Source organism: Anaerobiospirillum sp. NML120511, from assembly GCF_023050955.1.
Lineage (GTDB): Bacteria > Pseudomonadota > Gammaproteobacteria > Enterobacterales > Succinivibrionaceae > Anaerobiospirillum.
Genome location: NZ_JALKIK010000021.1, coordinates 1 through 57,671 on the forward strand (window position 1 = coordinate 1; position 57,671 = coordinate 57,671).

28 protein-coding genes are annotated in these 57,671 nt (G+C 52.1%); 21 read left to right on the forward strand and 7 right to left on the reverse strand.

The window, feature by feature from the left end:
- From MXE39_RS07310 to panF, 8 genes are all read left to right on the forward strand, one after another.
- Positions 1–374: flagellin (locus MXE39_RS07310; protein WP_281503489.1), on the forward strand; the 374-nt coding region annotated here is incomplete at its 5' end.
- A gap of 839 nt (positions 375–1,213) precedes the next feature.
- On the forward strand, positions 1,214–2,122 hold the full coding sequence (locus MXE39_RS07315; RefSeq protein ID WP_246977885.1) for a flagellin: 909 nt from the start codon (positions 1,214–1,216) through the stop codon (positions 2,120–2,122).
- A 43-nt stretch (positions 2,123–2,165) separates the two neighbouring features.
- The gene (locus MXE39_RS07320; protein ID WP_246977886.1) at positions 2,166–3,068 is read left to right on the forward strand and encodes a flagellin; all 903 of its coding nucleotides are present in this window, start codon (positions 2,166–2,168) and stop codon (positions 3,066–3,068) included.
- Positions 3,069–3,098: 30 nt separating this feature from the next.
- Positions 3,099–4,001, forward strand: coding sequence for a flagellin (locus tag MXE39_RS07325; protein ID WP_246977887.1), 903 nt, complete (start codon positions 3,099–3,101; stop codon positions 3,999–4,001).
- Between the two features lie 533 nt (positions 4,002–4,534).
- On the forward strand, positions 4,535–5,449 hold the full coding sequence (gene galU / locus MXE39_RS07330) for a UTP--glucose-1-phosphate uridylyltransferase GalU (RefSeq protein WP_246977888.1): 915 nt from the start codon (positions 4,535–4,537) through the stop codon (positions 5,447–5,449).
- 725 nt (positions 5,450–6,174) lie between these two features.
- Positions 6,175–18,786 (forward strand): UvrD-helicase domain-containing protein, encoded by a 12,612-nt coding sequence (locus MXE39_RS07335; protein ID WP_246977889.1) that lies wholly within the window; start codon positions 6,175–6,177, stop codon positions 18,784–18,786.
- A gap of 1,535 nt (positions 18,787–20,321) precedes the next feature.
- Positions 20,322–20,714, forward strand: a complete 393-nt coding sequence (locus MXE39_RS07340) for a YhdT family protein (protein ID WP_246977890.1) — start codon at positions 20,322–20,324, stop codon at positions 20,712–20,714.
- A 5-nt stretch (positions 20,715–20,719) separates the two neighbouring features.
- A complete protein-coding gene (panF, locus tag MXE39_RS07345) occupies positions 20,720–22,279 on the forward strand; it encodes a sodium/pantothenate symporter (protein ID WP_246977891.1) in 1,560 nt (519 codons plus the stop codon).
- A 248-nt stretch (positions 22,280–22,527) separates the two neighbouring features.
- Here the strand turns inward: panF and MXE39_RS07350 are convergent, their stop codons facing one another.
- On the reverse strand, positions 22,528–26,307 hold the full coding sequence (locus tag MXE39_RS07350; RefSeq protein ID WP_246977892.1) for an ATP-dependent helicase: 3,780 nt from the start codon (positions 26,305–26,307) through the stop codon (positions 22,528–22,530).
- 464 nt (positions 26,308–26,771) lie between these two features.
- A complete protein-coding gene (gene ttcA, locus MXE39_RS07355; RefSeq protein ID WP_246977893.1) occupies positions 26,772–27,644 on the reverse strand; it encodes a tRNA 2-thiocytidine(32) synthetase TtcA in 873 nt (290 codons plus the stop codon).
- Between the two features lie 761 nt (positions 27,645–28,405).
- On the opposite strand from ttcA, the gene MXE39_RS07360 reads away from it, so the two are divergent.
- A complete protein-coding gene (locus tag MXE39_RS07360) occupies positions 28,406–29,581 on the forward strand; it encodes a hypothetical protein (protein ID WP_247073903.1) in 1,176 nt (391 codons plus the stop codon).
- Between the two features lie 363 nt (positions 29,582–29,944).
- Here the strand turns inward: MXE39_RS07360 and uspE are convergent, their stop codons facing one another.
- From uspE to MXE39_RS07380, 4 genes are all read right to left on the reverse strand, one after another.
- Positions 29,945–30,907, reverse strand: coding sequence for a universal stress protein UspE (gene uspE, locus MXE39_RS07365; protein ID WP_246977895.1), 963 nt, complete (start codon positions 30,905–30,907; stop codon positions 29,945–29,947).
- 818 nt (positions 30,908–31,725) lie between these two features.
- The gene (locus MXE39_RS07370; RefSeq protein WP_246977896.1) at positions 31,726–32,337 is read right to left on the reverse strand and encodes a lytic transglycosylase domain-containing protein; all 612 of its coding nucleotides are present in this window, start codon (positions 32,335–32,337) and stop codon (positions 31,726–31,728) included.
- A 216-nt stretch (positions 32,338–32,553) separates the two neighbouring features.
- Positions 32,554–32,769, reverse strand: coding sequence for a hypothetical protein (locus tag MXE39_RS07375; protein WP_246977897.1), 216 nt, complete (start codon positions 32,767–32,769; stop codon positions 32,554–32,556).
- Positions 32,770–32,945: 176 nt separating this feature from the next.
- Positions 32,946–33,806, reverse strand: a complete 861-nt coding sequence (locus tag MXE39_RS07380; RefSeq protein ID WP_246977898.1) for a hypothetical protein — start codon at positions 33,804–33,806, stop codon at positions 32,946–32,948.
- Positions 33,807–34,552: 746 nt separating this feature from the next.
- Here MXE39_RS07380 and MXE39_RS07385 point away from each other — a divergent pair.
- Both MXE39_RS07385 and rimO read left to right on the forward strand, forming a co-directional pair.
- Positions 34,553–35,473 (forward strand): manganese-dependent inorganic pyrophosphatase, encoded by a 921-nt coding sequence (locus MXE39_RS07385; RefSeq protein WP_246977899.1) that lies wholly within the window; start codon positions 34,553–34,555, stop codon positions 35,471–35,473.
- A gap of 616 nt (positions 35,474–36,089) precedes the next feature.
- Positions 36,090–37,487, forward strand: coding sequence for a 30S ribosomal protein S12 methylthiotransferase RimO (rimO, locus tag MXE39_RS07390; protein ID WP_246977900.1), 1,398 nt, complete (start codon positions 36,090–36,092; stop codon positions 37,485–37,487).
- 176 nt (positions 37,488–37,663) lie between these two features.
- Here the strand turns inward: rimO and nth are convergent, their stop codons facing one another.
- Positions 37,664–38,986, reverse strand: a complete 1,323-nt coding sequence (gene nth / locus MXE39_RS07395) for an endonuclease III (protein ID WP_246977901.1) — start codon at positions 38,984–38,986, stop codon at positions 37,664–37,666.
- 595 nt (positions 38,987–39,581) lie between these two features.
- Between nth and rsxA the strand changes: the two genes are divergently transcribed.
- The 10 genes from rsxA to MXE39_RS07445 all read left to right on the forward strand — a co-directional run bounded on the left by rsxA (position 39,582) and on the right by MXE39_RS07445 (position 57,176).
- Positions 39,582–40,169, forward strand: coding sequence for an electron transport complex subunit RsxA (rsxA, locus tag MXE39_RS07400; RefSeq protein ID WP_246977902.1), 588 nt, complete (start codon positions 39,582–39,584; stop codon positions 40,167–40,169).
- Between the two features lie 737 nt (positions 40,170–40,906).
- Complete coding sequence (locus MXE39_RS07405) at positions 40,907–41,476, forward strand: RnfABCDGE type electron transport complex subunit B (protein ID WP_246977903.1); 570 nt, start codon at positions 40,907–40,909, stop codon at positions 41,474–41,476.
- Positions 41,476–43,752 carry an electron transport complex subunit RsxC gene (gene rsxC / locus MXE39_RS07410; RefSeq protein WP_246977904.1) on the forward strand — a complete coding sequence of 759 codons (2,277 nt, stop codon included), beginning with the start codon at positions 41,476–41,478 and terminating at the stop codon, positions 43,750–43,752. Before MXE39_RS07405 ends, rsxC begins: the two co-directional genes overlap by 1 nt.
- Positions 43,753–43,993: 241 nt before the next feature.
- On the forward strand, positions 43,994–45,490 hold the full coding sequence (locus MXE39_RS07415; RefSeq protein ID WP_246977905.1) for an RnfABCDGE type electron transport complex subunit D: 1,497 nt from the start codon (positions 43,994–43,996) through the stop codon (positions 45,488–45,490).
- Positions 45,490–46,116 (forward strand): RnfABCDGE type electron transport complex subunit G, encoded by a 627-nt coding sequence (locus tag MXE39_RS07420; protein ID WP_246977906.1) that lies wholly within the window; start codon positions 45,490–45,492, stop codon positions 46,114–46,116. Before MXE39_RS07415 ends, MXE39_RS07420 begins: the two co-directional genes overlap by 1 nt.
- A 274-nt stretch (positions 46,117–46,390) precedes the next feature.
- Complete coding sequence (locus tag MXE39_RS07425) at positions 46,391–47,131, forward strand: electron transport complex subunit E (protein ID WP_246977907.1); 741 nt, start codon at positions 46,391–46,393, stop codon at positions 47,129–47,131.
- Positions 47,132–47,879: 748 nt separating this feature from the next.
- Positions 47,880–49,301, forward strand: coding sequence for an OFA family MFS transporter (locus MXE39_RS07430; RefSeq protein ID WP_246977908.1), 1,422 nt, complete (start codon positions 47,880–47,882; stop codon positions 49,299–49,301).
- A gap of 611 nt (positions 49,302–49,912) precedes the next feature.
- Positions 49,913–51,574, forward strand: coding sequence for a flagellar hook protein FlgE (locus tag MXE39_RS07435; protein ID WP_246977909.1), 1,662 nt, complete (start codon positions 49,913–49,915; stop codon positions 51,572–51,574).
- Positions 51,575–53,908: 2,334 nt separating this feature from the next.
- On the forward strand, positions 53,909–55,570 hold the full coding sequence (locus MXE39_RS07440) for a flagellar hook protein FlgE (protein ID WP_246977910.1): 1,662 nt from the start codon (positions 53,909–53,911) through the stop codon (positions 55,568–55,570).
- A gap of 700 nt (positions 55,571–56,270) precedes the next feature.
- Positions 56,271–57,176 (forward strand): flagellin, encoded by a 906-nt coding sequence (locus MXE39_RS07445; RefSeq protein ID WP_246977911.1) that lies wholly within the window; start codon positions 56,271–56,273, stop codon positions 57,174–57,176.
- The last annotated feature ends 495 nt before the right edge of the window (positions 57,177–57,671 follow it).

Genomic DNA, 57,671 nt, shown 5'->3' on the forward strand with positions numbered 1-57,671 from the left:
TTGTTCCAGACGGCACCGGCGGCGGTGGTGGTGGTGGTGGTGCCGCCGGTGCCGTCTGGAACAAAACCAATGGCTTTACCCTCGCCACTGCCGACGACGCCAGCAATCTCATAGCCGCAGTTGATGCCGCTATTGCCAAGGTAGATGGACAGCGCGCTGGACTAGGTGCAATCCAGAACAGATTGGAGAGTTCCATCCGCAACCAGGCTAACGTTTCTGCCAACCAGGCCGATGCCCGCAGCAGAATTCGTGATGCAGACTTCGCCGAAGAGTCCGCAAACCTGTCTCAGCAGTCCATTATTCAGCAGGCTGCTACATCCATGCTTATGCAGGCCAACACCCGCCCACAGCTGGGTCTGTCCCTGCTGGGCTAATTCCTCCATAAGTAATACGGGCACTGACAGATCAGTTGCCTGATACCAATACGCAAAAATTTAAAGGCCTGAGTGCACAACGCGCTCAGGCCTTTTTCATATGTTTGAGCTCATCACTATCAGCCCCTGCACCTTTCACATTTCACCTTGCACCTTGCACCTTGCACCTGTAAATCATGCCAGAAATTGCGCTAATACCACAAAACACGAACCTGTCCGACATGTATCCCTGTTTCATATCACGTGTTCGTAACTTAACTGACAAACTAGACAAGAAAAGAAAGAAAGAAAGATATTGTGCTTTATAAAACAAGTACGAGCTTAAATTCTCAGTATCTGACACCCCAATCAACTTCAAATTCCATACCGCACAATTCCAGAATTTACTCTACAAAACATTATAATGCAGTAAAATTTGGACAGCTATGCCTCAGAATTTTGACGCGCCTGTCATAAATTATGAGTCAAATAGCTGGTATACAAGTAAAGCATCTTTTCGGATAGTTCTTATTAAGAAACCGCTTATTTATCTAAACCTGTCAACAGCAAAATACATTTATATGCCTATATTTGCGCGCACGACGCTGTATCTATTAGATACAATAAATCTTTATTTATAACTAACTTCACGTACAAGCGATTTATGATTGTTGAAAAACCATTCAATGGAGCGTTCCCCTAAGCTGACAGACAAACAATATAACTTTCCCATGCTGTGTAAACGCTATCACTGATAACGTACCAACAAGGCCTGCTGCGTACACTGTGCAGACAAATGTCGCCAGCTGCCTTTGAAAGCCTATTTCAGGGATAAATAAGCAAAGAATACGAGGTTCATCATGGCAGTTTATGTCAATACAAATATAAGTTCACTTAACGGTCGCCGCTATCTCAACAACGTCCAGAATCAGCTTACGACCACATACCAGCGCCTCAGTTCAGGCCTGAGAATTAACAGTGCAAAGGATGACGCAGCAGGTCTGCAGATTTCCTCACGCCTGACTACCCAGATTAATGGCCTCAACCAGGGCAACCGCAACAGCTCCGACGGTATCGCTCTTGCCCAGACCATCGAAGGTGGCATGGACGAGATCACCGGCATGCTGCAGAAGGTGCGTACCCTGGCTGTTCAGGCCAAGAACGGTACCAACACAGAGGAAGACCGCAAGGCTCTGAACAAGGAAGCTACTTCCTTAATGACCGAAATCAACCGTATTGCCTCCCAGACCACTTTCGGTGGCAAGACCGTTCTGGACGGCGGCGGTACCGCTAATGACATCTACAGCACCGGCGGCGGTGGCGCTGCTGCAAAGGGCACTATGACTCTGCAGGTAGGCGCTAATAAAGGCGATACCATCAGCTTTGAAGTTAACTCCATGCGCCTGTCCGCTATGGCGGCTATTGCAAATATAGGTCTTGATACTTTCTGGAATAAGGACAAGTCAACCGCTCTGTTAAGCGATGCCACTAAGATTGATGGCATCATTGAGGGTATGGATAAGCTGATTGCAGCTGTTGATGGTCAGCGTGCCGGACTTGGCGCTTTACAAAACAGACTGGAGAGCTCAATTCGCAACCAGGCCAACGTTTCTGCCAACCAGGCTGATGCCCGCTCACGTATTCGTGACGCAGACTTCGCCGAAGAGTCTGCTAACCTGAGCCAGCAGTCCATCATTCAGCAGGCTGCCACCTCCATGCTCATGCAGGCTAACACCCGTCCACAGCTTGGTCTGTCCCTGCTGGGCTAGTCCTGTTCTGCATCGAATTTAAGACTGTAATAAGGATTTCAAAATGGCAGTTTACGTCAATACAAACGTCAGCTCACTTAACGGTCGCCGCTATCTCAACAACGTCCAGAATCAGCTTACGACCACATACCAGCGCCTCAGTTCAGGCCTGAGAATTAACAGTGCAAAGGATGACGCAGCTGGTCTGCAGATTTCCTCACGCCTGACTACCCAGATTAATGGCCTCAACCAGGGTAACCGCAACAGCTCCGACGGTATCGCTCTTGCCCAGACCATCGAAGGTGGCATGGACGAGATCACCGGCATGCTGCAGAAGGTACGTACCCTGGCTGTTCAGGCCAAGAACGGTACCAACACAGAGGAAGACCGCAAGGCTCTGAACAAGGAAGCTACTTCCTTAATGACCGAAATCAACCGTATTGCCTCTCAGACCACTTTCGGTGGCAAGACCGTTCTGGACGGCGGTGGCACCGACGCTGATATCTACAGCACCGGCGGTGCCAAGAATACCGGCAAGATGACACTTCAGGTTGGTGCAAATAAGGGCGATACCATTGAGTTCACTGTAAACTCAATGCGCCTGTCCGCTATGGCCGCCTTAGCTAATGTTCAGTTCGATACCGTATGGAATAAGGACAAATCTACCGCTCTGTTAAGCGATGCCACTAAGATTGATGGCATGATCGAGGGCATGGATAAGCTGATTGCAGCTGTTGATGGTCAGCGTGCTGGACTTGGCGCTTTACAAAACAGGCTGGAGAGCTCAATTCGCAACCAGGCCAACGTTTCTGCCAACCAGGCTGACGCCCGCTCACGTATTCGTGACGCAGACTTCGCCGAAGAGTCTGCCAACCTGAGCCAGCAGTCCATCATTCAGCAGGCTGCCACCTCCATGCTCATGCAGGCTAACACCCGTCCACAGCTTGGTCTTTCCCTGCTCGGCTAATACAGTCCAGATTGTAATAAGGATTTCAAAATGGCAGTTTACGTCAATACAAACGTCAGCTCACTTAACGGCAGACGCTATCTCAACAACGTCCAGAATCAGCTTACTACCACCTACCAGCGCCTCAGTTCAGGCCTGAGAATTAACAGTGCCAAGGATGACGCTGCAGGTCTGCAGATTTCCTCACGACTCACTACCCAGATTAATGGTCTGAACCAGGGCAACCGTAACAGCTCCGATGGTATCGCTCTCGCCCAGACCATCGAAGGCGGCATGGACGAGATCAGCGGCATGCTGCAGAAGGTACGTACCCTGGCTGTTCAGGCCAAGAATGGTACCAACACCGATGAAGACCGTAAGGCTCTCAACAAGGAAGCCACCTCTTTAATAACAGAGATCAACCGTATTGCTTCCCAGACTACCTTCGGTGGCAAGACCGTTCTGGACGGCGGCGGCACCGATCAGGATATCTACAGCGGCGGCGGTGCCAAAAATGTCGGTACCATGACCTTACAGGTAGGCGCAAACAAGGGTGATACCATTGATTTCAAGGTTAACTCCATGCGCATTTCCGCAATGGCTGATTTGGCAGGTATTACATTAGGCGATGTATGGAACAAAGATAAGTCTATCGCTCTGTTAAGTGATACTACCAAGATTGATGGCATCATCGAGGGCATGGACAAGCTGATTGCTGCTGTTGATGGTCAGCGTGCCGGACTAGGTGCTATCCAGAACAGATTGGAGAGCTCAATTCGCAACCAGGCTAATGTTTCTGCCAACCAGGCTGACGCCCGCTCACGTATTCGTGACGCCGACTTCGCCGAAGAGTCTGCCAACCTGAGCCAGCAGTCCATCATTCAGCAGGCTGCCACCTCCATGCTCATGCAGGCCAATACCCGTCCACAACTGGGTCTGTCCCTGCTCGGCTAACAGCTGCTCTGGATATTCAGGTGCTGACCTGTCGGCTGCCTGAAATTTCCATAATTTTACAAAAGGCCTGGATACCGCGTGTATTCAGGCCTTTTTCATATCAGTAAGTCTGGTGGATGCGCTGCAGATGCAGTTGCCAGTTCTTTATTTATGGCAGTCACAGCCTATCTGTGATAGTATGTATGCGATCGAAAGGGCGTGTTTGACGCCCAGTCACATATTTATCAGTCAGAACCGCGCTCTGCTGAGCCCGAGACTGACGGACGGACATCAGTAAAACACCGTCCGGGCATCTGTTGATGCCGTTCAAGGTTTGTAAGAACACAATCACTACGGTGCCGTACCTGATGGTCCGGTCTTAATCACTTGAGTACAAACGTTAGTCACCTCAGCTGTCAGATGTGCCGGGGTGAATCACAGGAAAAGCGAGGCGCCAAGGTCTCGCTTTTTTCTTATATGGTCCTAATAAAACCCAGTGCCTGCATATGGCATAATGAATATGCTGAAATTTTTATCATCTGGTGGAGGCTGTTATGCCTGACATGAATTACGGCAATATCAAGTATGCTATTATCCCGGTTGCTGGACTGGGAACCCGACTGCTCCCTGCAACCAAGGCTATCCCAAAGGAAATGATGCCTCTGGTTGATCGCCCTCTGATCCAGTTTGTCGTAAATGAAGCTGTAGCTGCAGGCATAAAGAATATTGTTCTGGTAACTCACTCCTCCAAAAACGCTATCGAAAACCATTTCGATACCTCTTTCGAGCTTGAAGCCACTCTGGAAAAGCGTGTCAAGCGCCAGCTGCTTTCTGAAGTGCAGAATATCATCCCTAAGGATGTAACCATCATGCACGTCCGTCAGGGTGAAGCCAAAGGCCTTGCTCACGCCATCATGTGCGCCTATCCTATCGTCGGCAAAAATCCTTTTGCCGTACTGCTTCCTGATGTCATCATGGATTCAGTAGCCTCTGATCTGCAAAAGGACAATCTGGCCGCCATGGTTAAGCGCTTTGAAGAGACAGGCGTTGCACAGATCATGGTCGAGCCGGTACCTCATGCTGATGTCGTATCCTACGGTATTGTCGATCTGGACGGCGCTGAACTGACCTCAGGCAAGGATGTTCCAATCAAGAGCATTATCGAAAAGCCTTCAGTAGATGAGGCTCCAAGCAACTATGCCGTTGCCGGTCGTTATGTACTACCTGCTGAAATCTGGCCACTGTTCCGTCGTACTCCTCTTGGAGCCGGCGGCGAGTTCCAGCTTACTGATACCATTGATCTTCTTATGAATATCGAAAATGTTCATGCTTATGCAGCTGTAGGTCACAGCCATGACTGTGGCAACAAGGAAGGCTACACCAAAACCTTTATCGAGGTTGCCCTGCGCCATCCTGATATCGGACCTAATATCGCCCGCTATATCAAAGAGCTGGCTGCCACTCTCTAAGAGCCGGCCGCAAGTTGTCAAAGCAGGCTGCGCCCGAGCCGCACACCCCCACTGTGTTAATCATGCCTGAGGCATGATGCCCGAATGTACGTAAGATAAAATCAGACTCTTAAGCTAAGCCACCTTCACGGTGGCTTTGGCGTTTGTGCATTGCAAAAATACCTGTCCTGACTGTCAGCTGATGGGGCAGTGGCTGCAGCCATGATACACTCATTCATACCATGAGCTGCGCTGCACTGACAGCACAGAACAGAACAGCCCGCTACTGGCAAATCAAGTCCAGTAATTGCTCAGAGCCCTTGCCAGAACTACATAAAGTTATGACCAGTAATAAGCATAATACCCGTCCTGATGTTTCTCATGCTGCAATTAAGGAAAACAATGCAGACACTTCTATGCACGGTACTGCAAAGCGTAGTGCCGCTGGTCATCAGAACATGTATAAGACAGAGAACAATGGTAATGCAGTAAATGCTGCTTCCGCTCCTGTCGCTTTGCCAACTGACAGGCAGGGCCAGCCTGCTGTGCAAGGTCGCGTCAGTCGCCTCAATGGGCAGTCGCAGGGCCATGGCCAGCTGCAGGGCTACCCTCAGCAGCAGGCGCCTGGATACCCTCAGGTTATGGGACAGTCCCAGCCTTATGGGAAGGCTCAGACTTTTGGACGAGATCAGGCTCAAACCGGGTCCCATGTTCATGGACAAGCTCATATGCAAGGACGCCCTCATATGGCGCCGGGCAATGGACAGTATCGCTCCAATGAGCCTGTGCCAGCATCATCTGGCACTATGGGTCCATCTGCTCTGTCAGGACATACTGGCACTATGGGTCCATCTGCTCTGTCAGGACATCCTGGCACTATGGGGCCATATGCTCTGTCAGGCCCCCATGGCGCCATGCAGCACCAGGCATTCAATCAGAGCGCCCGCCCATACCAGATGAACAGCGCACCTGACTCCATGCACAGCCAGCGCAGCAATGGCTATGGCCCTGGCAATGCTATGGGTCGTAATCAGGCCTCTGCAGCTCAAGGCTATATGCAGCAGCAGCCGCAGCATCCGCAACAACATCCTCAGCATGCCCACTTCAATGCAGGTTATATGCAGGCACCTCAACAGGCCGGCAGTAAAGGGCAGCGCGTACCTGCAATGGCTCCCCAGTATCCACAGCATGCTAACTACCAGTATCCGGGCCAGAGCTCCCCTCATATCCGTCATCAGGACGTACCTCAGGATCAGGTAAATTATCAATCACAGCTTCAGCCTCCGTATGCACATCAGTCCATGCCTCAGCAGGGCAATGGTCAGAATTTCCATGCCCCTGCAACCTCTTCAGCCTCTCAAAACGCCCGTTCCCAGGGATACATACTCCCGCCTCAGGCACAGGCACAGCAATCCTCCCAGCCGACAGGTTCTCAAAATCATGCCAATGATGGCGCTCATGCATATGTAGCAGCTGGTGTTGAACAGGAACCTGACAGCAACGCCTTTATATCTCTTAGACAGACTGTGCAGGTTATCGACAGACTGCTCAAGCGTAGTGCTGCATCGTCAGGTGATGCGCTGTACAGTGCAGATACTTCAACTGAAGAAAGCTCCTCTAATGATGATTACGAGTCATCAGGCTCATCTTATGATGACGATGCTTCTTCCATGACTGATGCCCAGGCAGGTGAGGATAAGGAGGTTGCTCGAAGCGATGCGGAGCGCAAAAGTGTTAACAGGAAGCTTCAGGTTCTCAATGAAGTAGCACTGACAGAAATGCAGCAGTGCCTTGATGAGCACGAGCTGTTCCTGAGCCGCTTTGATAAGTCCCAGCAGCGCTACCTCATGGAAATTATGTCTGATGAGCAGCGCAACAGCATTCTTGCGCGCAATGACTGCTGTGGCGATCTGTTCATGGCAGCACTGCTCAATAAACTTAAAACCATAGCCAGCCTGACTCCTGAGGGTGTAGCACTGGTTCATGTAACTGCTGCTTGCGATGGCCTTTCATATGCTCAGGCCAGGGCAGATGATGCTGGTGAGGGAGATGCTGCTACTCGTGTCCTGCAGGTAAAGCTTGCCCGCATCAATGGAGCGGAAAGCTCAGCTGATGAAGGCGGTGACAGTCTGTGCAGTAAGCCCTTTGATATTAAGGAGTTTACTGTTGAAACCGGGACCTCCCTGCCAGTATCTGCTGCTCAGAAAACAACTGTGCTGGTCGGCTGCGACCTGCATGATTATCCTGAGCTGTGGAGCAACCTGAGCGGCGTTGACCTTATTGATCTCAATGAGCTTGAGTATCTTACTGAGCCTCACGGCAGTGCCCTGCATGCCGGAGTTGATGTTCTAAGTATCGCTGCCCTGGTGGGAGCTGCTCTTAATATCATCACAAGGCCGCCTGCCAGCGTTCAGGCAGTCGAACACACAGCTGCTTATGACAGGTCCACTGATGATTTCTCCCATGCTTCCACAGGTAAATATGCAGGCACAGTTACTGACAGCGTGGTCGAGAGTTCTGATGCTGACGTAAGATTGTTTGCTGCACTGCACACCCGCCTTATAACCAGCATGATTTTCCTTGCCGCCTGCCTTTTTACCGGATCGTCTGCAAGCAAAAGCACAGCGTCCAGGGCTGGAGCAGGCACAGCTGCATGTGCAGCTAAACATAGTGATACATATACATGCACCACTGAGCATAACAGGACAGTTAAAAAGCTTAACAGTCTGCGTTTTAATGCCATGACTGAGCTTAAAGAGCACCTTCCTGATGAGCTTGGTGAGTTTACTGATCTCATCTGTGATGGCGACAACCATGCCCTTGCAATGATGCTCTGGCAGCTTGGCTCTGCTCTGAGAGGACTTACACCAGATGGCAGCAGTCGTGGCCCTGCCATTGATGAGTGCATAAGCACCCTGATGACAGAGGGGGCTGCTGTACACGACATTCCTGCCGTGTCTGACGGTACTTCTGTGCCTGCTGAAATATCCGTACCTGTCGGCGCTGCTGCTTTTGCTCTTCCCGCAGTGCCTGGGCCTGAGGCCGTTGTTCCTGACAGCCCGGTACTGAGCTCCCTGCTGCAGTCATTCAAGCTGGCAGAACGCTTTAAGGATAATCCTGAGTCGGCTCTTAATAAGCTGTACAGACAGCTCGAGCACACGCTCGTCATCATGCCAGAGAGCCTCTATGGCAGCATGGGACGCATGGTGCTTATTACTCCGGTTACCGGCTGTGTGCCTGAGCCATACCAGGCCTCTTGCCCTGGAGCATGTGAGCATAACATCCATGGCAATGGCGCCGTGGGCACTGCTGATGTCAGCAGCGCTAAAAGGGCTGTGGGAGCATCTGATGTCAGCAGTGGTAATGGGGCTGTATGGCCTGAGTCAGGCTATATCAACAGTGATGCTGTACTTGAGTGGGGTGAGCATAATGCTCTGATTGCCTGGGCTCTTGCTTTATATGCCTGCAGCCGTGTCAGGAATTACTGCGCCCTTATTCCATCCACTGTGCGCAAGATCGCATCGCGCTTATCGCTTCCGGGCGGCGGCATCAACATACCTGAGAGCATTTTCACCACAGAGATGTCAGGCCGCAGCGACTTACTGCTGCCATCGGCTGACCCATGGTCAGACGGTGTAACTGTACTGTGCCGTCATGAGGGCATAAAGACAGCATCTGTCGAGCATCTGAGCGAGCTGCGCCTTGACCATGAAACCCTTGCCTCCAGCGATAATCTCATAGTGGTTGAAAGCTCAGCCATGTTGCTCAGCTATGCCCTTAAGATTACCCCTCTGGCATCGCATGTCGATGTGTCCCTGTTTGCCCGCCTCTCTCTTGAGACCTCACTGCATCCGTCCAATATCAGTGAGCACTTCACTGTACTCAGCCCGGCTCAAAGTCGCGAGCTTGGCAAGTGGTGCGCAACCCATGGTCTGATACCAGCCTCACGCAAGAGCGAACACCTGATCATTACCCGTGATGATGCTCATCATCTGACCATCAGCTCACTGGAGCGCCCTTTCCCTCTGTCTGAGCTAATCATGATTTTTGAGGGCAAAACCCTCAATTTGCGTGTCGATGAGCGCTGCTTTCCCTCCATGCCACAGCAGCATGACTCTGCCTTAGCCTACACCTTAGCGGCCAGCCCAGCTACTGCTGATACAGATGCCAGCCATGCCTCTAAAGGTTCTGATACCAGCACAGACAGCATTGCCGTTGATGACGCTGCCCGTGCCGGTGATGACACTGTCCGTTCCCGTGATGATGCTGCAGGTGGCATTGCTGCCCTGGCTGCAGATGCTGGCGCTGCAGGTGGCATTGCTGCCCTGGCTGCAGATGCTGGAGCTGCAAACACAGCTGCGATGGGCTGTCAGGCAAGCACTCTGGTGCTGGTCCGTTCACGCGCAGCCAATGAGGGCACGATAAGCACTGAGAGCATAATGAATATGCTCCCTGATGAGCAGTACCTGCTGCGCGATCAGTACAGCCTGAAAATGCTGCCTTACTACTGGGCCTCCCAGGTAAAACTGGTAAGCCAGCTGTGTGCCCGTCCTGAGCTTAAGGACGCCGGGCGTATTATCTACCTCATTGCCGCTGACAATGACATAAGTCAGGTTCAGGCCATGACTGATGCCCTGTCCCTTAACGTTCAGGTGCGCTCTCTTACCCGTCTTATCAGCAATGACCATGAGCTGCTGGCTCTTGCCTGGCAATGCCGCAGGGAGCGCTGCGCCATTATTGTCGACAACCTTGGCTCTTACGAAACCCGTACCCTGCTGGGAATCATACGTGAGCACAACTTCCTGTCATCATCAGATGCTGACAGTGATTCCATCAGTTCTGCTATTAACCTGCGTGCCGGCTCATCTGCCGCATCCTGTGCTCCTGCCGGCCAGCCATGCTTTAAGGGACATATTCAGGCAAGCCACTTCTTTCCGGGACTTTACAGTCGCGGACTGCACAGCCTCTGTCTAAAGTACGAAGCCCTTACAGGCAATATGGCCAGAACAGCTCCAGACAGCTCACAGCCGGACTGGAAATGCAGTCATGCTGCATCTTTGGCCTTTTATGGCGGTGATGATGATGTGACCGGCATGCTTCTTGAGGGTCTGATGAGTATGTTCCGTCAGGCCTGCCTTGCTCTTGCAGGCGGCGATGGCTCACTTGCCCGCGCTGATTTTTACTGTATCGACCCTGACCTTTGCTCCGGCTATGGCGGCCAGAGCTACGGCGGTGATGCCACTGCAGCCAATATCTTCAATACCGTAAGCCAGGCTGCGCGCACAGTCAGCTCAGTATCTGACGTTCCTGCAGTTGTGCCTGCCAGCCTCAGAATGGACCTTGAGTTCTTCGCAAATGATGCTGACAGAGATGCCATGCTGGCCTTAAGTACCCGCTACTTCAGCAGCGCCGGTTACGAAATCTCCGATGCTCTTGCCACCCTCAGTCAGCTCGAAGCCATGCACGGCCTCATGCAGCAGACTGACAATGCTGCCTCTGCCACAGCATCTGCACCAGCAACATCCGCCTCCTCAGCTGCAGCTGAAGCTGCTCAGGCTGATGAAGCTTCAGCCGGAGCCATGACATCCTCAAGGGCCGGCCGAGCAGGCGCCCATGACGGCTGGGGATATGGTAAGGGCAGTGGTCATGACTCTGGCACGGGCTCTGACCATGGCCAGTGGCAGAACCATAGCCAGAACATGAATGGGCGTGATGGTCATGAGGTGGAGCTGCTGTCAGAGCGCAAATGGAGAAATCTGCTTGATTTGCTCGACAAAGATACGCCTGATGGCAGGCTCGCCATGAACATTGCCATGCGTGAGATTTCCGAACGCTTTATTGATGGCAATGAGTGGCGTGATTATCAGAAAACCGCCCTGCCTGCCATTATCAGACATGATCATGACTGCCTGATTTCCATTCCTACAGGCGGTGGCAAGTCTGTACTCTTCCAGGGACCATCCCTGTTCAGATCCCGCTACAGCGGGCGTCTGAGCATTGTTATTTCCCCGCTTAAAGCCCTGATTCTCGATCAGGTGCTCTCTTTGCGCGCCCGTGGCTTTGATAATGTCGATTACATATCCTCAGACCGTATGCAGCATGAAAACATTCAGTGCCTGAATGCTCTGCGCAATGGCCGTCTGCAGCTGCTGTATGTAACTCCCGAGCGCTTTCGCAGCCGCAGCTTTTTCCAGGATCTGTATCAGCGTCTGCGCCGCGATGGCGGTGGTGAGTACATGATTTTTGATGAAGCTCACTGTATTTCCCAGTGGGGTAAGTCATTCCGCCCTGATTATATTTTTGCTGCCTGGGTATGCTCTGAGCTGCGCAAGAAATTCCCTGTTACCAGCATTATGTGCTCTGCCACCATGACCAGACAGGTGGTAAAGGATCTCAAGAACTATCTTACTGACCCGGTAATGCTCGGTGTCGGCAATGAAAGCTACAACCCGATACGCGATCATATTGCTCTGCAGATGGAGCCTGTAGCTTGTGACGAAGATTCACGCCTCAATGCTGTACTGCAGTTTATCAGCCGCAACAGGATAGACTTCCGTAAAAGTCGCCTTATTATCTTCTGCCGCACCCGTAATCAGTGCCGAAAACTGGCCCTGGAGCTTAACAAAGCTGCCAATGCTCACCGCTTCATGAAGGCCAATTCGATAACAGCTGCCAGGGCCAGTTCCTTAACTGCAGGCCAGGTCGTTCCTGTAACATCAACAGATCATTTAACAGGCATATCAGCTGAAAATCGAGATAAATATGGTGCCGGCACCGCCTTTACCTCTGTCCATAATGTGGAGAAGACTGGCCCTGACGCTGCCAGCACCGATAAGGGAATTATCTCTGCAGATGAGTTTGCTTCCGAAAGTGTCGACAGTATTGTCCACATCGAGCATGACTACAGCAATCCGCTGAGAGAAAGTCAGGACAGCGATGACAGTTATGACCCCATTGCTCAAATGGCAGGTCACGTTGACTTTTTCCATGCCGGTCTTGATACCAAAGAGCGCAAGGACCGCTTTGAGCGCTTCAAAATAAGCAATGAGGATGCTCAGAAACTCGAAGAAGAGAGTCTGGAGGCCACCCGCGAGAAATTCCTTCTCAAGGAGCTGTCGGGCATGGAAAATATCGACAGCAATGATATCAGGCGCATCAGAGAACTGATTTATATCGAGTCACTGCAAGAGCAGCAGAAGGATTCTGTTACCTGCTCCCAGGGACAGATCTATATTCTGTGCGCCACCAATGCCTTTGGCATGGGCATGGATATCCCTAATATTCACTACGTACTGCATCTGTCTCCGCCATCAGTGTTTGAAAACTACCTGCAGGAGGTTGGCCGTGCCGGTCGTGACCTCAGGATGTATAACTCCACCTTCCCTGATGGCCGTAAGCTGCCTGCCTGCTGTTTCTATGACAGTAAGGACTTTGATAATGATGCAGCATACCTGAGCAAGAGTCTTATTGGCTGGAGTGATCTGGTCCACTCCGAGCTGCTGATTCGCTCCTATATCTGTAAATTCATGACCCTCAGGGAGTCCATTACTCAGCCGGTAGCTGTGCCTGCTGATGTTCTGTCACGCTCTCAGACAGAAATACTTCTGCCTCCGCCAACTCATATTGAAAGCGAACGTAATCTGGTAAAAGAGCGCCTTATCCTGTTTTACCTTGAGCATCTTGGCCGTATCAGGATCCAGTTCCGCACTATGGTGCCTTTTGCTGTCAGGTTTAACAGCAGCGTGGTTCGTGACTTTATCCGCACCTTTAAGGCTCAGTCTCTCAAAAATACTGTTGTCAGCAGGGTACAGCTGGTCTATGGCACTGAAGGTGACGACGAGCGCAGCTATGTCCTGACATCATCAGGCCGCGTCATTGACGGCCCCGCAGATACACCATCCAGTGCAGACACTGATACAGAGCTCTCCTGCGATAGCGATCATGCCCATGGCAGCGCTGCGTCCCGTGATATCCATGCTGGCCATGACGGCGGCAAGGGCAGTGCTGGCGATGACATGCCTGACTCAAAGGACAGTAGTGCTTTACATAATGTCAAGGACAGCATTGATTCAGTCAGGGCTATGGGCAGTGATTTTGCCCTGGGCACTGCTACCTCAGGAGAATCTGCTCCAGATGAAATGCTTCAGCTTGACAGCGGCAATAAGACCTTAACCTACGCCCTTATGATCTGTGAGGATCTGCTTGCAGATGAGCATAATCAGAAGATCAAAAATCTGCAAAAACAGGAATTACCTTATTTTGCTGCAGCTTCAGCTGACAGAGACAACAGCCCAGATGGTGAGGAGATCACTGCAGCCCGGCTTGTCATGGCCGGTACTCATGCATTTGATTATGAGCACTTTGCCAGATCCAACCGTATCAGCAATAAAGACGTGATCAATGTTCTGCTTGAGCTGACCAGACGCAACATCATCGAAGTCAGCTCCAGCTTCAGAATGGATGGCCCTGTCTCCGTAAATCCTGAAATCAGCTGGTTTTGCCAGATGGAAAGGGATAAGCAAAGAATACCGGAAAGTGCAGTCGAGCTCGTACGCTTTATGCCAACTCTGGGAGTTACCCTTTTAATTGCCCGTGAGCTGCTTGATGAAGCATGGCGCCATGGCCAGTATGTGCATCATAAAATGTTTATGGAGGGCGGAGATGATACCTTTGATCTCACAGCTCAGTACAGCTCACAGCAGGACAGCTCTGCAAGTGGCAGTGAGCATTCGCCTTCATCAAGCTCTTCTCTGAGTGAGGCAAAGCAAACAGGTCCTGCTGGCGCTCATGAGTTTACAGATGAAATTTATGAACGCATCAGCAAAGGTGATGAACGTCGTCGCAACCGTAACAGACGCAAATCTGCCATGTTTTTGCGTATCGGCAGACAAAACATTTCGCAAAGGATCAAACAGATTCTCAAAGAGCAGATCAAGCCTTACTGTCATACGGTTGAAATTACTGAAAAAATCAAAGCTAACAGCGTGGAAACTGTCACCACCCGCAAAGTACTGTTTATGCCATGGTATCAGGGCAATCCGCGCCAGAGCATCTTTATGGCCAGCGCCTGGCTTGAAAAGGCCACCCCGCTGATCATAGCCGGCATATTCCGTATCTGTTCCTGGATGCCAGGAGCTGTGATGCGCTATGACACAAGACTGTATGCCTCAATCAATGAAGCTCAGAGCTTCAGCCTGAGTGCCGGCCTGCGCTCCTACCATCTTATCCTTGATGTTCTTGAGGAGGATTTGCCACGCCTGCTCGACTTTGCTTACACCGACTTTAACAGCACCAATGAAATTCAAATGATGCTTAAGCGAAGGGCAGCCACGATCACATCTCTAAACAGCTCCATGAGCTTTATGAGCTCCATGGGCACCAGGGGCATTAATATACTGCCTCCTGACTCAGGCGAAGCTGCCTCTGCTCAGGCCCCTTATGATGAGGCTGCCGAACTGTCTGAATCCTTCAGCTGGTTTAACAACTGGTTCAAGGTTATTGATCGCCTCGGACTCATGCACCCTGATGCAAAGGATATAAGCAACAGATATCAGCTGCATAACAGCCGCAGCGATTTTGAAAGTCTCTACGGTCAAAGCGATGGCAGGCTCTATGGCTACGGTTACTTCTACTTTGCTCTTGAGCTGCTGCGCACCATGCGCCTGATAACGTATACAGGTCTTCTCAGTCAGGGTTATGAAATCTTTCTGGGCAAAGATGCTCTGCTGCCTCTTGATAATGCCACTGACAGTAATTCAATTTACTATGAGGTACGTAACGGTTTTGAAGAAACTGCACGTATGGCTTTTGCGCGCCTTATGATCATGAGGGTTTTCTGCACTGAGGTAAGGCCGGAGGATCGCAGCTCCTTTATTGAGAACTTCTTCCGCATCAGAAATTACAAGGACTATGTAACCCTGCTGTCCAATTTCTCAGGACCAGACTCAACAGTTCTGCAGTATCTCAATGCTCAGGCCCTTAAAAAAGCCGAGAGCATGATGGAGGACAACGAAGAGCAGTGGGAGGTCTATACCAGCAGTCTTGACCGTCACGTCAATGTGCTGGCCGGCCCTGGTTCGGGCAAAACTCATGTGCTGACCATGAAGGTGGCACGTCTGGTAGTGATTGATCATATTGACCCGCACAACATCATGGTGCTGGCCTATAACAGAGCTGTGGTCACCGAACTGAAGACGCGCCTGAACAGCCTTTTTGCCAGCCTGGGCATGGGCCGCATTGCTCACCTCATTGCCATTTATACCTTCCATGGTCTGGCCCGCTACTGCCTGCGCGATCGTCTTAATGATGTTGAGGCCAGATGGTGGGAGCAGGTGCTGCTGCACAGCGTAAGAACTGAGCCTCAGCTCTTTACCTCGCTCTTCCCTAAGCTCGAGTTCATCATGATTGATGAGTTCCAGGACATTACCTTTACGCGTCTTGATTTCCTGCTTAATCTCACGCGCAACTACCCACGCCTGCGCTTTTTCACCATTGGCGATATCAATCAGAGTATCTACGGCTTTGATCGCGTCAATGGCGCCCTGCCTCAGGAGTTTCTGAGCATGGCAAGGGCCGGATCTGATGGCTCCATTGCAGCCCTGCATCTTAATTTAAAGCCGACCTCAGCCTCTGACCATCAGGACAGCAGCGATCAGGATGACGGGGATAAACTCAATGACAGGTTTGCACGGCGCCATGAGCACAGATCAGCCCCTGAAAACCGCTATGCAGGCAGCGGCCATGGCTTTGACAGCTATGAGGATGCTGTTGACGATGAATATGAGTCCGATGATGAGGAGCTGCAGCCAGACAGCCCTGCTCAGCACAGCCGCGCTGCCGCCTCAGCTGGCGGCGTAGCCGCAGCTGCCGCCGCCGCACCATTTTATGCTGCCGCTGCTGCAGCCAGCTACGCAGTACTGGCACCGGGCCAGGCTTTGACCAGATCCGGTGGTGATGCCCACAACAGCACTATGAGCCCGGCAGAGTATGCTCTGGCAGTCAGTCCCGAGCCATATTACAACTGGATGGGCAGCATCTTAAGACCAAAGACCATGACTCTGTCCAGGAACTACCGCTCATTCCAGAAGATTCTGGACCTGGCAGCGCACTTCCTGTCAGACCGTACTTTCCTGCCTGTCAGCTCTCCTGATTTTGAGCAATATGCCCCTGAGACTGACTATGCACGCATCTTTGACTGCCGTGTAAAAGGCAACGCAGATCTCTCCCCAGCCAGCCAGGACAAAGACACGCAGGACACCCCGGCCAAGACCAGGGCTGCTGCAGACGCCGCCTCAGGCGCCGCCGCCGCACCTGACGCCGCCCCTGGCTCTGACTCTGCCGCCGCCCCAGGCTCTGAATCTTCCCAAGGCTCTGCCTGCGAGCATGCCGCGTCAGATGCAGCGCAAAATGCCACTGCCCTCCAGGCAGATCAGGTCAGCGGCACTGACAGCAGCTGCCGCTCAGATAACCCGCTGTCGCTGCTGCGCCAGCATCTGCCTGGTATGCTCAGCTTTGCCCTGGATGAAAACCGCAAAATAATGCAGCTGTTTGAACAGGAGATCAATAAGCATAATAACCAGCTGCAAAACAATATGGAAAGTGCCCCGGCAGACAGTGCCGACAGCCGTTCAGACAGCAGTTCTGCCCGTAAGGCTCCTGACCATGCAACCAGAAAGGCTAACGCCCCTGGCAATGGCAATGGCAAGGGCAAGGGCAAGAGCCAGGGCAAGGGCAAGGGCAAGAGCCTTGCTCAGGACAGGTCCCAGGTATCAGCCACGGACAGTGACGATACTGCAACAGACGGCCGCCTGAATCGCACATCTCTTGAAAAGCTTTTTGCCATGGCCGATGGTGACAGCTTTGAAAGATTTGACAGCTCCAGACTCAATACCATAGTCAAGCGACGCAGCATCAGAACTGTTGCCCTGTTCTTCAGAACCAATAATGAGGTTTATCAGGGCCTTGCCATGCTGCGCAATATGATGAAAGAGCATGGCAGCCTGCTGAGCAACTTTAATATCAGAATTCAGGGCTCCTCAGGCTGTCCTCTTGATCGTGAACGTGAGTTCTATGCTCTTATCAGATACTGTGACAGTCACAAAGGCCGCAACCTGATACTGGTTCCTGAACATGAAAACTTTATTGGCAATGAAATCAAAAAGGTGTGTCTTGACCTTATGTACAGCCATCCGATGTGGGATCACACAAGTATCGATATGGCCTGGTGCGTGGTGCTAAGCTACATTGAAATGGCCAGCAGCTCCTATAACAGCGGTTCACCTGCCACCATGGACAGTATGCGTGATTACATAACCGAGGTGCTCCATCAGGATCAGGGCGCGCAGATTTACCGTATCTACGATACCTACCGTGACGAGCGTCTTATCAGGGATGACAGACTGCAGCTGGTGCTGACCACCATGCACAAGGTCAAGGGCCTTGAGTTTGACATGGTGCTGATAAGTCCATCATCAGCATCACTGCCACTGTTTGAGCACAAAACAGTTGATAATCCTCAGGGATTCAAGCGCCGGAACTGGAGCTGCACCGAAGCTGCCCGTACTGCCTCAGCCATCTTTCCGCTCAGTGAAGATGAAAAGGCTGATCTTGCTGAGGAGCGCCGTCTTTATTACGTTGCCTATACCCGTGCCCGCAAATACCTCTATGCCTACAAGGGCGAACGTGAGTATGCCCTTGATGAGCAGCGCCGCTATATTGCCGATAACGGCGGTCAGATGCGCTTTGTCGACAGCGTCCCTGATCTGTCCAACTACCATCTGAGCTTTACGGCCATGAAGGACAATATAGCCATCAACGACTATCTGGACCGCTTTGTCAGCCGTAATGACGAGGTTACAGTGATTGCCCGCTCGGCACGCGATCCTGCGGCCTTCACAGCAGATCAGATCTACGGCCCCGACCAGGACGCCTGGATACCGGGCATGGCCACGACATTCAGTACTTCAGCTGCTCCAGGATGCAATTTTGATATTGTTCATCGCAGTCCGGCTAATAACAACCTGCCTGTTGTCATTGGACGCCTGTCACGAAACAATCCTGTCGGCATTGCCATGGCCCGCACCCGCACTGTAGAGCTCCACGGTCTGTTTATCAGTAATATCGCCGCCTGGACCTTTGACGAAACAGTTGAGGGCGATTTGCGCCGCGCTGAAAAAAGCATGGCCCGGGGCATGAGAGCTCCCCGCTATCAGGACAGCTGGTGCCAGCAGGCACGAGATGCCGGCTTTATTTATGTAGTCATGCTCGCCGGCATGGGCACAGCCACAGTGCCCCCTCAGCCTCAGCATCAGCCTCAGCCTCAGCTTTATCAGCCATCCAGTCTGCAGCACCGGCCATAGGCCACACACAGAGCCTGGCAGCCAGCCACCTGATTAAGGCCATGGCCATGTCATGCCCTGCACGGCCATGCAGTGCCAGTCCCGGCCTGGCCAGTCCCGGCCCGGAAAAGCAAAACTGGCCGGGAGGGCATAACAAGTAAGAGCCTTAGCATTCCTTCAGGATTTGCTGACACTCTGTTTCTCCATCAGGAATGACCATATGCCAAATAGCTGCAACAGTTATAAGCCCGCTGCCTCCATAAGATGGCAGTGGGGCTCACGGCTGCCGTGATATGAGCATTTGCAGCAATAATCCAAGTCTGCCACGAGACATCGCTTCGGCTGCCACCATAAGACGGCATTCAGGTCCCAATCAGCCGTGATTAGAAGTGTCAGTATTCGTCCCTGATTTGGACCTCAGGCTGAATATATGCCGGTGTGTTCTCAGAGGAGATGTCTGCATGTGCAATGTGTGCAGACACTCAGCCTGAGGCGGGTATGCCCTCAGACCAGAATCACTGCACAATCGGCTCATGGGAACCTGGCATTCAGGGGCGAATCAGGTCAGCTCATGGCCAGATCCTGGTCGGTATCCGGGCCAGATCCTGGTAAGTTCCAGGTGATATCCTGGTCGGCATCCGGCCAGATCCTGGTCACAGGCCTGTCAGGTGCATGTTGAAGACAGTAGCTTTGGCTAACTTTGCATAAGTTTTACTTATGCCAAAGTGTCAAATCAGGCCTTTTTCAATGCTTTTTACCCGTTTGTTTTACCTTGCGCTCCGACTGGTACTGCCTTTGTGCTCCTGTAGAATATGGCGGGATAGCGGACCTTGTCTGGTGGGATAAAAGGGCGTGTTTATCATATTTATCGGTAATAAAAGATAGATAAACCCGTGGTACGGATACAGAGCCATGAGCTGGTTATGTCCGTCCCTGGGGGATTTTTTGGCTGTTATGGTTAAAATGCCCTAAATTTTGTCATATTATTAAAGTGATTTTATTAAGTCATTAAATAAACTAGCAATGTTGTAACATGGCCGCTAAAGCGTTTTTGAGCACTTTTGCTGCCATTTTTCGGGCTTTTTTAGCGTTTTTGGTTACTTTTCAGCCCTTTTTTGACGATTTTGGACATTTTTGCTCCCTTTAATAAACAGCAAAAAGTCACAAATAAATATCCCCGGTGCGCGCCGTGCCTTTTGCGTGCCTTTTTGCTCCCTGCCCATGCGGGGACTTCCTGACTGTTTTTTCTTTCACCTCAGTCCCGTCTCTTCCCATATCTGCGGGGATTTTACGCTCCACAAGCCGTGTCCGCACTCCTGATATATCCGTCAATATTACCGGAGAACAAAGCGCCGCATTGCCTCATACTGACATACAGGTTATCCATATGAAATTCTTGTGCTCCCCGCTCCCAAAATGGCTTTTATATGCTCTTTATCAGGCATAACTTGCAGTTTGCGTTATTTTGACTGCAAGGTTGCTACAATGCCCCCGTGCATTTACCTGAGCATTTTCCGCTGCTCCTTACGGGCAGCCGGAGTAATAAGGATCAAATTATGAGCAATTCCCACTCTTCAGATCAGAGCACTGAGGCGCTGCAAGCCCAGGCTGACCTGTCAGCCCAGGCTGCGCCATCAGCACCAGCTGCCGCCTCAGGCTGTGTCGAGCTGACTCATGAGCAGTATGCAGCCCAGTTCAGTCAGCTTGACTCCGAGGCTCTGTATACCTTCCTTGCCGCCGTACTGGTAACAGTATGTTTCTGGCTGGCTATTTTCCTCACTCACGACAGCACAGTATCCATATGGCATATGCCTCTGTGGTTTGTTCTGAGCTGCCTTGGAGGCTATGTCCTTTCTGTAGGCGTAGTCATTGTGCTGGTCAAATTCTTCATGAAGCCATGCGTGCTTAATGTCACTTCCGTCAAAAACAAAACCGACAGGGGAGAGTGAGATCAATGTTTAATATCCTGCCTCTGGTACCGGTTGGTATCTTCTTTATCGTCCTTCTGGGCGTGGGCTGGGCCGCCTCATGGCGCTCCAACCGTGCCGCAAACTTCAAAAAGGAATACTTCCTTGGCTCCCAGAGCCTGGGTGGCATTGTGCTGGCCATGACCCTGGTAGCCACCTACGGATCAGTATCCTCCTTTGTGTCAGGTCCGGGTATTGCCTGGAATCTTGGTCTGGGCTGGGTGGTTTTTGCCGCTCCGCAGATTATCACTGCCTTTTTAATTCTGGGCGTTCTGGCCAAGAAGCTGACCCTGCTGTCACACCGTACCGACAGCCTGACCGTTATTGACCTTATCTATGAGCGCTTCAGATCCCGCACCGTATCCTTTGTGCTGGCCATTTTGCTCATCATCTTCTTTATCGCCATGATTGTGGGCCAGTTCATTGGTGGTGCCCAGATCTTTGCCGGCCTTACCGGCATCGACTACAAGCTGGGTCTTATCATCTTTGCCCTGGTTACCGTACTGTATTCCTCAGGCGGTTTCCGCGCTGTGGCTGTTACTGATGCTATCTGTGCCCTGCTGATGCTAACCGGCATGTTTGTCCTTGGTTATGTCATCATCACCGAAGGCGGCGGCCTTGGTCAGGTAATGAAGACCATTTCCGAGGTCAATATCAACGAGGCTACCGGCATCAGTCGCAATCTTGAGTACAATGCCGGCGGCGCCCTGCCAATTGGCCTGCTGTTCTCCACCTGGATTCTGGTAGGCTTTGCCACCATTGGTCTGCCTCAGTCTCTGGTACGATGCATGAGCTACAGCTCCAGCCAGGAACTGCACAAGTCCATGATTATCGCCACCGTTGTCTGCGGTGCCCTGATGATTGGTATGACCATGCTGGGTGTGCTGGCCCGTGCCGTAGTAACTCAACTGCCAGCAGGCGGTACTGACACAGTTATCCCTTCACTGATTGCCGCCAAAATGCATCCTCTGCTTGCAGGCGTGACTATTCTGGGCCCTCTGGCAGCTACCATGAGTACTGTCAGCTCCCTGCTCATTGCTGCTGCCTCAGCTGTGGTTCGTGATCTCTTCAAGTCCCTGCACCGCCCTGAGGGCAAGGCAAACGAGCCTGAGCTTATCGAGGACTCCGTAAGCAGCTCCATGAGCTATCACGAGAAGCTGATTGTAAAGGGCACTGCCATGATCATGGGCGTCATTGCCATTATCCTGGCCCTGTTCCCTATGGATGTGGTTGCCTGGATTAACCTCTTTGCCTTTGGCGGTCTGGAAAGCGCCTTTGTCTGGCCGGTACTGCTGGGTCTGTTCTCCCGCCGCTTTAATACCTGCGGTCTGCTGGTGAGCATTGCCAGCTCCATCAGTGTCTATGCCATTGGCATGATCTTCAAGATCTCCATGTTCAGTGCCCACGCCATTGTTCCGGCCCTAATTGCCGGCCTCATTGGCGCCATCATCGGCACCTGGATTGGCAACAACATGCTCCGTCAGGGCATGAGCCGCCAGACCCACGACATCTTCTTCCCGCACAAGCCATATCTGTCCCGTGCCTGATAACACAGCACGTGCCGCCTGCCGGTCCATCCGACGTCCCGTCTGACACCGGCCCGTCCAACGTCCGGTCCAACACCGGCCTGGCAGCGGCAACGCAGGCCGTGGCTGAACTCACGGGGCGCATGCCCTCTGGCTCAGTCCCGGCCCCACAGATATGCAGCAACAGCTGCAGGATGCACAAAAAACAGGAGGCGCTTTTCCTTAGCCGGAAAAGCGCCTCCTGTCATTTATGGCCCTGCCAGACCAGATCAGGTCTGATCATTACCATTATCACCATCATTGCCTGGCATCAGATACTTGAGCTCGCGCATGGATCTGCCACGGCCAAAGCCGTAGCCCTTGCCAAAATCAAGGTCAAAATTGTTAACCCCGAATTTGCCCAGTACCTCATCTCCACCGGCCCTGCCGGCACCGGCGGCAGCCCCGCCTGCGGCACCAGCATACGGCGCAGCACCGCTTGCGGCATGAGAGAGCGCCTCTACAGGCACAAACTCATCATCATCGCCATCATTGCTGTCGTTGAAGTCCCCGCCTGCAAACCAGTTGTCATCATCAGGCTCAGACCACGCACCTGCTCCAGCTGCATCTGTGGCCGGTGCCGCCGCTGCTGCGTCGGCAGCTGCGCCGGCAGCAGCCCTGCTGCGCTCCAGAGGCGGCAATGCCGGACCACCAAAAGGCGATGAGCTCACTGCTCCTCCATAAGGCGACGCACCGGCATCAGCATCTGAGCTGGTGCCAGAGCCACTTTCGTCAGTGGCACTGCCACTCCACAGCTCATAAGGTGAGACCTGACGGGCATAAGGAGAGCCATTCGGGCTGCCATAAGGCGACATTCCCTGACCACCAAAAGGTGAAGCACCTGCGACAGCACCATATGGTGAGGCAGCTGCCCTGGCACTGCTGTCAGCGCCCTGAGCGCCCTTACTGCCCTCAAGGAAGTCAGCAAGTGACATCTTGCGGGCAGCGGCGGCACCAGCAGTCAGAGCAGCAGCAGGAGCCGATGGTGTCCCAGCGCTGACCTCAGATGCTGGTGTGGCTACTGGAGCGCCTGCTCCCCATGGACTTGCTGCGCCTGCGGCACCAGGACCGGAGGTGCTCTGCTGTCTTAAGCGCTGCTCCCACTGATTAATGCTGATGCTGCGATTGTCCTCATCCTCAACATCGCCCTCAGGATAATTGAAATTATGAGGTCGCGAGGCATAAGGCGATGGAGAGGCTGCAGCCGCACCGGCAGCAGATCCTGCTGTGGCTGTTGCTGCTGCAGGCTGGGCGCCCTTACGGGCATCAAGAAAGTCAGCCAGCGACATGCCTCGTGCCTGAGCTGCCGCTGCCGGTGCCGGAGCGGTCGCTGGTGCCGCCTGGGCAGCTTGAGCTGCTTGCGGGGCGGCAGCCTCAGGCGAGGCAGCCTCGGGGGCGGCTGAGGAGGCTGCGTTGAGACGCTCAAATTTGGCGGTAAAGGCAAGGGTGCGCTCGCGACCGAGCTTCTCGTAAAAGACCAGATACTCACCATCGGCCTCACGCACTTCGCGTACCACGCCATGGCCCAGCAGCTTGTGGAAGAAGCGCTCACCTGCGGTCATGTGGTCGCCGCTGCTGTTGCGGGCAGAGGTCTGATCACGATTGATGCAGTCGGCGCTGCTGCCACCAATCTCGATGACATCCTCACGCTTGACCTCGCTTAAAAAGCGCGATGGCTGGCGCTTAATCCTGGCTGACGGATCAGAGCGGTTCTGCAGCTCACCACCGGCCTCAGACAGAAAGAGCTGCTTGCGGGCACGGGTCATGGCCACATACATCAGGCGGCGCTCTTCCTCTACATTGAGCTCATTAATGGCCTTTTTGCTTGGGAAAACAGCTTCATTGACGCTTACGACAAAGACATAGTCAAACTCAAGGCCCTTGGCATTATGCACTGTCATCAGACGTACCGGAGCATCAGGCCTGTTTTCGTCCATACTGGTCATCAGGGTGATATTGGCAATGAAGTCAGCAAGATTGACCTCATCATCCTGATTCTTCTTGAAGTCATTGAGGTAGGTCTTCAATGAGGCAATGTTCTCAAGACGCTCATCCTCACCTGATTGCTTAATCCACTCCTCATAGCCGCTGTTGTTGATAATGATCTCAAAGTCATCTGCCGGAGCACGAAAATCCATGGCATTCATGGCTGTCATGGTGCTGACAAAGCTCTCCATCCCTGTCCTTTTGTAAAGGAAGTCATCATCAGCGCTGTGGGCAAGGGCATGGAACAGTGAGCAGCCCTGTGCTCTGGCAATAGCCTCAAGATGCTCCATACGCTTTTTGCCAAAGCCACGTGGAGGAACATTGACCACACGACGGAAGGCCACATCATCATCAAGGTTGACGCGCAGTCTGATGTAGGCAATGACATCCCTGATTTCCTTGCGGTCAAAGAAGCGCTGGTCGCCAATGACGTTGTAAGGAATATGGCTGGTTACCAGAGCATTCTCAAGCTGCATGGCCACATAGTGGGCACGGTAGAGAATGGCAATGGATGACTCAGGGAAGAGCTCTCTGATTTCCTTAATGGTACGGCAGACGTAATCGGCCTCAACATAAATTGAGGAGGTATGGGTAATGACCGGCTTCATGCTCAGAGCACGGCCATTTTTATCCGGGGTCTCACTCAGAACGCCGCGCAGACCTTCTACCTGCCTGTCGCTGACAGCCTGATACTCATAGTGATACTGCCCGTCACCTGCCTGCAGAGTAACCGCCTCACTGTAGGAGGGACGTCCCCCGACACTGCCCTGGCCATACGGGCCGGTCGCACCAGCCTGGCCATAAGGGCTGCCCTGGCTGCCCTGGCTGCCCAGGCTCCCCTGGCTGCCGTCACCCGGGCGCACCGGCTCAAGGCCGATACGCTCGAGCTTTTGCTGGGCACGGTAGCCGGTAACACGGGCCAGTCTGTCCTTGCGCTGTCTGAGTGCAGTGCCCTGACTGTAATAGGAGCTGCTGGCTATTTTGGCAGCCACATCAGGGCTCATCCTGTCTTCTTTGCGGATATTAGGGTCGTGGGTAGATGCCATGTCATCAATGGTGATGTCAGTGCGCATGGCCACCAGAGGCAGACGGTCGGGGTCAGGATTGTTGGAAATAACGGAGTAGGCCGCCTGCAGGATATGACTTTGCGAGCGGTAGTTATAAGTCAGATTGAGCTTGCGTCCCTGCCCGGCATGCAGGTTACAGAAGTTCTTGAAATATTCGACGCGGGCACCACGGAAAGAGTAAATGGTCTGATCAGGATCGCCTACGATAAAGAGATTGTTGTTTTTTCCGGCCAGGATCTCGACCAGTTCATACTGATCACTGTCGATATCTTGGAACTCATCGACCATGATGTACTCAAGGCGCTTCTGCCAGCGCTCTTTGACTTCAGGGAAGTGATTGAGAATATGCAGGGTCAGTAAGATAAGATCATCAAAATCAAGCGAATAGGTGGTGCGCTGGGCAAAAAGATAGCGCCAGAAAAGCTTGAGCTCATCTTCGGCAGCTTCCTGGGAGCGCTTCATAAGTTCCATGCTGTCAGGACCAATCAGGGCCGGCACATAGTCACGGTCGCCCTTTTTGGCATCGATAAACTCCCAGGCCTTTTTAAGGCTGAGCTTCTTGCCGTCCACCTCGCATTCCTGGTACAGGGGACGGAGCAGATCCTTGACGTCAGAGACGTCACTGACAGTAAAGGTCTTAGGCCAGCCAACGGCCATGATTTCCTCACGCAAAAAGAGCGCGCAGAAAGCATGGAAGGTGGTAACAAAAGGATTGCCCACAGCATTGCCACACAGCTGCTGGACACGCTGTTTCATCTCAATGGCGGCCTTGTTGGTAAAGGTCACACACCATACCGAGCGCGGCGAAATACCATACTCATTGATGAGATAGGCATAGCGGTATGTCAGGGTGCGGGTCTTGCCCGTGCCGGCACCGGCATGCAGACAGATATAGCCCTCAGTGGCCTCAACGGCCTCACGCTGTTCATCATTGAGCACATCAAGCCAGTCAGACATTACGCCTCCCTGAAAAATCTACCAGACATCCAGCTCACCCAACCCTGCTACGCCCAGTCCTGCGGGCCTGGCATGGACATGGCCATGGCCATGGCCGGGCAGGTCAGTGCTGCAGCTCGCCCCGTGTCGGAAGCGCTTTGCGCTCCGGCCTGCGTCCAGGGTGCAGGCATTTGTTCCTGACCTGCCACGGCAGGTCAGGAACAGCCTGTAAGTGAGCCTGGTAATAATAGCATTAATACAAAAAGAGCCCTAACAGCTTACTGTCAGAGCTCATTGATATGGCTTTTGCTGTGCCTGCCTGTGCAGCCACTCCCAGCCCTGCCCGGCTACGCCCAGCCCGGCCACGCCCAGCCCCTGGGGCCGGACAACTCAAATGCCGCCCGGCATTTTGGCCTTTACGCGTGTGCCGCCTTCAGGCCAAAGTGCCCATGCGGCTTAGTCCCCTCCAGGAAAGCCTTGCGTTCTTACTTTACGCGTGGGCCGTTGGAAATCTTGCTGAAATCGAAGAGATTACGATCGAGCAGATGAGATGGGACCACATTCTTGAGGGCCTTGAAAATAATGTCAGGACGCTTTGGATAATCCTTTTCCCAGCCGCGAATCATGCGCAGCATGGCAGCACGCTCTTCGTTCTCGCCGTAACCGCACAGGCCCTTTGGCACTATCGGGTAGTCCTTGAGTTTGGCCAGGGTGGTCAGGTCACGCTCGCGGCAGTAGGCAAGAGGTCTGATGACGGTGAGGTCATCAGTGTCATTGCGCAGAATCGGCGGCATGGTCTTCATAATGCCTGAGTAGAACAGGTTTAAGAAGAAAGTAGCCAGGATGTCGTCACGGTGGTGCCCCAGGGCTACCTTGGTGATGTTGAGCTCACGGGCAGCAGTGTACAGAAAGCCACGGCGCATACGGGAGCAGATAGAGCACATGCGCTGATCAGGGCCGATCTTGGACTTGGAAATCTGGTAAACAGGACGCTTGAGTACGAAGTAATCAAGGCCTACATTCTTAAGATGTCCCTCTACCATGCCCTCAGGGGTGCCCGGAAAACCAGGATCGATATGCACAGGGATAAGGGTAAAAGGAATAGGAGCTGAACGCTTGATGGAAAGAAGCAGATCCAGCATGGCATAGGAGTCCTTGCCGCCGGAAATACAGACCATGACGCGGTCGCCAGGCTCAATCATTCCGTAATCACCAATGGCATGACCTACCTTGCGGCGCAGACGCTTGAACAGCTTGTCTGCCTTATACTTGGCTTCCTTGTCTTCGATATTGAAGTAAGGACTTACCTTGCGGCCGTATTCATCAGCTTTGGACGGTAAATCATTGTCATCACGCACTTTATTTGCCCTCCTGAGGCATGCAACAGAGGTCTTTCCATATGCGCTCAGGGCTGGCAGGCCCATGGCACACATAATGTCCAGAAAAATGGGCCCACAGTTTAGCACGAATGCCATATTTTCCCCAATCTGCCAGGATTTATCACCACAGCATCACCACTGCCATCAGCGCCCCTGCAACAACCTCACTCCCACCATCCCCATACAGGCACCAGTGGCCCGGCATGGCATTGCTGGCATGCCATGGCTGTGCCCATGGCAAGGCCAGCTACCAGACCTGGGCCAGGCCAGGAACCCGGTCCTGGGCTCTGGCCTGGCGCAGGCATGGCACAGGCCGGCTGCGGCTGTTCAGAGCGATGATGTCAGTAATAAGAGCGCTGAAAGTGCATAGGCAGCAGCTTTATGGTTTACAATCAGCAATTTACTGTCAGCGAGCCCTAACGGAGAACAAGCAGCACATGTATATTCATGAAAGTTATAAAATCGATATCCCTGTCGATATTTACAAACCTGTCGTATCTCATGTCAGTGAGCACCGGCTGCATAAATACTTGTATGGTGATGCCAAAGCAAGTGGGATGATGCTGCTTAAATACTATTCATTCAAAAGTCCTGAGGGCGTATATGCCATGACCTCAGACTTTTGCCCAAGGTATATAAACAGTTTTGTAAAGCCCAGCAGCCACTGTGACCTGGTCCTGCCATATCCTGTTTATGATGACACCGGCAAAATTTCAGGTGAGACTACAGTTACTCCAACTATGCCATGCCAGTATTTCTCCTGCGGACTGACCGAGATTGAGTGTCGCGATGAGCCACTGCAAATGCTGGTTATCATCGATCTCTTCAGCACTGAGATTGCAGTATGCTGCCTTGGTCGCAATCGCAGTTCTGACCTTATGACTCATGGTTTAAAAATGCTCGCCGAGCATATGAAAAGAGCCGCTCCTGCCGGTTCAAAGGCCCTTGTGTACACAGGACGCAACACTGTTTTCAAGGACAAAAAGGTACAGAACGCTCTTGCCAGCCTGCCAGACATCAAAACCTATATTCCTCAAAAGGCCACCAACGCCGCAACCGCTATGGTTCAGAACTTCTTCAAGCGCTGGAAGGTTTCAGGCATCAAACCACATATTGCCTGTACTCATGTTTGGAATACAGTGGCAAATGAGATCCTGCTTTCCATTCACTACTGGAATAATCACAGTCTGAACATGTCACACAAGAACATAAACCCTGCTGTGACTACAAGACTGTTCAGCTTTGCCGATGCAGTGGAGAAAGAAAAGCGCCTGCAGGACCTCATCAGCTCAGAAAAGAAAGCCCTTGAGAGTAAGGAATGTCCGGTAATTGAAGAGGGACGTGACTTCAAAGACGAGCTGGCCTTGCGCCCTTTTGAGTTCCTGCTGGCTAATGCCTTTACTGTGACAGATGAGGAGTCTGGGCGTACCCTTAATGTCTTTGCCATCATCGACGAATACAGCTCCGAGCTGCTGGCACTGGACTGGCAGGAAAAGCTCAATCCAGATCTGATTATCAAAGCTCTCAAACAACTTTATCCTTTTAGAGAGTATCTGCCAGGATGCCGTATTTATACCCATACTGCTCTGCCTGATCCTGAGGATCCTGATGCCCATAATCTGCTTGCTGAGCTTCAGGCCAGCACTGATCTGCATGAGGTATTAAGAGATCTGGGAATACGTCTGCGCTGCAGCAGTGACTACCAGGCAAGCGGCGCCCCTAAGGCAAGAGGAATCATGGCCAGGATAAAAAACTATCTTGGTCTGTCACAAAAGCTCGACCAGTATGAGTTTGAACAACTCCTCAAGGTGTTACCAGACTGGAAAGGTATCTACAACGAAGATGGCAAGCCAAGCCCATCCACTGTGCGTACTTCCTGGTTTAACTCACAAAAAAAATCTCCAGGGATCAGCTGATGCCGGCAAGGCCCCGGACGCCTCTGCCGACCCGGCTGCCTCAGCCACTCCGGCAGCCTCATCCGACCAGGCCTCCTCAGCTGCTCCAGCTGTAAAGCCAGCTGCAGGCAAGGCTACTGGTAAATAAGGCACGCCCCGGCACCACTGTCTCGACCTTACAGTACACTGCAGGCCTGCTGACACTGTTCCGGGGTGCCAGCAAGCTGCCCGGCACTGGCCGTATTGCAGCCGTCCGGCATCTTTCCGGGCCCAGTAGCGACAAAGCCCCTGACTGTAAACACAGTCAGGGGCTTTGCTTTGTAAAGTATCTGGCAATTCCCGGCGTGCGCAGCTGCCGGGAATTATTTTACTGGTACATACAGACTAAGGGGCAGAAACTCCCTCAGCAGCTAAAGGCACACGCTCTATAACAGCTTTTGGAGTGATTACTGCTACGTCACAGGCAAGGTTATCCACTACGCGCTCGCAGATATTGCCAGCCAGAGCTACCGCTACACCCTTACGTGCTGAGGTACCAATAAACAGGGCTGTTGGCTTGAGTTCAGCACAAAGGGTTGGAATAACATCATCTGGCTGACCTTCACGGATATGGCAGTGCTCAGCAGGAATCTTATGACGGGCAGCAAAGGACAGCACAGCCTTGCAGCCTTCCTTTAAGGCCGCATCACCCAGCAGATCCGGGGTAAATCCTGGCATATTCATAGATGTCGGTGGCATCAGCGGAGGAATGGCGTTGAGGATATGGATCTGGCAGTGCATGATGCGGCACAGCTCCTGAGCCTCACGCAGCAGACGCATGTTAAGCATGCGGGCCTCACTGTCATCAGGATCAGACAGATCAAGGGCAATTGCCACAATGCCGGTTGGATGCCAGATATGATCCTTGGCAATCAGCACTGGTACGGGAGCATGACGCAGCAGCTGCCAGTCAAGCGGAGTGAAGAACACACTGTCAAACATGCCATGAACTTCATGAGCCTTGATGAGCAGGTCCACACCCTCTTCATGAGCCATGTGGGTAATGTCCTTGCCCGCTGAGCGTGACCAGATAACACGGGTATGAATGTCATAGCCCATGGCGTGGATAGACAGGTAGGCCTTGAGCCACTTTTCACTGCGGGCAATAACTGAAGCCTTGATATCTTCCTTAGGCTCAACGGAAAGCATGGAAGTAAGATCACGGGTAAGCTCGGTAACAGGCATTACGGCGATGATCTCAAGAGTGGATCTGCCTCCGGCATGAGCTATGGCCATGGCACGCTCCAGAGCAACCTGGCGCATCTGTTTTGGCTCAATGACCACCATTATTTTCTTAAATTTTCTCACTTAAGAACTCCGTTTGTGCTTATATCCAGGCAAACCATTCAGTATCATTTCTGCCCACAGGCAAAACCTCGCAGCAAGTTAAGCTGTCAGAAATAAAGGTCAGGGAAAACATTTCCCATCCTGATCTGAGGTCAGGCCGGAAATCCTCTGCAAGTCCTGCCACGGTCATCACCACCTGATGCCCAAATCCGACAGGGCCATCACTGCCTGATGCCAGAACCAAATGCACAGATACCATGCCAGAAACTGACATTTTGCCAGAGGCTGACATACTGTTAAGACATGACTTTCAGGGACTGAAAAGTACTAATCGCGGCCGTTATCTTAACACGACCACTGCAAAAGCACATGCAAGGCATATCAGCCCGTGGCGCAAAGCAAGTAAATAACCGCTTTGACCGGCTGACATTTCTTTCAATCTATTTTAGTACATACCAGGCCGGACGTATCTTATTTTTTCCCGGATACGGTCATTGCTCCAAAAAGTACCATTTTTCTGCCCGTTAAGTCCTGGCACAGGGAACTTTTCTCCAATAAGCCCAGGCATACGCACCACCGGCCCTGACAGGCCCCCAGAGCATCAGGCAACAGTCAGACTCCAGCCCGCACTGCTGACAATCCCATGCTTACGGCCTCCATCCCGAAGCCTCAAGCCCGGAGCATGAAGCCCTTATCCTCCAGTATGAACATGCGCCTTCAGGCATGCGGCAAAGACGCCAGTGAGCCCGGGCGACTCTGGCCATTCGGCCATGGGCGCCTGGCAGTCTGCCAGCAGCTGGAGACAACAAGGCCGGCAAAAAGCCGGCCCCTGTGACGCACTAATGCTCGTCCCTGTCTTCAATACAGTAGTTGTAGGTTGATGTGACCAGCGTCTGCCATGCGCGGCGAATGCGCTCTACATAGCGGTCATGAACCTTCTGATTTACGCTGTAATGGAAGTGGTAATTGCCTACGCCGGTCCAGATGTTGCCATCAGCCTTTTCAATCTCACGGCGAATCAGATAGCCCATGGCCCAGATGTTATGGCAAGGCTTGGATTTGATATCGCTTTTGGTGAGCTTGAACTGACGCAGTTCACCAAGACGCACGTCATTAATCTGGCTTGGACCACAGTCCTGAGTGCCGTTTCTGTTAGTGCCGCACTTGCCATTGACAGGACCGCGCTCCACGTACAGGATGGAGTACAGCAGCTCTTCAGGCAGCTCAAACTGATAGGCTGTCCAGGCAATGCAGCTTTTGAGCGAAGCATACTGCTTCATAGGAGGCTCAAGATAAGCCACCTCACGCCAGTGACCGGTAACCTCGCAGGACAAGGAGGCGCCAAAGGCAGAGGTCGACAGGAAGATCACAGCTGCGCCAAGCATACCCATGACAGCCATAAAACTCATCTTTCTCATGGAAATAACTGTCTTAATTGAAGTTGAGATCATAGCCCCTCGAGCTCAGTAAATGTAAAGACTGGAAGTACTGTTCACAACACAGTTGCCTGCACTCAGCCCCTGACAGGCTTCATGTGCACCATGGGATATGGTTTGCCCTTGCTGTCATATTCACTGCGTCCGGCAACTGAACTCCCATATGCTCGTAAAAGCCTGAAGCCCGAAGGTTTTGCATGTTGACATCAACAATGCAGTCCCCAGTCTCATTTATGGCATACAGGATAAGCTCTTTGCCGGCACCGCTTCCTCTGAAGTCGTCATGACAAAAAGTATCTCGATACGGTCGGCAGCAATGCCTGTGAAACCGGCTATACGGCCATGGCGCTTAACGACGTACAGGTCAACGTAGCCAAAGTACATGCACAGATTGCTTTTGTAGAACTCATAATCCTTCTGACCTGGAAAGTCATGAGTACTGAGCACAGCACTCTCCCACACGCAAGTAAGCTCGTCGTAGCCAGCATTACCTGTCTTACAGATCTTTTATTACCTGCCAGGGAATAGTGCCATATATCATGAATAGAGGGCCCTGCAGCAGCTGGCATCGGGCACAGCATGTGGTACAGGCAGCCAGCCCTTAGCACTGTCCATTATGTTTACTACTGCTTTTTGATTTGCTCTTCAATCAGGCGCATGCCGGCGTCGCGCTCATCTTTGTTCAGCGGCATGGAGGCGGTGACAGCTTCGAGCATATCCACCTCAAGCCTGTCCTGACTTACCTTGTCATAGTTGATGGCACGGGCAGCAGGATTTGGCTTGCCAAAGCGGTATGGCTCAGGCTGAATGAAGGTATTGCCGTCCACATAGTAATTTACAGTCATGGAGGTAATCAGAGTACGTACCGAGCTCTGCTGATTGATGACAGTGAGCGGCTTTAAGGTAAACAGGAAGCTCTGATTGATGCCCTTCAGACGTACCTGCAGCAGGGTAGCTGAGGCTCCCTGGAACTGGCGCACCATCAGCTCGGACGGAGCAGCTGTAGTCTCGGCAATAAATCCCTGGTTCTCAACGCGGGAGGACACAATGTCCATAGGGTAGCCGTTGAGATCATAGAAACGGATGATGGATACGCCATGGCGCGGTACTGCCACTTCATACTGAGCCTGATAGGTAGCGCTCATGCGCATGACCTTGGACTCGGCGTCACCAGGAACTGTTGGAACCTCAACAGAGTTCTGAGGGTCATTGCGGCCCTCGATGTAAATCTTTTCGCTCTTCTGCTCCTTGGTTCTGAAGTCCTTTAAGGTATCAGAAAGCTCAGGAGGAGCCTGAGGGGCAATAACATCAGCATGAGCTGTGCCCAGCAGCCATGAGCCGCCCTGAGAGCTCATACCCGGGGCATGACTTGTCAGGACCTGTGAATAATCAGAGGTCCAGTTAACGGTGCGCGGAAGATCCAGAGTGGAGAGTACTGCCACTGCGCACATGGTCAGTCCCATACTTTTTAAATTTAACATCATGACCTGAGTATACCATTACCCGCCATCTTTGACTCTGACCAGGCTCACAGCGCACAGCATTACATCACGCTTCACCCCGCATCAGCCCAGGCTGCCCAGGCTACCCCTGCAGCCGGGCAGCCGGGCTCCTGTACCACTGTCCCGTGCGTCCTGCCAGCCGCCTGGGCTGGCTGCATACCAGGCCCCTGCAATGCCCGCATGCCAGGCCTGCTCCCTGCAATTTATGCCTGCCAGAGATGCTCCCTGCAATGCCTGCCAGATGGATCTGTGGGGCGCAGTGGCACTGGGTGGCTGTGCGGTTTAGCTAATGGTGAGGCGGTTATGCGACCAGTCTGTGAGTTATGGGCACGATATGGCAATTGCGGGGAGTTGAATAACTGGACAGGAGGCCCTGCCTGGGCATGATGATCCGGGGGGCTGGCTTTGGAGCCATAAAGATGATTCCTGTGGGCCTGGCTGAATATTTTTTGCATGGACGTGCCGCGTTCTGCGCAGCTGTTAAAATTTGGCCTTTTCAGAACTGGCCATACCCATATGTGCTAGAATAAATGTTTCAGCAAGGCATTTATATCGGCCTTTCGGGCTGGGTTATTGCCTCTGGGATAACAGCTGCCCGGGGTATCAGATGCTGCATCGTTGGGATCTGCTGCGGAGTACAGCCTCTGACAGACGGAAGATGCTGCTGATTCCAGGAGCTGTGAGCTTCTGACAACCAGAGTTTATTTGATCTTTTCACGAGGAAAAGTATGACCGCTTTAGTACTGGGCCACAAGAACCCTGACACTGATTCTATCGTTTCTGCCTTATCAGCTACCAACTTATACCGTGGTCGCGGCATCGACGTTAAGCCTGTTGCTCAGGGCACCCCTGCTCCTGAGACCGCTTTCGTTTTAGAGAAGTTTGGTCTTACTGCTCCTGAGGTATGCCACTCCGTAGCCGGTCAGGAAGTTTACCTGGTTGACTACTCCGATCTGGCTCAGGCTCCGGATGACTTTGCCAAGTGCAAGCTCCTTGGCATTATCGATCACCACAAGCTCGGTGACGTTACCTCTGACACCCCTGTTGAGGTTTACTTAAAGCCAGTAGGCTGCTCCAACACCGTTATCAAGGAGCTCCACGACTACTACAAGGTTGAGATCAATCCATCCCTGGCCGGCGCCATGTTATGCGCTATCCTTTCTGACACAGTTCTGTTCAAGAGCCCAACCTGCACCGAGGCTGACAAGCAGGCCGCCTACGACCTTGCAAAGATTGCCGGCGTTGAGGATCTGCAGGCTCTGGGCATGGAAATGTTCAAGGCCAAGAGCAACCTGTCCGGCGCCTCTGCCCGTGACTTAATCTTCCGTGACTTCAAGGACTTTGACATGTCCGGCAACAAGGTTGGCATTGGTCAGCTCGAGCTGGTTTCCCTGTCCTTAATCACCCCTGAGTTAAAGGCCCAGTTACAGGACGAGCTCAACAAGGTTAAGGCCGAAGGCCGTCACTCCGCCTTACTGGTTATTACCGACATCATGGAAGAGGGCTCCGAGCTGCTCATGTGCTCTGACAATGGCGAGTTAATTACAAAAGCCCTGAACACTACCGTCAGCGACAAGATGTGGATGCCAGGCGTTATGAGCCGTAAGAAGCAGGTTGTTCCTAACCTCGAGCAGGCTTTCAAGGCTTAATTGCTTTCCCTGAGCCATCTGCACATGCGCGATGGTTACCTCAGGCAGCCGCCAGCAACCTGGCTTACAGGCACAGCTCTTATGAGGCGGCTGCTGTATGAGAACAGACAGAGGCACTGGTGACCACCAGTGCCTTGTTTTTGTCCGCCTTGCTCACCAGAGCAAGACTGCCCACTGCCTGCATAAGCAAGTCTGCTGGCCTGCCCTGCAAAAGCCTGGACGCTGGTCTGCCCCGCATAAGCAAGGCTGCTGGCCTGCCCTGCATAAGCAAGGCTGCTGGCCTGCCCTGCAAGAGCCTGGACGCTGGCCTGCCCTGCAAAAACACGGCTGCCTGACTTCTGTCCTGCCCGGCATAAGCATACTTGCCTGAGTTGAGCTGATTGATCTGTATGTACCGGGCGAGGCCTGTGGACAGGGTTTATGCTGGTGATTGCGATGAATAAGATGGGCTTTGACTGGTTTTGGCCTGTTTTATCCTGATTTTTCACAGTTTTAGCCCGCTTTTGGCCACTTTTGGGCTGCTTTTGGGCCGTTTTGGCCTTGTTCCTGTTTTTTTGCCTGTTTTCCCGTTTTCCTGTTTTTGCCCCTGTAATGCTACTTCCTCTGAGGATCTGTAATGGCTGTAAATAATCAGACTAAACCAAAGCTCGACCATGTGCCACGCATTGGCGTGGTTTCTCTGGGCTGTCCAAAGAACCTGGTTGACTCCCAGCGTTTGATTTCCGTTTTACTGGCCAAAGGTTATCGTCTGGAGAATGACTTCAATGAGGCCGACCTGGTCATCATTAACACCTGCGGCTTTATTGAGCCAGCAGTTGAGGAGTCATTTGAGGCTATTTACGATGCCCGTCAGCAGTGCCAGCAGGTACTGGTCATGGGCTGCCTTGGTGCCCAGAAAGAAAAGGTTCTCGAAGAGTATCCTGATGTAGCCGATGTAATTGGCCCGGGCCGCCGAGCTGCTGTACTGCGTGCCGTAGAGCGCCTCGTAGGTGAGCCGCCTGCCATTGCCCGTCAGTCAGTTCCAGCCTCAGGCGTACTGCTTACCCCTAAGCATTACAGCTACCTTAAGATTTCCGAGGGCTGCCGTCATCACTGCGCTTTCTGTATCATCCCTGATCTGCGCGGTACACTGCGATCCCGTCCAATTGACAATATCATTGCCGAAGCCAATGATCTGAGCTCCCGTGGCGTCAGGGAAATCATGATTATTTCCCAGGATACCTCCGACTACGGTGGCGACCTGCGCGACGGCACCAATCTTCTCAAGCTGTGCGATGCCCTGGGAACTGTAAGCCCACGTCCATGGTTCCGCATGCATTATGTCTATCCGGGCAAGATTGTGGATGACCTCATTCCTTACATGAGAGATGGCATTATCCTGCCTTATCTTGACATGCCGCTGCAGCATGCCAGTGCTCCTGTACTCAAGAAGATGAAGCGTCCTGGCAATATTGAGCGCACCTATGAGCGTATCTGCCAGTGGCGTGAAATCTGCCCGGATCTCACTATCCGCTCCAACATCATTACCGGCTTCCCAGGTGAGACTGAGCAGGACTTTGAAAATCTGCTCGACTTCATCAAAAAAGCCCGCCTTGACCGCGTAGGCACCTTCCCATACTCAGATGTCGAGGGTGCACAGGCCAATGATTACGAGGGCTCCCTGCCAGTAGAGGTTCGTCAGGAGCGTGCCCGCATTGTCATGGAAACTCAGGCTGAAGTTTCCCGTGCCAAGCTTGCCGGGCGTGTGGGCAAGAGCTTTGAGATGCTGGTTGATGCCATTACCGATGAGGGCACTGTCATTGGCCGCACCAAATACGAGGCTCCGGACATTGACGGTATTGTCACCATTGAGGAGCTGCCAGGTGGTGCCCGCGTTAACGAAGGTGACTTACTGCGCGTAAAGATTACCGACAGTGACGAGCATGACCTGTGGGCTGAGTTTGAGGAGAACATAACTCCTAATACCCACATCCCATTCCGTCTGGTCACCCCAAAGAACCCTGTGCTGCCATAAGCACAGCAGGCAGGTGGCCCGGCCATACAGCTGCCCACAGCCGCACCTGGGCAGCTGCCAGGCTGCGCCGTGTGCTGCACAGCCCTGCCCATAATGGCCAAAAGCCCCGACTGTCTGTCAGACAGCCGGGGCTTTTTCATGCCGGGTTAAACGGCGGTGAGCACCTGTCAGAGATATCAGTGCTCATAATTGTGCTTGCAGTACTTTGCAATCACGCACTTTTCGCAGTGCCCCTCAAAGTTACGGGCAGTGCAGTTGTAGCGGCCATGGAGCAGCAGATAGTGATGGGCTTCCTTTAAGAAAGGTTCAGCTACCAGCGGAGCAATGCGCTCCTCTACCTGACCTGGGCACTTGCCAATGCACAGACCTGTTCTTGTTGCCACGCGGAACACGTGGGTATCAACGGCAATAAAAGGCTGACCAAAGGCCACGTTGAGAACGACACGGGCAGTTTTGGAGCCCACACCAGGCAGAGCAGTCAGCTCATCAAAGTTGTCAGGCACCTGTCCGTCGTACTTGTCGACCAGAACGGCAGAGAGCTGGGCCAGGAATTTGGCCTTGTTCTTCCACAGTCCAATGCTCTGAATAAAAGGAGCAATGCCATCAGCACCAAGGGCCGCCATTGAGCGGGCATCAGGAGCTTTGGCAAACAGAGCAGGAGTTGCCTTGTTCACCGAGGCATCAGTGGCCTGAGCAGAGAGCACCACGGCGCACAGCAGCTCAAAAGTATTGGAAAACTCAAGCTCGCTCTTTGGATTAGGGTTCTGCTTTTGCAGCAGGCTCATCATCTCATAGCGCTCTTTTTCATTGAGCAGAGTGATTTCCTTAAACTGCTCCTCAATCCCCTTGCTTGGCTCAGCAAAAACCTGAGCCACCTTAGCCCGGCTCTTGCCCCCGGCCTTTGCCTTTGGCTCAGCAACTGGCTTGTCAGCCTTGGAGGTCTTTGCAGCCTTTGCCTTAGCCTTTGGCTCTGCTGCAGGCTTTTCTGCCTTGGATGCCTTGGTTGCCTTTGCGGCTTTGGCCTTTGGCTCAGCAACTGGCTTGTCAGCCTTGGAGGTCTTTGCAGCCTTTGCCTTAGCCTTTGGCTCTGCTGCAGGCTTGTCTGCCTTGGAGGTCTTTGCAGCCTTAGCCTTAGCCTTTGGCTCTGCTGCAGGCTTGTCTGCCTTGGAGGTCTTTGCAGTCTTTGCCTTAGCCTTTGGCTCTGCTGCAGGCTTGTCTGCCTTGGAGGTCTTTGCAGCATTAGCCTTTGGCTCAGCAGCATCCTTTTCTACCTTGGATGCCTTGGTTGCCTTTGCAGCCTTGGCCTTTGGCTCAGCAGCAGGCTTGTCTGCCTTTGAGGTCTTTGCAGCCTTGGCCTTTGGCTCAGCGGCTGGCTTGTCTGCCCTGGCAGACTTGGCAGCCTTGGTGGCCCTTACATTTTGCTCAGCGGCTGGTCTGGCGGTTTTGGCTGATTTGGCGGTCTTTTTCAGGGTCTTTTCCTGTTCACTTGCGGTGCTCATGGTGGTCCCTCGATTTGTGGTACCGGTCTCAGGCATGGGCCTGATGCTCTCTTTTTGTGTGTATGCTGACAATTATGGGCTATCTGCAGACCTTATCAAGTCAGGTCCCTATCATGTGCGTGATTTTATCGATGGGCATCAGGACTGATGGTCAAAAAGCCTGTAAATCACAGGCTGTGGACAAATTATTTACAACAGTCTCTGGCGATGTGAGTAAGCCTTTGCTTACGCTGCGCTACAAGTGATGCATCAAATGGCTTATTTATGCTGATTTCAGGCAGTGTTATCACTTGCGCAAAATATGCAATTGATTCTTGTCTGTTAGCCAAATTAAGCACTATGAAGTACAATGACCGCGCCTGTGTCGTGTATACATCGCAAAAGGCAGAGCTGCACCGCCCTTAGGGGAAGCTTGACCAGGTGCAGTTTCTGTCTTTTGCGATGCATGCATACCCCGGGACTTATACCCTCAGGTTTATCCTGATATTTATCCTTACTCCAGCCGGTTCAAATCCTTTTCCTGACTGCCGGGCTCTGATCCCGTTAAATCATCAGCCCCCTGCAGACATTAAAAGGTGCATAGAAAGTGGGTACGATGATAGACGCTTTAATACTCTTCTTCAGCGCCGCCATAGTTAATAACTTTGTGCTGGTCCGCTTCCTTGGTATCTGTCCTTTTATCGGCGTATCAAGCCAGCTCTCTGCCGCCCTGGGTATGGGTGGAGCCACCACATTTGTGCTGGTGCTCTCAGCCCTTATCTGTACCCTTGCCAACAATTATGTTCTGGGACCTCTGGGCCTTACCTCACTTGATCTCATAGTAGACATCATCATTATTGCCGTAGCCGTTCAGTCTGTGGAAATCATTATCCGCAAGACCTCCTATAACCTTTATCAGGCTCTGGGCATCTACCTCCCACTTATCACCAGCAACTGCATTGTGCTTGGTCTGGTGCTGCTCAACAGCTCTCTGAATCACTCCCTGTTAAGCGCCATGGTCTACGCTCTGGGTGCCGGTGCCGGCTTTACTCTGGTACTGACTCTCTTTGCCGCCATGCGTGAGCGTCTGGTTTTAAACGACGTACCAGCTCCTTTCCAGGGAACAGCCATTGCCCTTATCAGTGCCGGACTGATGTCCCTTGCATTCATGGGCTTTGCCGGATTTACCGGCAGCTCGGTCTGACGACATGCCTGGCAACAGCCCAGGCCTCAGCCCTGGCCACGGGCACGGCATCAGTCCCGGAATCAGGCACGGCATCAGGCTGTAAGTCAGCCTGAGCATGGCACTGACAGCAGCTCTTAACAGGCACGCATATCAGGCCATCTTCACATGGAAAAACCCCTTTTCTGAATACTTTCTCCTGCTCTAAGGAGATCCGTACTGGGCCGTCCGTTCCTGGCGCTGTGAAAGCTCATCAGTGATGCTTTTACGGCTCATTGCCCGGATGCTGCCAGGCTGATAGTTGCAGCCGTCAAGTGCGCCCCTGTAAAAGGTACGCAGTATGCGCCTGAGGTGCATTGAGGCTGAGCCGGCGCTCAGTTTATGGACCATAAATTAATCGCCTGCCATCCCACACATGCAGTGAATACAGGATGGCAGCGCTGCAGGCTGACAGATCTGACCTCAGGTCAGCTCTGCCAGACAGAGCAAGGATGCTCTGTATGCCCTGTTCAGGCACCTGCATATGTCAGTTACATGCCGCGCTGCCGGGCAATGCCTGCACTGCCCGGCAGTACAGGCCCCTTGCTGTGGCCAGTGGTACAGCAGGAGGCAGCAGGCTTTCAGCCACATGCTTAAGCTCATTAGAGCGCGGGACGCGGCGTAAACAGTTACTGTGCCGTGTTTTGCGGTTCTGTGATGTGCTGTTATGTGCGGTGCTGCGCTTTTTGTGACTGACGGAGCTTTAGAGGCTATCGGTTATGGATATTGGAAATAACGCAATCAGTTTTCTGCTCTATGGAGCTGCAGCTCTGTTCGCCCTTGGCGTGATTCTGTCCCTGCTGGCCCGTGCCGGCAAGAATGATGGAGATGACAAGGCCGATCAGCTGGAAAAAGCCCTGCCAGGCGCCCAGTGTGCTCAGTGTGGCTATCCTGGCTGTCGTGCCTATGCCGAGGCCATGGCCAATGGTACTGCTGCATGTAACAAATGTACCCCGGGCGGTCAGGACACTATCGATACCCTGGCTTCCATTCTGGGCGTGAGCGTACCTGCTGATGAAAGCGAGGATGCTATCTTTGCTCCGCGCACTGTAGCCATTATTCATGAAAGTCTGTGCACCGGCTGCACCAAGTGCACCCGTCACTGCCCTGTTGACGCTATCCGTGGTGAGCGCCGTGTAGTTCATACCGTTATGGAAAATGAGTGCATAGGCTGCAATGAGTGCGTCAACAAATGCCCTGAAAAGTGTATTGAAATGGTCCGTCTTGAGCCTACCATTGCCAACTTTAACTGGGAACTGCACCCTATCCGTTTCAAGGGGACCAACTGATGCCATTCTCCAAGCAGTTAGAAAAAATCATGCAGGGCAAGATCTGGCGCTTCTTTGGCGGCATCAAAACCGTTGAGCGCAAGGGCACCACTAACAGTGCCATTGAAGAGCTGGCTATTCCATCTCTGATTACCCTGCCTCTTGACCGACACCTGGGTGAGGGCGGTCATCTGCTGGTTCATACCGGCGACCGCGTCAAGGCCGGTCAGCGTCTGACTACTCCTGGCGGCAACCGTAACGTTCCTCTGCATGCATCAACCTCAGGTGAGGTTATCAGCATTGGCATGCAGGTACTGCCTCATCCGTCAGGCTTTCTGGGCCGCTGCATCACCATCAAGCCAGATGGCCTTGATGAAAAAGTGCCTGACGAGCCAATGACTGACTGGAAAGAGCGTACTCCTAAAGAGCTGCTCGACCGCATCCGTCTGTTTGGTGTAGAAGGCCTGGGCGGTGCCCAGTTCCAGACAGCCGCAAAAATCGGTGCTGCCGTTGAGGAAGCCCGTGGCGACTGCAATATTTTCATTGTCAACGGTGCCGAATGTGAGCCCGTTGCCACCTGTGATGACCGTCTGATGCAGGAGCGCGCCGCTGAAATTGCCGAGGGCATTGAAGTGGTACGCCACATTCTCAAGCCAAAGGTCATCATTGTTGCCATTGAGAACAATAAGCCTAATGCCATCAAGGCCATGAAGGCAGCTGTTGCCTCAGATGTTCAGGTAAGAGAGATTCCATCCCTCTATCCGTCAGGTGCGGCCCGTAACCTCATCAAAATCTGTACCGGCATTGAAATCCCTTACAGTGAGCACACCTCTGAGTGCGGAATTGTAGTGGACAATGTCGAAACCGTTTTTGCCATCAAGCAGGCAGTTATCGACGGTATCCCGCTTATCAAACGTGTGATTACCGTAGACGGCCAGACACTGGGCCGCAGCGGCAATGCTCTGGTGCGCCTTGGCACCTCAGTACGCTTTGTGCTCAACTCCTACAAGCTCAATCCTGAGCGCCGTCAGCGTGTCATTCTGGGCGGCCCTTTCATGGGCTTTACCCTGCCCAGCATTGATGTGCCTATTACCAAGAGCGCTACCTGCGTTTACGTACCGTCCTACAAGGAGCTCGATGAGCAGCCTGAGTCCATGAACTGCATTCGCTGCGGCCGCTGTGCCCGCGTCTGCCCAAGCCGACTCGTGCCTTATCAGCTCTATGCTCTGTCACGTGCCGGCATGCACAAAAAGACCAGCTCCTGCGGCATGATGGACTGTACAGAATGTGGCTGCTGCTCTTACGTATGCCCATCCCGTATTACTCTGACAGCCCAGTTCCGCAAGGAAAAGGCTATTTTGCGCCTGCTTGATGACAATCAGAAGCGCAATCAGCGTGCTCAGGAGCGTATTGCTGCCCGCAATGAGCGCCTTGCAAAGGAAGAGGAAACACGACGTAAGCGCCGTGAGGCCGCTTTGGCCCGTGCTGCCCGTGAAAAGGAAGCTGAGGCTGACATGACTCCGGAGCAGATTGCTCAGAAGCGTGCTGAGGCAGTAGCTGCAGCACGTGAGCGTGCCGCTGCCCGCCGTGCTGCCGCAGTCGGCAATACTGCCGTAGGAGGAGCCGCTGGAGCTGCCGCCCGTGAAAAAGCCGCACAGCCATCAGGCAATGATATGCTGGTGCGTCCGCAGGGCGAATCCTCTGCCACCATGGGTTCTATTACCGCCATCAAGGCCATTAGCAGCATATCTCCAGCAGGCGCAGCCAGCACCGATGGCGACGCTGCAGACAGTACCGCAGGCAACTTAGCTGCCAGCACCGCCCAGGAGCGTGCCAGCCGCATGATGCAGCAGCGTCCTGACGGCATGCTGGTAGCAGCCATGATGGCTCAGGGCGGCACTACAGCCATGCGTCAGCGTGCTGAAGAAAATGGCATCGCTGACAGCTCACGCGCAGCTGGCAAACCAGTTGCCGCCTCAGATGATGCTAATGCTGAGCAGCGCGAGAAGCTGCCTTACTCTCTGCGCAAGGGTGCCCGGCAGAAGCATGCCCCTGATATCCATATGTGGCCAGCCATAACTGAGCGTGAGCCATGCATGGACAAGGTGGAAAATCCTCCGGCTGAGGGTGTCTACATTCCAGAGAGCCGCCCTAAGACCAAGATGTATCTGCAGGCCCCTGAGGAGAAAAAGAAAGAAAACCTCAAGCTGCCAGGCGCACTGCGCCGTGCCGATCTGCCACCTGCCAGTGAGGAAAACCAGACCGACAATTCTGACAGTGCAGGTACCACCAGCTAATCAGAGCCTCAAGATCATCAAGCCCTGAGCTCTGCCCCTACGGCTTGACCGCCCCTGCTCGAAGCTCCCGGCTTGACGGCCAAAGCCTGCAGCTCCCGGCTTGAGTGGTCAGGACTGAGCCCCAAAGCTTGCAGGCAACGGCTTGACGGCCACAGCTCATCAGCTCCCCGGCTTACCAGGATGCTGCAGCGTACATCAGTTGATAAACTGCTGTACGGCTCCAGCCAATCAGGAAATTTAAATGCAAATCTCTGTACAGAGTGCCAAACAGAATCTGGGCATCGAACCAGCACCTCATCTGCACAGCCCGATGAGCACAGAAAAGATCATGGTCATTGTGCTGCTCTCACTGATTCCAGCACTGGGCGTCATGACCTTTTTCTTTGGTTCCGGCACCATCATCCAGTTCTTTATATCCGCAGCTACCGCCCTGTTATGTCAGGTGCTGGCTGCTGTCTTACGCTCACGCTCAATAAAGCGCAGCCTTAAGGATCCATCAGGTCTGGTAACAGCCATTTTGCTGGCTCTGACCCTGCCACAGCTGCTGCCATGGTATTACACAGTGATGGCTACAGCCTTTGCCATGCTGCTGGTACGTGAGTGCTTTGGCGGACTGGGACAGAATCTGTTCAATCCGGCCATGTCAGGCTTTATCTTCCTGATCATCTCCTCACCTGGTGTTTTCTACACTACCTGGGTAACCCCTACTCCATATGCCATTACCGTGGCCACTCCAGATCGTGCCTGGGATGTCATCATGAATGGCGCCGATCCTCAGATACTGGTCCGTGAAATCAAGGAGCTCAACCGCTCCAACGAAATTGAGGCCGCTCATAACGAACTCATGAAGGCCCAGGAACTGGCCCGCGCTCATGACGCCGCCGCTGACGCTGCAGGCGCTGCCGCTGACGCAGCAGCTGCAGCAGATCCGGCAGGTGCCGAGGGCACCGCCGTTTCCGATGAAGCCGCAGCTACAGCCGATACCATAGCAGCTGAGGCTGATGCCGCCGCCGCTCAGGCCACAGGAGAAGATGCAGCGGAGCCTGACGCAGCGGCAGCGGCTGACACTGCTGCCGGGGCCGATGGTTCTCAGGAGGCCGACTCTGCAGAGGCTGAGCTTGCTGAAGCAGCAGCTCGTGATCGTGCTGAGGACCATGCTTCCTTTGAAGACATGATGGCTACTGCAACCTTAAGCAAGGACCATCTGACCACTGACGCCCTGACCGGAGCTACCTATCTTGAGAGCATCAAGACAGCCCGCAAGGCAGGTGATGTCAAGGAGCAGCCACCTGTTGATCTCTACAGCCCAAGCTTTGTTGCCTACGCCTGGCTGGCCGGCGCCTATGTTCTGGGCGGCATGGTTCTGATTTTCACCAAGGTGATCCGCTTCCAGCCTCCTCTTGCTTTCATTATTGCCATTGGCGCAATGAGCTATATCTGGAATTACTATGACCCTCAGCTATGTATCAGCATGGCTGAACATCTGATCATGGGCGGTACCATGCTCGGCGCCTTCTACATCATTACCGATCCGGTAACTACCTGCGGTACTTTCAAAGGCCGTATTCTGCTGTCAGTTATCATCGGTATGCTCATTGTTCTGATTCGCGTCCATGGCAGCTACTCAGATTCTGTAGCTTTTGCTGTCATGCTGGGCAACTGTCTGGCTCCTCTTATGGATGTCATGACCCGCCGCCGTCCATTTGGTGTTGGCTACCGTCCAGGAGGTCTTAACTGATGTTTGACAACAAGCCTGGCGTACGCGCCCTGTTCTCAGGCGTAATCCTTTCAGCCATCGCCGCCCTGTGTACCGCAGGTGTGCTCTATGCCGAGCAGGATACATCTCCACATATTCAGGCCAACCGTGACCGTAATGAGCAGATGCTTATCGACAGTCTGCTGCCGGATGTGAAAAAGCAGGCTCAGGGCAAGGTAACCTACCATTGCAAGCTCATTTCAGACCGCCGCATTGGCAAGAATATGAAGGCCTACATTGCCCGTGATGAAAGCGGCAAGACACTTGGTTATATCTCCAGTTTCTCCACCAACCGTGGCTACTCCGTACCGCTCATCCTCATTGGTGGCATGGACAGCAATGGCCGTATTACCAGGATTGATATCCAGCTCAGCCGTGAGACTCCAGGTATTGGTGACAAGGTTGAGCGCCGCCGTGGCAACTACCTTGATCAGTTTGACGGTCTTGCCGTTGAAGACCGCCGCTGGGACGTCAAGAAGTTTGGCGGTGATTTTGACTACATAACCGGCGCCACCGTAACCTCACGAGCCCTGGTACTGGCCTCCAAAGACTTCATTGAGGTCATCAAGGCCACCGATTTTGACTCACTGCGCGACTGCCCGAAATAACTGCAGGACAGCCCCCGCCCGGCCTGCCCTTGCGTTGCAAGGCCTGCCTGACCGCAGGACGCCAATAACCGGCCTGTCCATGAAATGCACGCCAGCAAAGCCATGCGCGCCAGCAAGGCCATGCACATCACGCTCGGCCAGCCCCTGCAACCTGGCAATTCCCTGCCGTGCCGGGACACACCAGGCAGGCACTGCTCCTCTTGCTGAGGGCCGCACCATAGTCCGGCAGTAAAGACTCCGAGAAAGTCAGCTCTGATGCTGACAGGAAAGAATTATGGAAGAACAGGAAAAGATTGAAGTACACAGCTGCAGCGGCAGTTGCTCTGTACCATCAAAGCAGAGCAGCCTCTGGGAGATTTTCATCAAGGGCATCTGGAAAGACAATCCAGGTCTTTGCCAGTTGCTGGGCATGTGTCCTCTGCTTGCTGTGACCACCTCAGCTGCCAATGCTCTGGGCCTCGGCATTGCCACCATTGTGGTTATGGTCATGAGCTCCATGGTGATTTCCCTGATCCGCAAGATTATTGTTCCTGAGGTACGTATTCCTATTTATGTGGTGATCATTGCCTCTCTGGTAACAGTAGTGCGCTTTGAAATCGAGGCCTATTTCCCTGAGCTGTATCAGCAGCTGGGCATTTATCTGGCCCTGATTGTTACCAACTGCATTATCATGGGCCGTGCTGAGGCCTTTGCCGGCAAGAACAATCTGCTGCGCTCTACTGTGGATGCCATTGCCTGCGGTATCGGCTTTGCTCTGGTGCTCTTTGCCCTTGGCTCCATTCGTGAAATCATAGGTAACGGCACTCTCTTCGTAGGCGCAGCCGATATTCTCGGTCAGTGGGCTACCAGCCTTGAGATGCACTTCTTCGACTCTGACATGTCAGTGCTGATTGCCATCCTGCCACCAGGCGGCTTCTTCGTACTGGCGTTCCTCATTGCCGGCAAGAACGCTCTGGACAATTTCTCCCGCAACCGAGCCGACCGCCGCAACCGCATCAAGGTCATCAACGTCTAACCAGCGTCCGCCCCATACTGGACAATACCCACAAGTCCAGCACGCTAACTGATCATCCACGATATCAGGCCGCCCTGCAGTTTCTGCAGGCGGCCTGATTTGTAGTTGCCATCCGCAACCAGCGCATCCCGCCCATCCCCAAAGTCCTGCCACATCGGCTGACCGCGCCAGATTTGCCCATCCCACCAGCACTCTGTCCAGAAGCATTCTGTCCAGAAGCATTCTGCCAGCAGCATTGTGCCCAGCAGCGGTAAGACCAGGCCCCCATTCCCACCCCTCCCAGCCTGTCGAACTTATACGACCTGTATTACAAGACAGCCCTGTAATTTTTTCAAAGCCCGTCCATCGCTCAAGTACGTCTTTATGGCCGTTCTGCTAAACGGCAAAAAAATGTTAACCAGATCACATTTTACTCAAGATTTGCATATGATAGGATTTATCATTAAATAGGCGTACAATGTGCGCCAATTTAAAAATGGCCCTTAAATAAGCCATTTATAAAGCCTGATGACAGTAATTGCCATGCAGCTGCACCTGTTGCTTAATGAGACATTTATGATCATCAGGCATATTAGCCCATATACTGAAGTAATGCCTGTCAGGCCTTTCAGAATTTCCCGCTGCGCTGACGTGTCTTTGCGCAGCTGAACAGTCTTTCCTTTCACTGCTCCGGCTCCAGTCTCCGGACAGTCCTGTGATGTGCCACATACGCGCACAGGGCTCTGCTCCTTACTTAGAGATCTTACTTATGGTTCAGATTAAGACCCTTATCGGTTCCCTCCTGGTGCTGCTGGCACTGGGTTCGGTTTACGCCTGGTCCTTATTCAACCTGCCACTTAGTGACAAGTTTGAACTGGACATCGGCGCCATCGCCTTTACCTTCGGTATCATGACCCTCTTCCTTGCCATTGGCAGCTCCAGCTCAGGCTTCCTCAAACTGCGTATTGGCATGCAGAACGTAGTTGCCCTGAGCGCAGTATGCTGCGGTCTGGGTCTGATGATTGCCGCTTTTGCCCCTAATCTGTGGGTACTGTACTTAAGTGGCGGTGTGCTGCTGGGCTTTGGTGATGGCATTGGCTATATGCTGGTTCTGACCAACTGCGTAAAGTTCTTCCCTAAGCATAAGGGCCTTATTTCTGCCTTATGTATCGGTGCCTACGGTCTTGGTTCTCTGGTCTACAAGAGTGTATTCAGCTACCAGCTGTCCAACCATGACCTGACCACTGCCCTGCTTACCTGGGGTGTTTCTGCTACCGTTATCGTAACCTTCGGCTCTGTACTCATTTATGACGCCATGAAGCAGGCCTCTGTAGTAAGCAGCAACAAGTCTACCCGTGAGTATGATCTGCAGAGCGCTATTCGTACCCTTCCATACTGGCTGCTTTCCATAATGTTCTTTATTGACTGCATGGTTGGCCTGTACATCATCGGTGTAGCCTCCAACCTTGGTACTGCCCTGCTCGACATGCCCCTGACCGAGGCTGCCACTGCCGTCAGCGTGGTTGCCATTGCCAACATTGCCGGTCGTCTTATCATGGGTATGCTCTCAGACAAGATGCCACGTATTCGACTGATTACTTTCGATCAGTGCCTGTCTCTGATTGCCATTCTGATGTTTGTGGCCATTCCACTGACCCCTACACTGTTCTTTGCCGCTGTAGCTCTGGTAGCTTTCTCCTTTGGTGGCACTCTGACCATCTACCCATCCATCATTTCCGACTTCTTTGGCATCCGTAACCTTGCCAAGAACTATGGTCTTCTCTATCTGGGCTTTGGTCTGGGCTCCCTCTTTGGTTATGCAGCTGCCTATATATTCGGCTCATACAACCTGACCTTCCTGATGATGAGCATCATGATTGTAGTTGCCATCGTGGCCTCATTAATGGTCAAGCTGCCAGCTGAGCTCACCGAAAGCCACAAGGAACTGGTACGCACCAATAAGATCCGTACTCCAGAAGAGCAGGCTGCCGCCGCTACTGCTGCATGGCAGAAGGCCTCCTCCATGTTTGCAAGTCCAGCCCAGCCAGCCGCCGCTGACGCCACTGCCGCCGCTCCAGCAGCTGCCACACCAGCTGCCGCCACCACCACCGAGGGCGCCGCACCGGCCACCGAGGCTGCAGCTGGTGCTGCAACTGATGCCGTCAAGAGTGAGGCTCAGCTCAAGGTCTAATGCTGCAAGGCTCTCAATCAGACCTTTTCCCATAAACTTATGCCAGCATAAGTAACAGCTACCGGAGTTTATGTCCGGACAGAAAAAAGGCAGTCCCCAGTGGACTGCCTTTTTTCATTGTGCCAGATCAGTGTCTTTGCGCTGAAATTGTGAGCTCAGTCATGTAATCCTCTTTGCCGCAAATCCCAGTAAAATCGTGCTTATCATTCCCATATTTATGCCGCAGCGGCAATAAGTGGCAAGTTACAACGACAGATATGCAAATGTGTATAGTATCGCGGCAAAGTATAGACCAGAGTTTATCTACAATTTTGCCATGACTGGCTTATATTTAAGGATGACGGTATATTAAGACGAAAAGCCCGTGCGTACGGCCCTTGCGCATCATTTATACAAAGCGAATGTATGATTTTATGTATGAAAAAACGTTGCAACAAGGTCATGTTGAAACAGTAAAAACCGCTTATTTGTGGGCGGCAAGCATTGCCGCATTTTCCTGGCACACAGATTGCCTTTATATTCCGTGTAACAGCTATGAAAAGTCCAATTGAGGAACTGGATTTTTCAATCACATATAGCTGATTAATCCATATATATCGGGGTATTAGAAGATGTTTGGCATTTCCGTAAGTGGTATCAAGAATTCGCAGAAGCATATCGATGTAACATCGAATAACATTGCGAACTCCAATTCATTCGGCTTCAAGAAGTCTCGTGCTGAGTTTGCTGACGTATACGCAAACAGCATTTTCGCCAATGGCAAGACTGCCAGCGGCATGGGTGTAGTAAACACCACCGTAGCTCAGCAGTTCGTACAGGGCAACCTCTCTGGCGACACTGGCAATCCTCTGGATATGGCTATTCAGGGCAATGGTTTCTTCGTTCTGTCCTCTCCAGGCAACGCAGGCCACACTTTCACCCGTAATGGCGCTTTCCAGACTGACAACGAGGGTTACATCGTAACCGCTACTGGTGACTATCTGATGGGCTGGGACGTTAACGCCGAAGGTGGCGCTGCCTCCCTGGACCTCAACAGCACCCACAAGATCCAGCTTCCATCCGACACTGGCGCACCTAAGGCCTCCAGCAGCGTTGGCATCACCGTAAACCTGCCAGCTGACAAGCCAGGCGTCAAGTTCGAAGACCTGGCCGCCGACCCATGGGGCAAGCTCCAGAATACTGATTTAACTGCTGACAAGCTGCAGTACGGCATTATGCGTAAGCAGGACGGCACTATCGATGCAGCCAATCCGCCTGCAGCAGGTTCATTCAAGCAGTATATACACGGCTTTGATCCAAAGGATTCTAAGACCTATCACGCTTCTACTTCCCAGACCATTCATGACTCTCTAGGCCGCGCTCACACTCTGACCTACTACATGATTAAGATGGGTCCAGAGAATGCAACTGACGGCAAGAACAACACCAACTGGATGGTACTTCCTTTCGTAGACGGCAAACCAGTTGATGTAGCCACTCAGAATGGCGAAAATCCAGTTGCTTTAACTGTTCCAGGCACCAGCACCTCCTCTGTAGCCGGTTCTAATTTCTTCGGTTTCCAGATGACATTTGAGCCAAATGGTGAGCTCAAGGGCCTGGTACCAGGCAAGATTGACCTGGTAAATCCTGCAGGCGGCAACATGACCAACAGTTTACGTCAAACTCTGTTTGGTGAGCCAGGTGTTCAGGGTAATGCAGGTAGCATGACTGGCGGTGCAGGCGGTTACTTCGACCTTACCTTTGAAGAGGATACTGCTAACAATAAGAAGCCACACTACACAGGTAATGGTTCTCTGCACTCCTCAATCGGTCCAGGCGTAGACCCAGAGCAGATTGTTAACATCAAGTTCGGTGCTACCCAGTACGGTTCCACCAACTTCCAGGTTACTGGTGCCCCAACCAATGACGGCTACTCCACCGGTATTCTCACCGGCATGGCAGTAGACGAGAACGGTATTATTCAGTGCGAATACTCCAACGGCCAGCGTGAAGCCATTGGTAAGGTAGCACTTGCAGACTTTGCAAACGCTCAGGGCCTCACCAAGATCGGTGACACCCAGTGGAAGCAGTCCAACAGCTCCGGCGAAGCCCGAGCCATGGAAGCTAACAACGGCTCTGCCGGTTCCATTAAGGGTTCCAACCTTGAGCTTTCCAACGTAGATTTAACTGCCGAGCTCGTAGAGCTGATCACTGCCCAGCGTAACTACCAGGCAAATGCTCAGTCTCTGCAGACCAACAGCACTGTAATGGACAGTATCCTCAACATCCGTTAACAGTAGTAGTTAAAACATCGATTAAAAATACTCCATTAAGGCCGGGCGCAAGTCCGGCTTTTTTGGGATTTGTACAGTCGATATCTCTCTCAGAACACCTGCGCAAGCCCAGGAATTCTGCTCTCTCTTGTCTCATCAGACTCTCCTGTCTCTTTCCCTTCTTTCAGGTTCCCCGCCATTCTCAAGGCATTTGACCTGACCACCCCTCAAACAAATTCCCTTTCTCTGCTCATCCCCTTACCTTACCTTTCCATTCATTTACCTGTCTGTACGTCTCCTCTCAACGCTAATTTTTCCAGTACTATCCCTTGCTATTAATTCTGCAATCTTCTGAATCCGTCATTCCACACTGTTTATCTGCTGCAGAGCTGCTCAGCTTGCGACTCTGTTCACTTCAATTAACTTCCCTTGACATGTCATCTGCACAAGAGCATCAGCAACCATGCTTTAACTCATCACCCTCCCTGCGCTTACCGCATAAATAAGCTTCAAGACTCTCATTACCTTACTTGCGATATAGCCCGCGGCCTCAGCAATGGCATAATCCCCAGAATTGTATCCGCTTTAATGCTCACAAATGCCCATAGCAGCACATACTTCCCATTGTTATGTGCTCTTCAGCTGATACTCAGTCTCAGCCTGCACATATGCTCCTGTCTCCCAGCACAGAGATACTTTAAAAAGTATTAATGACATCATGTTTGACCTGGCATATCCCAGCGCAAACTTAATGATTTACCCAGGAAACTAATCCCTTACCAGGCAGAGATTATTCCCGGCGATACAGGTACTGAAAGTGACTGCTTATTATCGACTGGGGCGTACCAGAAGCCACTCACTATTTTGCCTTGATTACGTGTGTACACTTAAAACCCAGATGCCTTTTACCAGCTTAAAGCTCAATGCTTTAAATAGACCTGCAGCACGGCCCCATGCAATGCAGACGCAGTCACACCAGTCAGATAATACTTTATAAAGTATTTAGTAGATTAAACGTCAAACAGGGATTTATGGGCAGTATCAGTTCTATGTCCACAGGGTTATGGCTGTACAAAATCGCAGCATTCTTATTTTGAATGTCCAGCTTCATATGCCCAGTTGCTGTTTCAGAAACTATCATCTTTTAGTTTTCCATTTTCAGGCAACGAGCTTTACAAAATCAGGTTGGGCAGCATATGTCACATAGCATCACACAGGCAAAGCCTCACTGCAATGTCAGCATATAAGTATTAGATCGCACTACTGCAAGAAACTAAAACTTTATGTTCATGCATGATTGCAGCTACCAGATTTAGAACCGGTGCCTTACCCATGGCTACCCATGGCTACAAGTCCCTTCCTCTTTAACCCTGGCTGCACTTCTCACGATCCTTTCTATGAACTCATCCCTCTGCAATTAGCAACTGCTTACAGCATCTTCAGATGCTGTAGTGACTCTGGATGCTACTGCAAACACTGTAGTTATGGGCTTCGAGCACAATGCTCCCTGCCAGTGACAGTCCATGTACATAGCGTTATTGGCCGTCGGTTGTCAGCTTATATATATGATGGCCCCTCATCCCTCATGGTTTATATGCGCTGCTGGCTAAGACAGAGGCCGACCAGGTTGTGGGAGCTCCAGGTGTGCTTTGTCAGCTGATATATAAGTATGGCGTTTTGTAGAGCTTTGCCGGGATGGTTTTATATTTACATCTCTGGCAAGTACTGTGGCAAGGTGAGGCGGTAAATGCCTCTGGCTTTGCCATGCGGCAGTAATGGCTCTGCCAAGGTTGCCGGTGGCCATCATTGCAGCTCATTATTGCCCTGAGCATGCCATATTGCGTCCCTTACAGTCTTTTGGGCCATCCTGATCCTTAGTGGCAATTGCCAGGTGCCAGAAAAATACACTTGTGTGCATTTTCGGACATAGGATGCCCGCCACGGCACTTTGATGTCTTAAACCAGGTTAACTGTTGCCAGAATTTCAAATATAAAAACAGGCACGCTTGCTGCAATAGTATGTACAGGTGACATGAACGGTTTTATAAAGCATGTCATCTCATAAGGATAAAGCCTTTTATATAAGCAAAACACGCTTAAATAAAGGTTCCAGACAGAATACAAAACGCTTTTGTATATTAAAAAGCGCGTAATATTCACCTTCTGACTGGACCTGGCACAATCCTGGCAATACCAGGTATAACCAGGACAATTTACTGAATTATCGATGCCCAAAACCTGGCACTCATATTGCTAAAGTGTTAGTACAGCCATAAGAAACATACTAATAAAAATTAAAAAGCATATTGTTTCTAGTTCTATATAAGCGGCTGTTTTATTATCGGAGTATTTATAATGTTTGGCATTTCAGTTAGCGGTATTAAGAATTCGCAAAAGCATATTGATGTTACTTCCAATAACATCGCAAACTCCAATTCCTTTGGTTTCAAGAAGTCTCGTGCAGAGTTTGCAGACATATACTCAAACAGCATCTTCACCAATAACAAGACTTCCACTGGTATGGGTTCTGTAAACACCACTGTTGCTCAGCAGTTCGTACAGGGCAACCTGTCCGGCGACACTGGCAACCCGCTTGATATGGCCATTCAGGGCAGCGGCTTCTTTGTGCTGTCCACTCCGGGAAGTAATACTCCATCTTTTACTCGTAACGGCGCCTTCCAGACAGACAATGAAGGCTACATCGTTACCGCTACCGGTGACTATCTGATGGGCTGGGACGTCAATGCAGACGGTTCCTCTTCATCCCTCGATCTCAACGGTACCCACAAGCTTCAGCTGCCATCTGACACCGGCGCTCCACAGATGTCTACCAACATCGGCATCAGCGTCAACCTCCCAGCTGACAAGGATCCTGTAAAGTTCACAGACCAGGCTAAAGACCCTTGGGGCAAGATTGGTAATGCAGCCGATCTCACAGCTGACAAGATTAAGTACGGTATTACCCGTAACCCGGACGGCACTCCTGGTACTGCAGGTGATCCAGGTACTTTTAAACAGTACATTGTGGACTTCGATCCAAAGAATTCCAGCACCTATCACGCATCTACATCTCAGACTATTCACGACTCACTCGGTCGTGCTCATACCCTGACTTACTACATGGTAAAGATGGGTCCAGAGGCTGAAGGCTCCAATAATACAGTTTGGAACGTGTTCCCATTCGTTGACGGTCAGCCTGTAGATATTGCTGCAAAGGACGGTCAGAATCCAGTAGTCATGACTGTGCCTGAAGGTAAATCATCTGTAGCCGGTTCAAACTTCTTCGGCTTCCAGATGGTATTCGAGCCTAATGGCGAATTAAAGCAGCAGGTGCCAGGCAAATTAGAGCTGGTAAACCCTGCTGATCCAGCAGCCGCACTCAGCAGCCTCCGTCAGAGCCTGTTTGGTGCTCCAGGCATGAATGCTCCTGGTGCAGGCGGTGCCCCTGACTTCGGTGCACTTGGTGTTAACGTATACGACCGCACCTTTGAGGCAGATGCCAACGGCAATCCATCCCATTACAAGGGCAATGGCTCCCTGCACAGCGCTATTGGCCAGGGCACTGATCCACAGCAGTATATCAACATCAACTTTGGTGGCACCCAGTACGGTTCAACCAACTTCCAGGTAACCGGCGCACCAACCAATAACGGCTATTCAACCGGCGTTCTCACCAGCATGTCCGTAGATGAAAACGGCATCATTCAGTGTGAGTACTCAAACGGCCAGCGTGAAGCCATTGGCAAGGTAGCACTGGCAGACTTCCAGAACGCCCAGGGCCTGCGCAAGATTGGCGATACCCAGTGGCAGCAGACAAGTTTCTCAGGCGATGCTATCGCCATGGAGGCCAACACCGGTTCTGCCGGCTCTATTAAGGGCTCCAACCTCGAACTTTCTAACGTTGACCTGACTTCCGAGCTTGTTGAGCTGATTACAGCTCAGCGTAATTACCAGGCCAACGCCCAGTCTCTTCAGACTAACAGCACTGTAATGGACGCAATCCTCAACGTTCGTTAACAGAAGCCTGAAAGACGATACTACCGATTAAATACTCCAACCACGTCGGGTTCAATGCGAACCCGGCGTTCTTATTTTGTAGAGTATCTAAAATCGCTTTCTATTGAGTTCTGTAAATCTTCTTTAGAAGATACGGCTTACTGTCAGCCTTGCTTTCTTCTCCTCCGCCTCTTTTCCCTCCCGTCCATTCCATTCTCATCCACTCCACTCTTGCCATCCGTTCACTTCAATTTCACTTTTCCTGCGTTCACAATTCAATTCGCGCTCTCTGCCTACTGCTCCAAGGTGCTAATTGCTTGCGTCAGCTCTCGCTTTCCCCTTATGCAAAGCAGATCATTATGAGCGTAACTTTCCTGTAGTGATTTCTGTGTTTATGTCTTTGCGCTAACAGGAATTACACATCTATCATCGACGAACACGGACAAAATCACTTGTATGTAAGTATGCTGAAAAGCCTGTCAGTACTTGACTGGCCGCCATTTTGTTGTGCCATTTACATCCATTAACGTTGTATCAAGCTGACAGTATATAAAAGATGCTTTTCACGTTATTTCAAGGCCTTTGGGTAACATACCATTCGCAGGTTGCCTCTTTGATAATGACGTTAAAAAACTGCCCCCCAAGGCCGGTAAAGGTTCGATAGAGAAAGAAGTATCAGTACTGTCCCACGAGAGGACAAAGTACACATAAAGGTGCAATCATGGCCGTCTATGTAAATACCAATGTTAGCTCTCTTAATGGACAGAGATATCTCAATAACGTCCAGAGTCAGCTCAATACAACCTATAACCGTCTGAGCTCCGGTCTGAGAATCAATTCTGCAAAAGACGATGCTGCTGGACTTCAGATTAGCTCAAGGTTAACTACCCAGATTAATGGCCTTAATCAGGGCAACAGAAATGCTTCTGATGGTATTGCCCTCGTGCAGACCATTGAAGGCTCTCTGGATGAAATGACCAACATGCTGCAGAAGGTACGTACTCTTGCAGTTCAGGCAGCTAACGGTACTAATACCGCAGCAGACCGCACTGCCCTTAAGGTAGAGGCAAGTAACACCATTACCGAGTATCAGCGTTTTGTAGCCCTGACCAAATTCGGCGGCAAGCTGATCCTCAACGGTAATCAGCCTGGCAACATTTACGGTAATGCCCAGGGTGGAGCCGATGGTAAGCTTACCCTCCAGGTAGGCGCCAATAAGGGCGACACTATCGACATTACTGTTAAAAACTTCGCTCTTTCCGTAGTTGCCCAGAATCATGCAGACTTCCTTAAGATCAATGCAGGTAAGACAGCAGGCGTAACATGGGTACTTCTTGATGATCATGAGTCATCAAGTAAGGTAATCAGCGGTATCGACGGCATTCTTAATGTTGTAAATGCCGCACGTGCTGACCTTGGTGCTGTGATGAACCGCCTTGAGTCATCAATCCGTAACCAGTCGAATGTTGCCGCTAACCAGTCCGATGCCCGCAGCAGAATTCGTGATGCAGATTTTGCCGAAGAGTCAGCAAATCTGTCTCAGCAGTCCATTATCCAGCAGGCCGCAACCTCCATGCTGATGCAGGCTAACACCCGTCCTCAGCTGGGTCTGTCCCTCCTGAGTTAACTGGTCAAAGATTTCTTACTATCTAATATCAAGCCTCGACCTCTCCAGTCGAGGCTTTTTCTTTTGTGCAAAGCCTATCCCGATAAATCCTCACTCTAAACACAATCACGCTCCCTGGCCCCGTATTCTGGTCACAGTATCTGATTTGCTATACTTTCAGTGCTGTAGCCAAGTCTGGTACGGCAAGGTGTGCATGGACGCATGCAGGGGAGGATATCGCTGCCAGGTAACAGGTGGCAAATTGTGCCCCTGGCATGGACAACAAATATATGGCGGCCCATCCTTCTCTACTGTCCTGCCCAAATATAGTTTCCATGAAGGACGTAGGATTCTGGTACTGGGCCTTGTACGTAATTCTGTGATCATAAGGCAACAGATCGAGTCTTATGCTTTGAACTTTTGATGGTGTGCCTGGGGCGTTTATCTGGTTGTTGAGTTTGGGTACTGCTTTGATTCAGACATGATGTGGTGCCCAGTAGTGCATTTTGAGGATAG

What these genes read in the sequence shown, in the direction of transcription:
- nth (WP_246977901.1), bottom strand. Translation starts at nt 38,986, where the DNA reads ATGAGCACCGCAAGTGAACAGGAAAAGACCCTGAAAAAGACCGCCAAA.
- MXE39_RS07360 (WP_247073903.1), top strand. Translation starts at nt 28,406, where the DNA reads ATGCCATGCCAGTATTTCTCCTGCGGACTGACCGAGATTGAGTGTCGC.
- MXE39_RS07415 (WP_246977905.1), top strand. Translation starts at nt 43,994, where the DNA reads ATGCAAATCTCTGTACAGAGTGCCAAACAGAATCTGGGCATCGAACCA.
- MXE39_RS07370 (WP_246977896.1), bottom strand. Translation starts at nt 32,337, where the DNA reads ATGATCTCAACTTCAATTAAGACAGTTATTTCCATGAGAAAGATGAGT.
- MXE39_RS07320 (WP_246977886.1), top strand. Translation starts at nt 2,166, where the DNA reads ATGGCAGTTTACGTCAATACAAACGTCAGCTCACTTAACGGTCGCCGC.
- MXE39_RS07385 (WP_246977899.1), top strand. Translation starts at nt 34,553, where the DNA reads ATGACCGCTTTAGTACTGGGCCACAAGAACCCTGACACTGATTCTATC.
- galU (WP_246977888.1), top strand. Translation starts at nt 4,535, where the DNA reads ATGCCTGACATGAATTACGGCAATATCAAGTATGCTATTATCCCGGTT.
- rsxC (WP_246977904.1), top strand. Translation starts at nt 41,476, where the DNA reads ATGCCATTCTCCAAGCAGTTAGAAAAAATCATGCAGGGCAAGATCTGG.
- MXE39_RS07340 (WP_246977890.1), top strand. Translation starts at nt 20,322, where the DNA reads ATGAGCAATTCCCACTCTTCAGATCAGAGCACTGAGGCGCTGCAAGCC.
- MXE39_RS07380 (WP_246977898.1), bottom strand. Translation starts at nt 33,806, where the DNA reads ATGATGTTAAATTTAAAAAGTATGGGACTGACCATGTGCGCAGTGGCA.
- MXE39_RS07325 (WP_246977887.1), top strand. Translation starts at nt 3,099, where the DNA reads ATGGCAGTTTACGTCAATACAAACGTCAGCTCACTTAACGGCAGACGC.
- MXE39_RS07435 (WP_246977909.1), top strand. Translation starts at nt 49,913, where the DNA reads ATGTTTGGCATTTCCGTAAGTGGTATCAAGAATTCGCAGAAGCATATC.
- MXE39_RS07445 (WP_246977911.1), top strand. Translation starts at nt 56,271, where the DNA reads ATGGCCGTCTATGTAAATACCAATGTTAGCTCTCTTAATGGACAGAGA.
- MXE39_RS07405 (WP_246977903.1), top strand. Translation starts at nt 40,907, where the DNA reads ATGGATATTGGAAATAACGCAATCAGTTTTCTGCTCTATGGAGCTGCA.
- MXE39_RS07425 (WP_246977907.1), top strand. Translation starts at nt 46,391, where the DNA reads ATGGAAGAACAGGAAAAGATTGAAGTACACAGCTGCAGCGGCAGTTGC.
- rsxA (WP_246977902.1), top strand. Translation starts at nt 39,582, where the DNA reads ATGATAGACGCTTTAATACTCTTCTTCAGCGCCGCCATAGTTAATAAC.
- MXE39_RS07315 (WP_246977885.1), top strand. Translation starts at nt 1,214, where the DNA reads ATGGCAGTTTATGTCAATACAAATATAAGTTCACTTAACGGTCGCCGC.
- rimO (WP_246977900.1), top strand. Translation starts at nt 36,090, where the DNA reads ATGGCTGTAAATAATCAGACTAAACCAAAGCTCGACCATGTGCCACGC.
- MXE39_RS07350 (WP_246977892.1), bottom strand. Translation starts at nt 26,307, where the DNA reads ATGTCTGACTGGCTTGATGTGCTCAATGATGAACAGCGTGAGGCCGTT.
- MXE39_RS07420 (WP_246977906.1), top strand. Translation starts at nt 45,490, where the DNA reads ATGTTTGACAACAAGCCTGGCGTACGCGCCCTGTTCTCAGGCGTAATC.
- MXE39_RS07430 (WP_246977908.1), top strand. Translation starts at nt 47,880, where the DNA reads ATGGTTCAGATTAAGACCCTTATCGGTTCCCTCCTGGTGCTGCTGGCA.
- MXE39_RS07440 (WP_246977910.1), top strand. Translation starts at nt 53,909, where the DNA reads ATGTTTGGCATTTCAGTTAGCGGTATTAAGAATTCGCAAAAGCATATT.
- panF (WP_246977891.1), top strand. Translation starts at nt 20,720, where the DNA reads ATGTTTAATATCCTGCCTCTGGTACCGGTTGGTATCTTCTTTATCGTC.
- MXE39_RS07335 (WP_246977889.1), top strand. Translation starts at nt 6,175, where the DNA reads ATGGCGCCGGGCAATGGACAGTATCGCTCCAATGAGCCTGTGCCAGCA.